Annotated in this window: 39 protein-coding genes, 1 tRNA gene, 1 pseudogene and 1 riboswitch (1 of these 42 running past the window's edge); of the genes and pseudogenes, 10 read left to right on the forward strand and 31 right to left on the reverse strand. The window is 42.5% G+C overall.

From position 1 onward, the window contains the following. The 4 genes from NWP25_RS00130 to NWP25_RS00145 all read right to left on the reverse strand — a co-directional run. Window positions 1-1001 (reverse strand): cohesin domain-containing protein (locus NWP25_RS00130; RefSeq protein WP_280698611.1); only part of this gene is annotated, 1001 nt, incomplete at its 3' end. Window positions 1002-1357: 356 nt separating this feature from the next. After that, window positions 1358-11158, reverse strand: coding sequence for an Ig-like domain-containing protein (locus NWP25_RS00135; RefSeq protein WP_280698612.1), 9801 nt, complete (start codon window positions 11156-11158; stop codon window positions 1358-1360). Between the two features lie 187 nt (window positions 11159-11345). Next, entirely contained in the window at window positions 11346-11510 is a 165-nt protein-coding gene (locus NWP25_RS00140) for a hypothetical protein (RefSeq protein ID WP_280698614.1), read from the reverse strand. Between the two features lie 148 nt (window positions 11511-11658). Further along, complete coding sequence (locus NWP25_RS00145; RefSeq protein ID WP_280698616.1) at window positions 11659-12729, reverse strand: hypothetical protein; 1071 nt, start codon at window positions 12727-12729, stop codon at window positions 11659-11661. A 1673-nt stretch (window positions 12730-14402) separates the two neighbouring features. On the opposite strand from NWP25_RS00145, the gene NWP25_RS00150 reads away from it, so the two are divergent. Both NWP25_RS00150 and NWP25_RS00155 read left to right on the forward strand, forming a co-directional pair. Next, window positions 14403-15971 (forward strand): ammonium transporter, encoded by a 1569-nt coding sequence (locus NWP25_RS00150; RefSeq protein WP_280698617.1) that lies wholly within the window; start codon window positions 14403-14405, stop codon window positions 15969-15971. Between the two features lie 370 nt (window positions 15972-16341). Further along, entirely contained in the window at window positions 16342-17550 is a 1209-nt protein-coding gene (locus NWP25_RS00155; RefSeq protein WP_280650789.1) for a 4-hydroxy-3-methylbut-2-enyl diphosphate reductase, read from the forward strand. Between the two features lie 281 nt (window positions 17551-17831). On the opposite strand, the gene NWP25_RS00160 is transcribed toward NWP25_RS00155, so the two are convergent. The 5 genes from NWP25_RS00160 to NWP25_RS00180 form a co-directional block, all read right to left on the reverse strand. Continuing rightward, the gene (locus NWP25_RS00160) at window positions 17832-20048 is read right to left on the reverse strand and encodes a tetratricopeptide repeat protein (RefSeq protein ID WP_280698619.1); all 2217 of its coding nucleotides are present in this window, start codon (window positions 20046-20048) and stop codon (window positions 17832-17834) included. A 231-nt stretch (window positions 20049-20279) separates the two neighbouring features. Beyond that, window positions 20280-20459: a photosystem II assembly protein Psb34 gene (gene psb34 / locus NWP25_RS00165; RefSeq protein ID WP_280650787.1), complete on the reverse strand. Its 180-nt coding sequence runs from the start codon at window positions 20457-20459 to the stop codon at window positions 20280-20282. A 430-nt stretch (window positions 20460-20889) separates the two neighbouring features. Next, window positions 20890-22872 (reverse strand): glycine oxidase ThiO, encoded by a 1983-nt coding sequence (gene thiO / locus NWP25_RS00170; protein WP_280650786.1) that lies wholly within the window; start codon window positions 22870-22872, stop codon window positions 20890-20892. Between the two features lie 112 nt (window positions 22873-22984). Next, complete coding sequence (locus NWP25_RS00175) at window positions 22985-23419, reverse strand: hypothetical protein (protein ID WP_280698621.1); 435 nt, start codon at window positions 23417-23419, stop codon at window positions 22985-22987. A gap of 23 nt (window positions 23420-23442) precedes the next feature. After that, on the reverse strand, window positions 23443-23781 hold the full coding sequence (locus NWP25_RS00180) for a 2Fe-2S iron-sulfur cluster-binding protein (protein ID WP_280698622.1): 339 nt from the start codon (window positions 23779-23781) through the stop codon (window positions 23443-23445). 83 nt (window positions 23782-23864) lie between these two features. Here NWP25_RS00180 and cimA point away from each other — a divergent pair, with 83 nt between their 5' ends. After that, the gene (gene cimA / locus NWP25_RS00185) at window positions 23865-25499 is read left to right on the forward strand and encodes a citramalate synthase (protein ID WP_280687639.1); all 1635 of its coding nucleotides are present in this window, start codon (window positions 23865-23867) and stop codon (window positions 25497-25499) included. A 58-nt stretch (window positions 25500-25557) separates the two neighbouring features. Here cimA and NWP25_RS00190 read toward each other — a convergent pair whose 3' ends face one another. Further along, on the reverse strand, window positions 25558-25791 hold the full coding sequence (locus NWP25_RS00190) for a hypothetical protein (RefSeq protein ID WP_280650782.1): 234 nt from the start codon (window positions 25789-25791) through the stop codon (window positions 25558-25560). 163 nt (window positions 25792-25954) lie between these two features. On the opposite strand from NWP25_RS00190, the gene NWP25_RS00195 reads away from it, so the two are divergent. Further along, the gene (locus NWP25_RS00195) at window positions 25955-28105 is read left to right on the forward strand and encodes an NAD(P)/FAD-dependent oxidoreductase (protein ID WP_280698643.1); all 2151 of its coding nucleotides are present in this window, start codon (window positions 25955-25957) and stop codon (window positions 28103-28105) included. A 68-nt stretch (window positions 28106-28173) separates the two neighbouring features. Here the strand turns inward: NWP25_RS00195 and NWP25_RS00200 are convergent, their stop codons facing one another. The 14 genes and pseudogenes from NWP25_RS00200 to NWP25_RS00265 form a co-directional block, all read right to left on the reverse strand. Then, window positions 28174-29697: a hypothetical protein gene (locus tag NWP25_RS00200; RefSeq protein ID WP_280698624.1), complete on the reverse strand. Its 1524-nt coding sequence runs from the start codon at window positions 29695-29697 to the stop codon at window positions 28174-28176. Between the two features lie 455 nt (window positions 29698-30152). Next, window positions 30153-31667 (reverse strand): TolB-like translocation protein, encoded by a 1515-nt coding sequence (locus NWP25_RS00205; RefSeq protein WP_280650780.1) that lies wholly within the window; start codon window positions 31665-31667, stop codon window positions 30153-30155. A gap of 372 nt (window positions 31668-32039) precedes the next feature. Beyond that, complete coding sequence (locus NWP25_RS00210) at window positions 32040-32807, reverse strand: TIGR03943 family putative permease subunit (RefSeq protein ID WP_280650779.1); 768 nt, start codon at window positions 32805-32807, stop codon at window positions 32040-32042. 74 nt (window positions 32808-32881) lie between these two features. Further along, the gene (locus NWP25_RS00215; RefSeq protein ID WP_280650778.1) at window positions 32882-33937 is read right to left on the reverse strand and encodes a permease; all 1056 of its coding nucleotides are present in this window, start codon (window positions 33935-33937) and stop codon (window positions 32882-32884) included. A 737-nt stretch (window positions 33938-34674) separates the two neighbouring features. Then, a complete protein-coding gene (locus NWP25_RS00220) occupies window positions 34675-34881 on the reverse strand; it encodes a hypothetical protein (RefSeq protein WP_280657019.1) in 207 nt (68 codons plus the stop codon). A gap of 271 nt (window positions 34882-35152) precedes the next feature. Further along, a pseudogene (locus NWP25_RS00225) lies at window positions 35153-35410 on the reverse strand (IS701 family transposase); the annotation flags it as partial. A 234-nt stretch (window positions 35411-35644) separates the two neighbouring features. Further along, window positions 35645-36247: a hypothetical protein gene (locus NWP25_RS00230; RefSeq protein WP_280650776.1), complete on the reverse strand. Its 603-nt coding sequence runs from the start codon at window positions 36245-36247 to the stop codon at window positions 35645-35647. Between the two features lie 99 nt (window positions 36248-36346). After that, the gene (locus NWP25_RS00235) at window positions 36347-37153 is read right to left on the reverse strand and encodes a hypothetical protein (RefSeq protein WP_280650775.1); all 807 of its coding nucleotides are present in this window, start codon (window positions 37151-37153) and stop codon (window positions 36347-36349) included. A 209-nt stretch (window positions 37154-37362) separates the two neighbouring features. Then, entirely contained in the window at window positions 37363-38859 is a 1497-nt protein-coding gene (locus tag NWP25_RS00240) for a glycosyl hydrolase family 57 (RefSeq protein ID WP_280650774.1), read from the reverse strand. A gap of 411 nt (window positions 38860-39270) precedes the next feature. Further along, window positions 39271-40122 carry an SDR family NAD(P)-dependent oxidoreductase gene (locus NWP25_RS00245; protein ID WP_280650773.1) on the reverse strand — a complete coding sequence of 284 codons (852 nt, stop codon included), beginning with the start codon at window positions 40120-40122 and terminating at the stop codon, window positions 39271-39273. A gap of 699 nt (window positions 40123-40821) precedes the next feature. After that, window positions 40822-41292: a plasmid segregation centromere-binding protein ParR gene (locus tag NWP25_RS00250; protein WP_280650772.1), complete on the reverse strand. Its 471-nt coding sequence runs from the start codon at window positions 41290-41292 to the stop codon at window positions 40822-40824. A 5-nt stretch (window positions 41293-41297) separates the two neighbouring features. Then, a complete protein-coding gene (locus NWP25_RS00255; protein ID WP_280650771.1) occupies window positions 41298-42449 on the reverse strand; it encodes a ParM/StbA family protein in 1152 nt (383 codons plus the stop codon). A 261-nt stretch (window positions 42450-42710) separates the two neighbouring features. Then, window positions 42711-43325, reverse strand: a complete 615-nt coding sequence (locus NWP25_RS00260; RefSeq protein WP_280650770.1) for a DedA family protein — start codon at window positions 43323-43325, stop codon at window positions 42711-42713. 197 nt (window positions 43326-43522) lie between these two features. After that, entirely contained in the window at window positions 43523-44605 is a 1083-nt protein-coding gene (locus NWP25_RS00265) for a Gfo/Idh/MocA family protein (protein ID WP_280650769.1), read from the reverse strand. Window positions 44606-45237: 632 nt separating this feature from the next. Between NWP25_RS00265 and queC the strand changes: the two genes are divergently transcribed. Then, on the forward strand, window positions 45238-45912 hold the full coding sequence (queC, locus tag NWP25_RS00270; RefSeq protein WP_280657022.1) for a 7-cyano-7-deazaguanine synthase QueC: 675 nt from the start codon (window positions 45238-45240) through the stop codon (window positions 45910-45912). Between the two features lie 61 nt (window positions 45913-45973). Here queC and NWP25_RS00275 read toward each other — a convergent pair whose 3' ends face one another. Together NWP25_RS00275 and NWP25_RS00280 are read right to left on the reverse strand one after the other, a co-directional pair. Continuing rightward, window positions 45974-47323 carry a hemolysin family protein gene (locus tag NWP25_RS00275; RefSeq protein ID WP_280698626.1) on the reverse strand — a complete coding sequence of 450 codons (1350 nt, stop codon included), beginning with the start codon at window positions 47321-47323 and terminating at the stop codon, window positions 45974-45976. A gap of 152 nt (window positions 47324-47475) precedes the next feature. Further along, the gene (locus NWP25_RS00280) at window positions 47476-48177 is read right to left on the reverse strand and encodes a hypothetical protein (protein ID WP_280650766.1); all 702 of its coding nucleotides are present in this window, start codon (window positions 48175-48177) and stop codon (window positions 47476-47478) included. Between the two features lie 194 nt (window positions 48178-48371). On the opposite strand from NWP25_RS00280, the gene NWP25_RS00285 reads away from it, so the two are divergent. Both NWP25_RS00285 and pyrE read left to right on the forward strand, forming a co-directional pair. After that, window positions 48372-48444, forward strand: a tRNA-Ile gene (locus NWP25_RS00285). A gap of 163 nt (window positions 48445-48607) precedes the next feature. After that, on the forward strand, window positions 48608-49207 hold the full coding sequence (gene pyrE, locus NWP25_RS00290; RefSeq protein WP_374912668.1) for an orotate phosphoribosyltransferase: 600 nt from the start codon (window positions 48608-48610) through the stop codon (window positions 49205-49207). Between the two features lie 63 nt (window positions 49208-49270). Here the strand turns inward: pyrE and NWP25_RS00295 are convergent, their stop codons facing one another. The 3 genes from NWP25_RS00295 to thiC all read right to left on the reverse strand — a co-directional run bounded on the left by NWP25_RS00295 (window position 49271) and on the right by thiC (window position 52374). Further along, window positions 49271-50209: a DNA-methyltransferase gene (locus tag NWP25_RS00295; RefSeq protein ID WP_280657024.1), complete on the reverse strand. Its 939-nt coding sequence runs from the start codon at window positions 50207-50209 to the stop codon at window positions 49271-49273. 512 nt (window positions 50210-50721) lie between these two features. Then, window positions 50722-50889, reverse strand: coding sequence for a PCP reductase family protein (locus tag NWP25_RS00300; protein WP_280657025.1), 168 nt, complete (start codon window positions 50887-50889; stop codon window positions 50722-50724). A 111-nt stretch (window positions 50890-51000) separates the two neighbouring features. Then, entirely contained in the window at window positions 51001-52374 is a 1374-nt protein-coding gene (thiC, locus tag NWP25_RS00305; RefSeq protein ID WP_280650627.1) for a phosphomethylpyrimidine synthase, read from the reverse strand. A gap of 6 nt (window positions 52375-52380) precedes the next feature. After that, window positions 52381-52477: riboswitch (TPP riboswitch) on the reverse strand. A gap of 166 nt (window positions 52478-52643) precedes the next feature. Here thiC and NWP25_RS00310 point away from each other — a divergent pair. From NWP25_RS00310 to NWP25_RS00320, 3 genes are all read left to right on the forward strand, one after another. Continuing rightward, window positions 52644-53273 carry an rRNA large subunit pseudouridine synthase E gene (locus NWP25_RS00310; protein ID WP_280650628.1) on the forward strand — a complete coding sequence of 210 codons (630 nt, stop codon included), beginning with the start codon at window positions 52644-52646 and terminating at the stop codon, window positions 53271-53273. A 221-nt stretch (window positions 53274-53494) separates the two neighbouring features. Further along, window positions 53495-55480: a serine/threonine phosphatase gene (locus tag NWP25_RS00315; RefSeq protein ID WP_280698628.1), complete on the forward strand. Its 1986-nt coding sequence runs from the start codon at window positions 53495-53497 to the stop codon at window positions 55478-55480. A 94-nt stretch (window positions 55481-55574) separates the two neighbouring features. Further along, window positions 55575-56828 (forward strand): FHA domain-containing serine/threonine-protein kinase, encoded by a 1254-nt coding sequence (locus NWP25_RS00320; protein ID WP_280650630.1) that lies wholly within the window; start codon window positions 55575-55577, stop codon window positions 56826-56828. 30 nt (window positions 56829-56858) lie between these two features. On the opposite strand, the gene NWP25_RS00325 is transcribed toward NWP25_RS00320, so the two are convergent. After that, window positions 56859-57077 carry a DUF4327 family protein gene (locus NWP25_RS00325; RefSeq protein WP_280650631.1) on the reverse strand — a complete coding sequence of 73 codons (219 nt, stop codon included), beginning with the start codon at window positions 57075-57077 and terminating at the stop codon, window positions 56859-56861. A gap of 487 nt (window positions 57078-57564) precedes the next feature. Then, window positions 57565-57671, reverse strand: partial view of a D-aminoacyl-tRNA deacylase gene (dtd, locus tag NWP25_RS00330; RefSeq protein ID WP_280650632.1) — the end only. It continues 346 nt past the right edge of the window; the window shows 107 of its 453 coding nt (coding positions 347-453); its start codon lies beyond the right edge, outside the window; it ends in the stop codon at window positions 57565-57567.

Raw genomic sequence — 57671 nt, forward strand, 5'->3', positions numbered from 1 at the left:
CCTGATGGGAGGGTTCCCCCAAAGTCTGCGGCGTTAGCGGGGGTATTTCCTGTACCTATGACAGACCAATTAGCACCACTTGTACCCGTGGTGTTCCCTGTGCGGGTAACTGTGAAGGTGAAGGGTGTAAGTCCTTCGTTACCTTCTGACTGTGTGACATTGGCGGGGGCAATGTTGATTAAGGGCAGTGTGTCATCTACAATATTCAAGCGCCCATCTATTAATTGTGCCGGAACAGTGTCTTGACCTAATGCTATTTTGCCAACTCTTCCTTCCACCAGGTCTAAGTTAATCTCTTGTGCTAGAGTCCCTGGTGGTACCTGGAAAGTTAATTCAGCTATGGTGATGCTATCTGTGGTAATGGCTGAGGTTCCAGAGATATCCACCCTAACACTGTTTGGCTGAATATTACTTGTTAAGGTTAAACCTTGTGGTAAGTTCCCACGGTTGACCTGGGTTAAAGTAATGGCGCTGTTGTAGTTGATTGTAAAGTTGATAGAGTCAACTCCAGTAGCACCATTGAGGGTTACAGGTACTGTGATTGTTTCCCCTGGGTTACTGGTTAAATTATCTGCAATGGCAATAGAGAATAAGGAAGTAATAGTTACTGGTACAGTGGAACCAGGTAATGATCGGATATTAAATATTGGATTAACTAAACTGAAGTTTGTATTTCCCGGTGAAGCGGTTTCTTTTACCTCAAAGGTGAAGATGGCAATGCTACCTGAACTATTTTGTGGTAGTGGTGTAGCCGTATCAAGACCTACTGGAATTCTGTCAGACGGAGGATTTAGCGGCCTTGTCAAAGCCCATTCCTTTAAATCTTTTAAATCTTTTATTAAATCACCTTCCTCAACACTTATGAAATCAACTAAATTATTGTCGTAAGTAATTGTAAAGTTAAATGCGAATGCTCCCGTAGCGTCATCGATATTAATCGGTACTTGGATTCTTTCCCCTACTTTAACTGTTAGGTCAGCTGGGATAAAAATATTTTGCATATACCTTCTCCTAAAATACTCAGGACGATTGATCAAAGATGGACTTAAAGATAGTAGAGGACTTGTGAATTACCAAGACGTATTTACTACTTTATAAAACAGAGAAATTTTATCAAAATTTCTAGGGATACATCTACTTGTTAGATTGAGCATTGAGCAAGGTGGTAATAAATTGGTTTAAATTACCTGAGGAATATCAAAAGGATATATATTTTGTCAAAATATGCCTCGTTGACCAGAGCCTGAATGTGTTTACTCATGGTAAATACAATCTGATTTACATAGCGTCAGTCATAGGTAATTTAAACCAAATAGAGGCGGTAAAACCGCCTCATCTCAATCTTTAAATACCCCCATTAAACCAATGGTGGGAGGAAGGAGCTAGGCTGTCCCACGGATGCTAGGCGCAACACCGTCGCATCACCAGCATCTAAACCTCCGTTCCCTGTAGCGTCTCCTATAATCAGAGGATCAGTCACAGGGAAAGCTCTAAATCCTGTATCAAATCCTACGTTGACCCGAGAAATTAAGCCCGCACTTGCACTCCCCACACCAACATAGCCTTGTTGTTTAACGGTGTCTCCCACTAATGCCACCAACTGTACCGCACTGTCTCCTACTAAGCCTGCACCGGGAAGTATTTGCAGTAAACCTTGAGCACCGTAGGTTGCGGTGTCTTTAACCTCAGCATTCAAGGTGATTAAGTCGGTACTAGCATTGAGGGTAGATCCTGTGAGAGCAAACTGAGCTCGTCCTGTTAAAGGATCGATGTCGGGGCTAGAGGTGAAACTCCAACCATCGGCTGCTACACTTGCTTCCTTAATGTCCAGTAGGTCTGGGTCATATTGCAAGGTAAAGCTAATGTTCTGCACACCACCGGGATTGCTGATGCGGATGGGTAGAGGATTGAATTGACCACCCCCACGTATGTTTACCTCTTGACCGGGAGCACGGCTAAAGTCAGGTAAGGTAAGGACTGGTGCTGTAGAGCTATTGACGGTAAAGTTCTGAACGTAATTACCACCAGAGACATTATTGGCATCACCATCAAGTAAACGTCCATTCGTGCTAACAAAACCATCATTACGGCTCTCCAGGGTGAGAGTGTAACTACCGGGTGCTAGAACATCACCTGTTTTGACAAAGGTGAGGGTGTCAGCATTGCCTTGGTCCCAAATCAGGGAACCCTTGATAATGTTGCCGTTACCATCGGTGAGACGGAGGTCTGGTAAATCAGTAACTGGTGCGAGTGGATTGTCTAGGTCTAATCCTTTGTAAAGGTTAAGGACACCGAGATTAAGGTCATTATTGAATGTCAAGACAAAGCCACTGGCGTTCTCCTCAAAACTCGTTACTTTAAAGGTTTCACCACCGATGATACTATCCACAGGCACCACTGTTTGTGCACTTGGACTGGGGTTACCTGCGGTATCTTGGGCGGATGCTGCTGCTACACCAACTGTTAAATCACCTTGAAAGTTAGGCTGTGGGGTGACCACTAAAGTATATACGTTGCTACTGACTGGGTTGAAGGCTCCCTTAGTACCATTGGTCACTGTAATATCCTCAGTGGCAAAGTTGGTAACCGCTTCACTAAAGGTGAAGGTGTAGGTGATGTCGTCCCCACTAGCGATCGCCCCTGATGCCAAACTGTTGGTAATGGTGACTGTGGGTGCTATGGTATCCACTGCAAAACTAAAGGCTGGGGATGTGCCGGTATTAGCCACCGCGTCTGTTTGGGAAGCGGTGATGGTTTTACCTGCTCCCTGGCCAATGGTCTGTAAGTTTGCTGTTGTGAGGTTGTATGTGAAGTTACCCTGTGCATCCACCACCGCAGTACCCAGTGCTGTCCCTGCGAACCTGATAGTGACATCACCACTACCTGCCTCAGCCCTACCTACTACTGTGTTGTCCCCTGCTGCACCACTAACGATGCTATCCGCACTACCGATGTTGGTAATGGTGACTGTGGGTGCTATGGTATCCACTGCAAAACTAAAGGCTGGGGATGTGCCGGTATTACCAGCCGCGTCCGTTTGGGAAGCGGTGATGGTTTTACCTGCTCCCTGGCCAATGGTCTGTAAGTTCACTGTTGTGAGGTTATATGTGAAATTGCCATTTGCATCCACCGTGGCTGCACCCAATACTTGCTGTCCTAAGAGGATGGTGACATTACCTGGTTGAGCAGTACCTACCACTCTGTTGTCCCCTGCTGCACCACTAACGATGCTATCCGCACTACCGATGCTGGTAATGGCAACTGCGATCGCTGATGTACGAACCAACAGTTCTTGAGACTGGTTCGGTCCAATATTACCAGCGGCGTCGGTTTGACGAGCCACCAAGTCCAGAGTCCCTTCCACAAGTTGACCCGGGGCAATATCCAAAGACCAGTTACCGCCTTCCTCAACATCCACCGTCCCGACACTTGTACCGCCAAGGGTAACGGTAACTGTCGCTTCCGCTTCCCCTGTACCTGTGATGGTAAAGCCAGCTGCAGCCTCTGTGGCGTTGATGGCGTTATCCCCTGTCACCGGGTTAATAATCGGTGCTGCCGGTGGGGTGAAGTCTAAGGTCAACAATGCTGGTGCATCAGCTGATAGTAGGACACCTGCTATATCTTCAGCTGCAGCCGTAACATTAATAACTCCCTCGCCCAAAGTACTCAAGTTAGGAGTTACAGTCCAGGCACCACTAGTTACTGTACCAGTGACTTCCACCTGGTTACTGTTGCTATCGGTAAAGACAACTGTAACTGTCTGACCTTCTGCCCCAATTGCAGTACCAGATATGCTAGTTGCTGCAGATTCACCAGCATTGATCAAGGTATCACCAGGGGTATTAATGCTAATTGCTGTTCCATCCAAAATAACTGTAACAGTGCCCGCGATCTGGCTGAGATTAGGAGTGGGGAAGTCCACCAGTTCCACAATTCTGACAGTACCGTCTCCTGTAATAGTCCGACCATTGGCTTGGGCTGCGGTCAAGGTCAGGGTTTGTCTAGGTTCCACCTCAAAGACATCTACCCCGGATATATCCAAGTTAGTCAAGTCTTCCACGGTCTTGACGATCACCGTGACATTATTTAAACCAGCACCTACACCTGAGAGGTCAGTGGAGGCTGTGAAACCTGTCACTGTCAATGCACCTGTACCTGTGATGCTCTTACCACCAGCTTGGGCTGCTGTTAAGGTTAGGGTTCCAGCATCCACCTGGAAAGTATCTACCGTAACCAGGTTATTGTTACCACTAATATCCGTTGCTGCTGTCACCGTGGCTGTGACATTTAACCCAGCACCTACACCTGACAAGTCCGTGGTAGCGGTTAAACCTGTCACTGTCACTGCACCTGTACCTGTGATGCTCTTACCACTGGCCTGGGCTGCTGTTAAGGTCAAGCTCTGGGTTCCCACCCCAAAGGTATCTACCGTACCCAGGTTATTGTTAGCACTGATATCCGTTACTGCTGTCACCGTAGCTGTAACATTTAACCCAGCATCTACACCTGACAAGTCCGTGGTAGCGGTTAAACCTGTCACTGTCACTGCACCCGTACCTGTGATGCTCTTACCACCAGCTTGGGCTGCTGTTAAGGTTAGGGTTCCAGCATCCACCTGGAAACTATCCACCGTACCCAGGTTATTGTTACCACTAATATCCGTTGCTGCTGTCACTGTGGCTGTGACATTTAACCCAGCACCTACACCTGATAAGTCCGTGGTAGCGGTTAAACCTGTCACTGTCACTGCACCTGTACCTGTGATGCTCTTACCACCAGCTTGGGCTGCACTCAAGGTTAGGGTTTGGTCTGCAACTGTAACTGCGACATTACCAAGGTTGGTATCACCTGCTAAGGTCACAGATCCTGGGGCTAAATTAGCAGTGGCGATGCCAGTGCCGGTAATACCGCCGAGGTCAACCTCATCGCTGCCTAAACCAGTAATCGTTACTTGTCCAGCATTGGTAATTGAGCGATCGCTAGCCTGAGCGGCTGTTAAGGTCAAATTGCCAGTTGCATTGACATCGAAGGTGAGAGTTCCAGCCAGAGTTGCTGCTGTCACATTCAGGGCTCCGTCAACTGCCAATGTCACCTCAGAGACGTTAATATTACTTAAATCTGCCGTGAGTTCATTACCAGGTCCAGTCAGGACTACAGTACCTTGTCCAGCGATGGCCGCTCCACTGGCTTGTGCTGCAGTTAGGGTAAGGGTTGCACCAGTTTCCAAGATCAATGTATTGGTGCCATATACCAGAGTTAGATTATCTGCCCGCAGTTCCAAGTTACCGCTCAAGGTGATGGAATTTCCTAGGGTAACTTCCTCCACATCTGCTTGAATTACTGCGGCTCTTAACTGGAGTTCAGTGAAGACAGTTACCTGGGCTAGTGGAACAATCTCCTGGTCAAAACCTGGAACCGCTACAAGTTGACCTTGGTTATCTAAAGCCTTCACCACTACGGTTGAGCCTTCGTTTGGCAGGATGATAACGCTGCCTGCATCAGTTCCCAGATTAGTCAAGTTGTAGTCCGGGAATTCGATAGTTGGTGCGTTGATCCCACCGACTACGAAGTTTTCACCAAATGCTCTCAAGTCAATCTGTTCTCCCGCAGCCAGGGTACCAGTGATCCTTAAAGTTCCAGAACCAGCTAAACTGGCTTGATCACCTTCTGATGCGGTATCTAATATGGATTTAAATTGTGACGCTGTGAAGACGAGGGTGGAATTAGTTACAAATTTTGGTATGCGCTGACTCGTTAAGGTCAAATTGCTCAATCCAATCTCACCATTACTAACTTCCAGGGTGTTAACCCCCGACCCCAAGTTGATTGACCCTGACAGTATAACTGTACGCTGGTCAGAGCCTGGGCCAAAGCGGAAGCCTACTGTGTCATTTCCTCCTAGGGTTGTGATGTTGAGTCCAGCGAGGGAAGCGGTAGGGGGATCACCTGTAAAGTCCAAACCAGAGACATCAATGGTCAAGGTGTTGGCATTGTCAGTACCGCTAATGGACAAAGCACTCGCTTGATCTGGGGTGAGGATAAATTTTGAAGTATCGCTCAGTGTGAGACTAGTTAATCCTGCTGAGAATGTGGCATCTGTAAAGTCAACACTGTTTGTGCCAATCACATTGAAGGTAAAGAAACTATCCCCGATATTTCCGGTAACAGCAAGAGTACCGTTGCCGTTGATAGTAGCGTTGTTCACAGTATCCGCCGCCAAGGTCAAAGTCTGACCCCCACCAATATTAGCACTGGAAATCTTCCCAAAGTTACTTTGAATGGCACTCAGTTTGTCGGTAGCCATGTTTCGGGTGATAACCGAGACAGAACTATCATCTGCTGCACTGAGCAAATTGGTAATGACCGTTGCATTTGCAGTATTTGCATCAGTTAACCTGAGATTGGTGAGAGTTGACACCTTAGTCCCTTGGTTGGCAACCGCTTCTAGCCGTTTGACACCCATACCAGAGGCATCTACAGCCACAGAATCAGATGCAACTGCAGCACTGCTTAGTAAGGTGGCAATTATAGGTGCAGTGTCAGATCCGCTTAAAGAGAGGTTAGTGAGGTTAGAAATTTTGCCGATGGCGTCAGCTAATGACTTATGCTGCCCTTGGTTCATCCCCTGTGCATTCACCAATACAGAATTTAGAGCTACAGCGTCACTGCCCAACAAAATCCTTATGGTGTTGTCGTTCTCAGAATTGCTCAGGGAAAGGTTGGTGAGGCTGCTGACCTTATTAATGTTGGTGGCAATGGCAGATAAGATGTTGGTGCCAATACCAGATGCATTAATAGCAACCGTATCCGCTTCCACAGTTCTGCTTGACAGCAGTCCATTGATTGTGCCCAGGGAATTACCATTGTTGAGGCTGATGTCAGTGATACCGTTATCCTGAACCTTAGCAATATTTGCTACCACTGAGGCTAACTGAGCTTCAGTCATACCAGCGGCATTTACTCTAGCCGACTGGACAGAAGCTGCCTGGAGACGTGTAACGATTTCCCCAGGTGATTCCGCTGCGGTAATCAGTACCTGGGTGTCTACGGTGAATGTCAGGTTAGCGGACTCACTGACATTACCAGCGACATCTGTTTGGGTAGCGGTGATGGTTTCCGCTCCCTGACCAAGGGCGGTTATATCGGCAGTGAATACGGGAATTGACCATGTACCATCGGCACCTACAGTCACTGTGTTGCCAGCCTGTAGAACCCTGCCGCTATCCAAGGTCAGGTTGACTATTCCACCAGGCTGACCAGTACCGGTGATGTTAAAGCCTCTTTGTGACTCAACAACATTAACGATGTTGTCCCCGGCAATCTGGTTAATTCCAGGAGCACCCGGCGGCTGGGTAGCCAAAGTAATGGTGCGGGTAACTACTAGACTAGTATTGCCTGCCCCATCTGTTTGAGTACCACTAATCTGAATGTTTCCCTGACCCAATGCGGTAATCTCTGCCTCTGTCACGGGAATTGACCAAGTACCATTAGTGACTAAGGCGGTTTTGCTCTCAGCACCGACACTGAGTGTGACTGTTGCCCCGTTCTCCCCTGTACCTGTGATGGTCAAACCTGCTTCGGCTTCATCGGCATTGATGATGTTGTCTCCTGCGATGGCGTCAATAGTAATTCCTCCAGGAGCCACAGTATCAACGGTAAAAGGCAAGGTTGCTTGCTGACTAACATTCCCAGCCCCACCTCTTTGGGTAGCAGTGATGGTTTCTAACCCTTGACCAAAGGCGATCACATCTGCCTGTGCCACTGCAATTGACCAGTTGCCATCAGCACCTACAACTGCGGTATTATCACTTAATAGAACCCGATTACTGTCAAATTCTAATGTCACTGTTGCCCCGACTTCACCAGTACCAGTGATGTTAAAGCCTGCTTGCGCCTCTGTGGCGTTAACAATGTTGTCGGGGGTAATGTTACCGATGGTGGGCGCTAGGGGTGGTACGGTATCCACAGTAATGGTACGGGTTGCTGCTGGGCTAGTATTGCCTGCTGCATCAGTTTGAGTGGCAGTAATCACCTGTTGTCCCTCACCAAAGACTGCTATCTCCTCTGGTGTCAAGGCAATTGACCACCCATTATTGCCTGATACAACAACCGTCTTGTCAGCAATACCACCGCTGCTGAAGCTGAGTTTTAATATCGCTCCAGCTTCCCCCGTACCTCTGATTCTAAAACCTCCTGAGGCTTCATTGGCGTTGACAATATCATCTCCCGCAATGGGATTAATTACCGGTACGGAGGGAACCACCGTATCTACCTGAATGGATCGACTTGTAGACGAGCTCACATTCCCTGCTAGGTCTGTTTGGGTAGCAGTGATGATTTCTGCCCCTTGACCAAAGGCGGTTACATCTGCGGCGGTTATCGGTACTGACCAATTACCATTGGCTGGTACTACTAAGGTATTGCCACTGGCCAATGTGCCACCGCTGGAGAAGTTGAGTGTTAATGTCGCCCCGGCTTCTCCTGTACCCGTGATGCTAAAACCCACTGAGGCTTCATTGGCATTGACAATATCATTTCCTGAAATTACGTTAATGACTGGAGTCAGGGGGCGAACTCTATCCACCGTGAAGGACTGAGTCACCGTTGAGCTGACATTCCCTGCTATATCTGTTTGGGTAGCAGTGATGGTTTTTGACCCTTGACCAAAGGCGGTTACATCTGTGGCGGTTACAGGTACTGACCACTTGCCATCACCACCTACCTGTACTGTTTTTTCAAAAATACCCGTGCTAAAGCTGACTGTGACTTGTGCCCCAACTTCCCCTGTACCAGTAATTGCAAAACCACTTGCCTCGGCAATGTTGACTCTATTATCTGTGGCAATGGGGTCAATTGTGGGAGCAGCCGGCATCAAAGTATCCACCCTTTGAACAACTGGCTGCACTGCAAGGCTGGGGTTACCTGCAGCGTCCTGGGCCGCTCCCTCTGCTACAGCCACTGTCAGTTCCCCTTCAAAGTTAGCATTAGGGGTGACCACTAAGGTGTAGGCGGTAGGGCTGACCTGGGTAAAGGTTCCCTTAGTACCATTGGTGACTGTAATATCCCCGTCGGTAAAGCCCGTGACCCCTTCACTGAAGGTGACAGTGTAGGTGACAGAACCAGTGGCAATGTCAGGAGCATTGCTGGTGATACTGACTGTGGGTTCAAGGGTATCCACTGTGAATTGTTTGGTAACGGGTTGGCTGTCAATGCCATTCAGCCTCTGGGTGGCAGTAATAACCTCTGTTCCCTGGTCAAAAGCATCTACATCATCAATGTTTACATTAACTGACCATGTACCATTACCACCTACAGTCACCGTGTTGCCACCTGCTAACACATGACCGCTATCAAATACTAGTGCGACTGTAGCTCCAGGTATACCAGTACCTGTAATGTTAAAGCCTGCATCTGCTTCGCTAAAGTTGACTATATCATTACCGGCAATGGTGTCGATGGTAGGGGTGGCTACTATGGTATCCGTCGGGTTATTTGTAACTGTAATGGTGACATTTGTAGGAGGGGATGTAACTTCGCCTGCATCCGTGGCAGTAATTCCCAGGGTGAAACTGTTGGGAGTCCTTTCAAAGTCATTAGCAGCAGATGCCACACCTGCTGGTGTGAGGGAAATTTCTCCGCTACTTTCATTGATGCTGAAAAATCCATTCTCATTTCCACTGACAATGGCATAATTTCTGATACCGACGTTATCAGTATTATTTAAGTTATCCTCTGCTGCCACTGTTCCCACCAAGAAACCCTGAGCTTGGTTTTCTTGGTAGGTAAAGGTTTGACCCGCTGTGATGGTAGGAGGAACACCGTCAAAGACGTTAAATGAATTATTAGTTAAGGTGTTTCCTGCAATGTTAACCGGCGTTGTAATTTGTCCTGCATCCCGCAGCACAACACCTACTTGCCAACCACTGATGGTGTTACCAATTATGTTCAAGTTACCTGCAAAGTTGCCGTATTTATCAGGATTACGGGTGTTATTCCCATTTAAGAAAACCGGCTGTAAGTCAATAGCATAGTAAGCAGCGTTGTTGGGAGTGCCCTGTTCTCCCAAGAATTGGTTGTTACTGACGTTTACCTCACCTGGCAAGCTACCAGTGAGTGACAACCCAGTTGCCAAGGGGAAGTTGGTAATTGCTCCGGTATATGCCAGAGTATTACCCTGAATGGTCACACCGTTAAAGTCACCACGAATATCTATTAAGTGGGGCAGGTCTCTACTTGGAGGTGTATTATCTAACAGTGTTCCCAGGTCTTTTCTGATGTTATTATTCCTAATAATCAGGTTACTGCCGGAGTGTCCGTTTTCTACACTGGCACTAGCTACGATGGCTGGTGTCGTTCCTGACCTTCCCAGGGGTAGATCACCACCAGCATTAACAAAGTTCTCAAAGGTGTTTTCCTCGATGGTGATGTTGTTAAATACAAAGTTGCTGGATTCTTCACCCCACAACTGAATACCACCGCTGTTACCCTGGCCGTTATTACCTTTGATTAATACCCCGTCGTTGGTTCCTTTGATTTCAAACCAGTAACCTGAATAATTAGTATTACCCTCATTAACACCGTTGTTGAAGGTGTTGTTTTCTATTCTGACATTGGTAAGAGATGACAGGTAAAGGTGGGCAGCTTGGGGATTGGAAAAAATGTTGTTACTTATATCTGAATCATTCAGACCTGCTAAATACAACGAACCACTAGTACCTACACCAGTCATATCACCAATGTAGTTACCACTGATATTCCATCCGGTGACTACCGCTGGACCGTTGTAGTTATTGGCATCTCCAAAACGAGGGCTATTAGCTGCTGTGTAGCCAGTGAGGTAGCTGTTTTTTAGTTCAAAGTTATTGGGGTTACCTTGCCAAGTTAGGGGACCATTTGCATTGTTCAGTCTGAAACCATCGATGATCACGTTATCGGCTGCTATTGTCACCTTACCGTTAATCCAGGCTTCACTTGCCCTGGGATTCTCTGTTGCGGCACTGCCCTGATTTGGTCCAATGAGTGTTATGGACTTATCAATAGTGAAAGATTCTGCGTAAGTACCCGATGTTACCTGAATGGTATCCCCTGCAGCAGCAGCGGCGATCGCATCGGCAATGGTTGTGTAATTAACGTTGTTGGTCAGGTTAGTGACTGCCATTGTGGGTGTAAATCTCCTATCTAATAGTTAACAATGGTTAACAGACGTAAGCAATTGATTGAATGATATTAACAGTGAGCCTCAAAAGGGTGATCGTCCCGTAATAAAGGTATTTATCTGCACCCTTGTGTTTCTTGGTACATTCAATTGGCTACTAAAAGCATCAACTTCGGAGCATGGAATCACCCTAAAGGTGATCAGCGATTAATAGTCCTAAACTTATGGCAAAAATGACGAAAATATCGCATCTAGCGAATCGAGCATTACACTTAAATGTTGCTAATCGGACTTTGAATCCCTGAGCAATATTTTTGGCTTTGTGCTGAGAGAGATGAATAATTCCTGATGTCATCCAGATTACCCCTCAAAATTAAACATTACATACTGACCAGGCTCCTAAACTAAATACAACAAAAACAAAGAAAACACTGACCATATTTTTGAGCATTAAACAACGGTTATTTTGCCACAGATTATACATGAAAAAATCTATTTTTCACTCAAAGACCTTTAATGGCAACGCGCATTTCGCTTAGACTGGCACCAATAGCTAAAAAATCTGCGTTTTTAGATAGGGCGATTACCGTAACATCATCGCTAGAGTCGAGAATTCCGTTGTATGCAAGTATTGCTCTATTCAATATTTGGGGATCAACATTCGATATAGGTACAGCCTGGAACTTCTTATCCTCCCTGCTCGTAATTAACTGCCGGGAAAAGTTGAACTGTTTAGCTCGACTTTCCGGCTCTGCTAGGGATACAAACAGTTCTGGTAAGGTGTTAATTAGCGCTGCTACCTGAGTATATTCTGCACCAGTCAGAGCAATACTAGTACCGACCTGAACTTGAGATAGGCTGAACTCAGCTGCTGTAGCTAGTGCCAAAAATGCCGATGTATTGGTAACTTGCCGAAATGTGCCCTCCAGCAAAAACTGTGACGGATTATCATTAACTGATGTCAATGTCACCACCGTGCTCACTTGGTCATTAACTGTAGCCGTTGCCGCCGGAATTGACAAGGTTCTGTATATCCCTGTCACTGTAACGCCTCTTCCAATTGCAACTTGAGCAGCTGCAGTTTCACCTACCTGAATTGGAGTCACTGGGGTAGTCGGAGTGACATTGGGAGCTACCGTCACTGGGGTAGCCGGAGTGACATTGGGAGCTACCGTCACTGGGGTAGCCGGAGTGACATTGGGAGCTACCGTCACTGGGGTAGCCGGAGTGACATTGGGAGCTACCGTCACTGGGGTAGTCGGAGTGACATTGGGAGCTACCGTCACTGGGGTAGCCGGGGTGACATTGGGAGCTACCGTCACTGGGGTAGTCGGGGTGACATTGGGAGCTACCGTCACTGGGGTAGTAGTAGGAGCATTGATATTAGCGGGAAATACTGTTTGTTGTGGTACAGTGACAGGGGTTATATTCACCGGGGCTGTAGCCCTCCCCGGTAGAGTTACTCCACTAAGGGATCCCACTGGAACTGGTCCTGCTAGGACAAAATCCGCACACATAAACCCCAAACAACAACTGCACACGGAAGTAGCAGCAAACAAATTAAATCGTTTCATAACACCTCACACAACTACGGAAACAGACCATTATACTGGGTTGTATGTGTAACTAGAAACTAAATGTTATCCTCTAAAGTTACTGTGACCAATATCCAATACTTATTACTATTATGCCAGTGTAAATCCTCGGATAATATTTCTACCACGGTATCCAGTATTTAAACTAACCCCATTCCCAACCAATCAGTTGCTGATTTCATCTCATAAACTTATTTTTTCATGGTTAGAATAGGACAATGCCATGTCATTATGGCTTATGGTGTGCTTGTTTGCGTGGTAGACACAAGGTAAAAAATTACCTATGCTAGAAGAGTACGAGGTCAACTACAAGGTTATTCATCCTATTTACCTAATAAAGTCTTCCTGTTAAGCTGAAGCCCACAGGTGAAAAATTTTACGACTTCATGGGTACACGATCCACAGTGAGTGCGGCACGGCCGCGCCTAAAATCTGTAAAAACACCAGGCCGGAATACGGAATCCATACCCTGATCTAAAGAACAAAGGTAGGGTCTATTTATTTACTAGGTAATATATCAGTTATTCTTAACTGAAACAATGAACTATAAGATAATTTCATATTATCTTCACATTTAGATAGATATTACTGTATGGTTTTATATATAAATAAAACACAGAAGTATCAATGTTAACTTCTGGATCAGACATCCCTTGGCTGTTCTAACCCAAAGTCAAGCTTCATCGTAAGTTCGACGAATTAAAAAACGGCAGGATGCACAGGACATAAGTCTTTTTCCGTGACAAAACTATTTGCAAATAAAGTGTTTAGTCATATCGGGGACTAGCTGAAGCTCATTAAAAGTGGTTAGAGTTAGCTTGAATGCTAGCAATTCTCCCCGGTCATTAATAATCAAAGTACTAAATATATTGCCATCAAAGAAGTGATATTGACTGCCACACAAAGTCATTCAAGTTCCCCCATGGCAATCCATTTGATTCTCGAACAAGACTCAGTACACACTCAAACCCTTGTGTCCTGTTCCCTGTTTCCGCCGCTAGATGTTAGAGACCTGAACAATGCTGTGTTTTACCAATTCATCCGTTTGTGCAAAGCCATACATAGTAGGACTTTTACCTTTTTCTAACCGTCTAACTCACATTTATTTGTTAAGCATGCACTAGTTTAACTTTACATCCTGAATAGATACAAGTAAATTTGAGCCAGTTACTTTAATGTAGCAGTTAGCCCGGGCTACTAATGTTATTTTTTTGAGTAAAAAAGTATCTAAAATTACAGAATTTTAGGCTGACTAAATAGAAAATCAGTCAAATTTGTGGCTGAGTTAATGGAGGTTAATGGAAAAGCCCACTGTCATCATCCCTAACCTTGTGGGAATAGAGACACTAAATTTGTAGTATACATACAGTATTAATTTAACCTCACAGTTGCTAGTTGTGGGAATTGTGAATCTAGAAACATCATATTCAGAGATTAAAAATTTACCTAAGGAGGCTGAAGTATTTGGGTTAAGAATATGCTCTTCCCCTAATCAAATTATCAAAAATGTTTACAAGTGTACCAATAGTTTCTTAAACTCCTAATTAGGTTATTTACAATTTATGCTTTGTCAACCAAGGTTTAGTTTTGGGGGTTAATGTGTTGCGCCCTAATGTTTGTACCATTCAATTTGTAGAGGATCATTGAAACTCATGTACCAACAAAAATCCACCATTAAAAATAGGCGATTATTTCCGAAAAACTACGCTAAAAGAAGATCATTTACCACAAAATTTAAGAGACTTAACTTAGCAATTAAGAGGCTTTCTCCCAGTTGGCAAGCCTGCTTACCCTTAGCTTCCTTGATTGTTTTGGCCTGGGGTTATGTGGCAGTTGCCCAAACACCAAATGCAGGGCCAACAACAGCAGAACTAAAAATTGCTCTGGATACCCTTTGGGTAGCAGTGGCCGCCTTTTTAGTATTCTTTATGAATGCTGGTTTTGGAATGTTAGAAACCGGCTTTTGTCGCCAGAAAAACGCCGTCAACGTTCTTGCGAAAAACTTGATTGTCTTTGCTCTCGCGAGTATTGCCTTTTGGGCAATTGGTTTTGGGATCATGTTTGGCGATGGCAATCACTTGTTAGGAACCTCTGGGTTTTTCCTATCAGGAGCAGATAATAGTCCTGCAACAAGCGATGCTTATAAAGGTGTTTTCAGTTCTCTGAGTTGGGCAGGTGTACCTTTAGCCGCCAAATTTTTATTTCAATTAGCCTTTGCCGGTACTGCGGCAACAATTGTTTCCGGTGCAGTTGCCGAAAGGATTAAATTTTTTGACTTCTTAATCTTCAGCCTCCTCATTGTGGGTATTGGCTACCCCATCACCGGACATTGGATTTGGGGTGGTGGTTGGTTAAGTTCATTGGGATTTTGGGATTTTGCTGGTTCTACCGTCGTTCACTCGGTAGGTGGTTGGGCAGCTTTAATGGGAGCCGCATTTCTAGGGCCACGCATTGGCAAATATCAAGATGACCAAGTTGTGGCTTTACCTGGCCACAATATGAGTATCGCTACCTTGGGCTGTTTAATTCTCTGGTTGGGCTGGTTTGGTTTTAACCCAGGTTCCACAATGGCTGCTGACGGTAGCGCCATCGCTCATATAGCTTTGACCACCAACATGGCCGCTGCTGCCGGTGCAGTTGCCGCTACAGGTACAGCTTGGATTTACTTAGGTAAACCAGACTTATCCATGATTATCAACGGCGTTTTGGCCGGGCTGGTAGCAATTACAGCATCTTGTGCTTACGTGAGTATTACTGCTTCTTTACTCATCGGCTTCATTGGTGGAGTTATTGTTGTTTTCGCCGTCACAGTCTTTGACAAACTTCGCATTGATGACCCAGTAGGCGCCACCTCAGTTCATTTAGTTTCCGGTATCTGGGGAACTCTGGCAGTTGGTCTGTGGTCTGTTGGCCCTGGTGTTTATTCCTGGTATGGTGTCGGTCCTTCTGCGGGTTTATTTGCCGGTGGTGGCTTAAGACAATTATTTATTCAACTAATTGGTGTTCTCTCTGTAGGGGGGATGACAGTTGTTCTCAGCAGTATCTTCTGGCTATTACTCAAAGCTACTTTAGGTATCCGAGTATCCAGAGAAGAGGAGTTAGAAGGTTTGGATATCAGCGAACACGGTATGGAAGCCTACAATGGATTCCTCAAAGAAACTAGCTCTGGAGGATTTACTGAAGGGTACAGTTCCACCTCAGTGTCCCAAGATAAATATTGATAGTGTTTGATTACTGATCAACCCCCGCCTATAAGACCTTTGACATTGGTTGAAGTGGCGGGTTTTTTAATGCAATATTTTTTCTAATCACAACAGGGTGACATATTGGCGCTAGAAATTTAAAATCTGATGTCTACTGCAACTTGGATATTAGATCCAAACGGTTCAGCAGATTTGACCTCTACTCATGTTACAAAAATCTTCCATGAGCGAGTTGGGTCTATGAATGAAGAATCCCCACGCCTTTAGGTTGGGGAGTGTCAAAAATGTATAGCAACATGAATTTAGAAAGTAGCGAATAGAAAAAATTTATCCCTAATGGCGTTCTAGCACGCGAAAATGAGAAATAGTGATTTAAATCAGAAAAACAATGGATACAAAAGCTTTTAAACGAGCGCTCCAACATTCAGAAAATTACAATCGTAAGGGATTTGGTCATCAAGCAGAAGTGACCACTCAGTTACAATCTGAATATAAAAGTGGCTTAATTCAGCAAATTCGCCATCAGAACTACATTTTGACACAAGGTGATGTCACAATCCGATTAGCCAAAGCCTTTGGTTTTTGTTGGGGTGTAGAACGGGCTGTAGCCATGGCTTATGAAACCCGTCAGCATTTCCCCACTGAACGCATCTGGATTACTAACGAAATTATTCACAATCCCTCTGTGAATCAACGGATGCAGGAAATGAATATCGGATTTATCCCCGTGGAAGCAGGTAAAAAAGATTTTTCAGTTGTGGAAACTGGTGATGTAGTCATCCTACCGGCTTTTGGAGCCAGCGTTCAAGAAATGCAAGTTCTCTATGACCAAGGGTGCAAAATTGTCGATACAACTTGCCCTTGGGTATCTAAAGTTTGGAATACCGTAGAAAAGCACAAAAAAGTTGCTTTTACCTCAATTATTCACGGTAAATATAAGCACGAAGAAACAATTGCCACTAGTTCCTTTGCAGGTAAATATCTCATTGTGCTGAATTTACAAGAAGCCCAATATGTTGCCGACTATATTCTCAATGGTGGCGAGGGCGAAGAATTTATGCAAAAGTTTGCTAAAGCTTGTTCAGCAGGATTTGACCCTGATCAAGATTTAGAGAGAGTTGGTATTGCCAACCAAACCACCATGCTCAAAGGTGAAACTGAGGAAATTGGCAAGCTGTTTGAGCGGACAATGATGCAGAAGTATGGAACCGTTGATTTAAATCAGCATTTCCAAAGCTTTAACACCATCTGTGATGCTACTCAAGAACGGCAAGATGCCATGTTGGAATTAGTAGAAGAAAAGCTGGACTTAATACTAGTAATTGGTGGATTTAATTCATCCAATACAGCTCAATTACAACAAATTGCTGCCGAAAGAGGAATTCCTTCCTATCATATTGATTCTGTAGAAAGAATTAAATCAGCAAATACTATCGAACATCGTCAACTAAACGGGCAGTTAGCCATGGCAAATAACTGGCTACCCAATGGCAAAATTATTGTAGGAGTTACTTCTGGTGCTTCTACACCAGATAAAGTAGTGGCAGATGTAATGGAAAAGATGTTCGCATTAAAGGCATTAGTCCCAGCAATTTAATCGCCACTGAGATAATCCCGGTAGCTTGAAGAAACCGGGGTTATTTTTTCACATTCTCTGTGTTTCATAATATAGCCTTTCCCACTGTAATGAAGTACACACCAATTTATTCCCTGTTCCCAAAACGAAAAAACCTTGTACCTCACTACCACGGTAATGGCTATATCCGCTGTGGATACGTTTCCTCAACTCCCAGACAAAAAGTGATTTTGAATCCAAAATGATACACTAACGAAATGCAAAAAATACCAACAACACAAAGCAGAAAAAATTGTCTGAGTTTACAATTTAGGTAAAATTTGCGGTAATAAATGACTGGGAACTTTAGATAAAGCTAGATTCTGTCCCTGTATCCCTAATTCACTATGGAAAGCACGAATTATTTTTACGACATAATTAAATGTTGTTTGATACGCCTCCGGCTGTTGGCCAAACCCATTTAAGGCTTGTAAATGATTATTTAATGCTGCTTCTAGGTGTTGCGAAGTGGCAGCTTTGTCACCAGAAAAAGAATGGTCTCTTACTAGCTGATAATGAGCTAATGCCAAATTATTGTGAGCAGCAAATAAATCAAAACTTAAAGATGTACCTCCCATAGAGTGCGCCAAGGTAATAGCTTCATCATAAGCACTAATAGACAATTGTAATAAATTTTGCCTTGAATTTTGAGTTGTTGCAGATAAATTTGCTAAATGCCAGTACGCAGTAGCCAAATTATTTTGTGTGGCAGCACAAGCACCAGGAACATTAGCTGGAGTACGATATTTTAAAGCTTCGCAGTAAACATCAATCGCTAGTTGCAAATTTTTTGCTGGTTGCTCGTCGTACTGTGCCAGATTCCAGAAGGCAGTACCTATATTATTCTGAATCATGCCATATTTCAAGGGATCCTGGTCAGGGCTGTAGTGAGCCAAGGCCTTACTGTATGATGCGATCGCTTGCTTTAAGTTTTCCACTGGTTGATAGTATTGTCCCAAATGCCAGTAGGCAGTACCTAAATTATTTTGGCAAGCAGCATACTTTAATGGTTCCATATCGGCTTTACGATATCGCAGTGCTTCATTGTAAGCTAATACAGCTTGCTGCCAATTTTCGGATGGGTTAACAAAACGAGCCAAATCACCATAAGCAGTGCCTAAATTATTTTGTACCCGTGCATAGGTGTCTGGCCGTTCTTCAGAAGATATCAGTTTTAAAGCCAAATGATAAAATTCAATTCCTTGTTCTATATAAGTCTTCCCATCCCCGGATTGATGAGAAGCGCGGTACAGCATCCAATAGAGTGTACCCAAGTCGTTTAAAATATCTGGTACTTGAGGTGATGTTTCATCGTGGGTGATGGCCTCCTGATAGGCAAGAATTGCCACCATCAAATTTTCTAGGCTAGACTTTCCTTGTTCAATGCGTAGGCGATATAAGTTGCCTAAGTTATGATAAGCCGCTGCCAACACCTCTCCAGAAACTTGTTGTGAGTGTAGTGCTTCAATTTGTAAAAGCATTTCCTGCGTTTGTTCACGCTCCTCCCTATCGTCAGCAATCTTCGTGTCAATCGTGCTGAGAACTAACTCGGTTAACTCATTGCTAATATGAGACAACGACGATGACAAGGGGCTATTATCTTCCCTGGTTCTAGCAGTTGATTTCTGTTCCTGGATTCCAGTCTTCAATGGTTCCGCAGTTACAGGAAAAGCTTTTTCCTCTTCACCTGGATCATTGGTTGATGATTGCACCGACAAGTCAAAATCATCCCCAAATTTTAGGCCATTAACAGAAGCGGCTTTTAGTTCTGCTTCAATAATGGATTCATCAAGGGCAGATTGCTCAATATCTTCTAAATCGAAATTTCTAGAACTCGAAGAAGGTTCTGCATAACCTTGATTTTGCATTGTTGGTGTCGGGTCTCCCGCAAACACAAACACACCAGTACGCCAACGCCAAAACTGTGGTGCTGATTGCTGAATAGCAGTCAACCAAGGACGTGATACCCATAACAGCAGGCTGGACTCTAGAAATTGGGTAGACTCTTGTTGAGAAAAATATTGCTCACTTAAGCGCAAATAGTGTAAAAATAAACGTTGTATCGCTACTGGTTGCTTGGTTAACTGTTCTACACCTACAATTTGAAATATTGGTATTGGTAGCTTTTTTACAGGTGTGTCTTTGGATACAGCAACCATTGGTGGTGGATAATTAGCCAGCCATTTATTTATGTGATCTATGGGATTGGGATCACTTAAATTCAACCTCAATGTGACCAGTCGCGGATAAGCTGGAGTGCTAGTTTCATCACCGTTTACAGGTTTATATAGCACTTGCCTGACCGGATAAGCTAAAGTAGAATGCAGCCGAGCAGCTACTTGATTTCTTAAGTGTAAATTATCACTAACTGCTAAAAAAACTTGTCGTCTTAAACCAAGACTGAGGGCAAGTTTTAAACGATGATATACTTGTCGATTCCAAGTAAAACTATTGGTCTGTTTAGTATCATTCACGCTCATGGCGGCTAAAGAGCCAAAACATGGTTTATGTAAATTTCCCAGAATACATAGCAGCAGACAGAGGAAATTAATCTGCTGACTATGCATTCATTGTTTGAGTTTTGGTAAAGTCGGCAGTATCTATTTATACTTAACCTCCCATAACATTCTAACAAAAAATAAAAAAAACAAGGCTCCTATTACATGGGAACCTGGAATACTAAAATATTAAATCTTATTAAAAAATTCGGTTTAACCGACACTAGAAACAGAGAAGGCAATGAAAATTGAACCAGCAACCAAAGCTGCGCCAACAAGACCTAAGAAAATATAGGTGATCTTTTGCTTGTTTGTGGGAGGTTCTGCTTGATAAACCTTTGGTTCGCTAGCAAAATTGTTCAAACGGCCTCCCTCTTCGTTTGTATAGGGCATGAATTAATTCCTTATTACCTTGATTTTATTAGTTTTATCTTACTTCAGACGCTCCAGACTGGAGCCACAAAAATTCTTAGTTCAACAAGTCCACTGCAACAGACCCTTTGCGATATATAACCCAAAGGTGGTTTTCTCCCCAAATGTTGAGCCTTATTGACAGTCCCACGGCTAGAAGCACGTGGGATTCTTAATTCATCTAGCCAACTTAGCTAAGTCGGCGTGGAAATTTCAATGTATGTCCGCAGAAGGTGGAACGCAACAATCCCAAGGGTCTTGGGAGTTTCACATTTTGTTACATAGTTAAGTTTATTTTTGCCTACTTATTTTGTTGAACAATTCTAACTTTCTTGCTTTTCTTCAATTGTAGAAATTTTAGATTTCAGATCTAAAATTGCAATCCAAAATCCAAAATTGATTGCCCTATTGGTTAATTAGTAATTGTTCCAGTCAAAGGTGAACTGGCACTAGCGTAGGTTTTCAGGGGCATTCTACCAGCCAGATATGACAAACGACCAGCCAGTACTGCTAAATTCATAGCTTGGGCCATAGCTGGGGGGTCTTGGGATAGAGCGATGGCACTATTAATTAATAAAGCATCTGCACCCAATTCCATCGCCTGAGCCGCTTCTGATGGTGCGCCAATTCCAGCATCTACCACTACTGGTATACTGGCATTTTCAATGATAATTTGAATATTGGCGGTTGTTTTTAGCCCTTGTCCCGAACCAATGGGCGATGCTAAAGGCATGACTGTAGCACAACCAACATCTTCTAGGCGTTTAGCTAACATGGGATCTGCATTGATGTAGGGCAGAACTGCAAAACCTTCTTTAACCAACTGTTCTGCGGCTTGTAGCGTGCCAATAGGATCAGGAAGTAAATATTTAGGATCAGGTATGACCTCTAATTTCACAAAATTGTTATCTTCTTGTCCCAATAGTTTCGCCATTTCTCGCCCTAAACGAGCCACACGAATGGCATCTTCTGCTGTTTCACATCCGGCAGTATTGGGTAACATCCAGATTTTTGTCCAATCCAAGGCTTCGGCTAAACCCTCATGTCCTACAGCCTGAGTTTGCACCCGTCTTACTGCCACGGTAACAATTTGACAACCACTCGCAACAATACTTTGCTGCATCTCCTCAATGCTGCGATATTTGCCTGTTCCTGTCATCAAGCGGGATTGAAAAGTTTTGCCGGCAATGACCAGTGGTGAATCTGTGGTGACGGGATTGAGCGGCTCTTTGATGACAAGTGATGAATTTTTACAATGATTTCCCTGGGGGAAGTTGACCGAATGGGTAAGCATCGAGTTAGAGGTAGATGATTGGCTAGGAAAGCGCGAATATTGAAAATGAGACAATATGGGATCAAGTTTGTGTTCCCAAATCAAATCCGCAATTAATACTGCGGTTATGGGCGCAAGTAATATCCCATTACGATAATGACCTGTAGCCAAGGTTAAATTTTTACAGTGACTAGTGCCTAGAATGGGTAAACCATCGGCTGTGGCGGGGCGAAATCCCCACCAGAATTTCTCAATGGGATAATTCTCTAATTGGGGATATAGATGAATGGCTTCTTGGAGCAAGGTTTGAATACCAGCTGGTGTGTTATTGGGCGTAAAGCCAACATCTTCGCTAGTTGCCCCAATGATGATAGAACCGTTCCGCCTCGGTACGATGTAAATATTATCTCCAAACAAAACCCTTGTTAGGGGCAATTCTGAAATAAATTCCGGTACTAGTACACTCAGCATTTGCCCTTTGCGAGGACGTACAGGTAATGGTAATAATTCAGACGACCATGCACCTGTAGCTAAAACATAATGGTCACCACGAATTAATCCTGTCTTAGTTTGTACACCAACTATTTGTCCCTGTTGCTGTAAAAATCCTTCTACTTTCACCTCGTCTTTTAATTGAACACCAAGAGACTCTGCTGCTGTCCACAGTAGTTTCAGTAAAGCACGATTATCAACTTGTGCGTCTTCAGGATGCCACCAACCACCAACTACTTTAGACCCCAATCCTGGCTGACATTGATGAATTGCCACTTGATCTAACCAGTATGAGAACTCAGAAGTGGGGGAAGCATTTACTTTATCCCCTTGTTTTTCATAAACCGGTGCTAATATTCCACAAGGCCAGTAACCACTATTTAAACCAGTCAAATCCTCGAGTTTACGCGTCCAATCTGGATATAAAGCCAGCGATCGCCTACACAAAGAACGCATTGCTTGATTGGGGATCTTTTCCGCATCTGGCGCTAACATCCCGGCGGCGGCCTGGGCAGCAGCAGCCTGAAAATCACGACAAAGCACGGTGACCGTAGCCCCGCGCAATTTCAATTCAACGGCCATTGCCAAGCCAATTACACCGCCACCAATAATTAAAATGTTACTACTCATTAGTCATTGATCATTAGGTATCTACAATTAGTACATAACCAATAACTCATAACTAATAACTCATCGCCTTATAACTTGTAATTAATTATTAGCAACTAACAACTGTCCAGGTTTACCACAAAGCCCGGATTGGTCTCCTACCCTCAGTTGCTGTGCTGGATGTGCTGGATGTGCTGGATGTGCTGGCTGTGCTGGCTGTGGTGCTGGATGATGTACCTGAATCAAAGCCTGTACTTGTGCTACCTGATCCATTGTCAGAGGTTGAGGGCGAATCATTACTTTGAGCGATGCTGCTGTTGTCAGGAGAAGAAAAACTTTCCTGGGCAACACTGCTTCCGTTTTCAGGAGCTGTATCGTTTCTTGTACCTCTGCTAGCAGAGGAGCTATTAACATTAATATTAGCTGGAAGAACTTTAGATGTTCTGCCTTCAGGAGCATCATTATCGGCGGTTTGTTGTCCACCTATGGGAAAGTTAATACCCAATAATGTACCCAGTAATATTGCCAAGCCCCCAGCCATGAGAATTAGTGGAGTCCATCTACCCATCTTTTTTTCTCTCCTTTTTTAACCTAACCTTCTGGTGTCCAGAATATTTGAGAACCTTGTCCCCAAAATCCATCGTATTTTGTTACTCTTACATCTCCTAATACCTCAGTTTGACAGGCCAAACGGAGTTCTGTTGTAGGAGAATGAGGAGGAAGCGAGCGTCTAGCTTTATCTCGCCAATTTGCAGCAGATACTTCACCTTCTACCTTGACCGCACAGGTTCCACAACTGCCAATACCTCGACAGTTGATTAACTTAGCGCCGCCATTGTAAAGGTCAATACCGTTTTGCAGCAAAACTCTCCTTAAATTAGCTCCCACGTCGCACTCAATTGTCTGACCTTGAGCTTTTACTTTGGGCATGTCTTAATTACCAAATTACCAAACTGGCTTTTTGTTGTATATTGGCACATCACCTTACTCGTTGTCTCGCAAGTCTCAGTTTTATGACCACAAACACCTCACCTCGACTTTGGCTCTATGACACCACGCTACGGGATGGCACTCAGCGCGAAGGCTTATCAGTTTCTATAGAAGATAAATTACGCATTGCCCGCAGACTCGACCAACTAGGAATTCCCTTCATCGAAGGTGGTTGGCCTGGTGCCAATCCTAAGGATGTTCAGTTCTTCTGGAAATTGCAAGAAGATCCGCTTAAACAGGCAGAAATAGTGGCTTTTTGTTCCACACGTCGTCCCCATACCACCGCTGACTCTGAAGCCATGTTACAAGCGATTCTGACTGCGGGTACTCGTTGGGTGACAGTTTTTGGCAAATCTTGGGATTTACAGGTCACGGCAGGTCTCAAAACGACTTTAACAGAAAATTTAGCAATGATTCGGGATACCATCCAGTATCTTTGTTCTCAAGGACGACGGGTAATTTATGATGCCGAACATTGGTTTGATGGCTACAAACAGCACAGAGATTATGCTTTACAAACCTTAGAAGCTGCCATCGCAGCTGGCGCTCAATGGCTAGTGCTCTGTGACACTAATGGTGGTACATTACCCCACGAAGTAGGTCAAATCGTGGAATCAGTTATTAGTCATGTTTCATCAGTCATTAGTCCACAATCAATTCCCCAAATTGGTATTCATACTCATAATGATTCCGATACGGCAGTTGCTAATGCCTTGGCTGCGGTAATGGCAGGGGCAAAAATGGTACAAGGCACCATCAATGGCTACGGTGAACGTTGTGGTAACGCCAATCTCTGTTCATTAATTCCCAATTTACAACTAAAGCTTGGTTATGGCTGTATTGCAGAACACCAGCTCAATCAACTTACAGAAGCTAGTCGCTTTGTGAGTGAGGTGGTCAACCTCGCCCCGGATGAACATGCACCCTTTGTCGGAAGTTCAGCTTTTGCACACAAAGGCGGTATCCATGTGTCAGCCGTGGAACGAAATCCTGTAACTTACGAACACATCCAACCACAGCAAGTCGGTAACCGTCGCCGCATAGTAATTTCCGAACAATCTGGACTCAGTAATGTTTTAGCCAAAGCCCGTACTTTTGGTATTGAACTAGATAAGGACAAACCAGCCGCCCGAGAAATTCTGCAACGCCTCAAAGAATTAGAAAGTCAAGGATATCAATTTGAAGCAGCAGAGGCGAGTTTTGCACTGTTGATGTATGAAGCTCTGGGCGGTCGTCGGCAGTTCTTTGAAGTCAAAGGTTTTCAAGTACATTGTGACTTAGTGGAAGGTAAAGAAACTAACAATGCCCTAGCCACAGTGAAAATAGGTGTGAATGGGAAAGATATTCTCGAAGCTGCGGAAGGAAACGGCCCAGTTGCAGCTTTAGATGCTGCTTTACGCAAAGCCTTAGTCAACTTTTATCCGCAAATTGCCACCTTTGAATTAACAGATTACAAGGTACGGATTCTCGACGGACATACAGGTACGGCAGCTAAGACTCGTGTGTTAGTGGAATCAGGAAGTGGTTCTCAACGCTGGACCACTGTAGGAGTCTCCCCCAACATTTTAGCAGCTTCTTATCAAGCAGTGGTAGAAGGCTTGGAATATGGTTTGTTGTTACATTCTCAAGTAGAAGCAGCTTTGAAAACTTCTAGATGAAGGTCAGTAAGGAGTAGGGGACAAATGTAACTTCCCAATGGCTAACTACCAATTACCGTCAAGAAAATTGTTCCCAGGATTGGGTAACCAATTGACTAAGCCAACGTCGTTGCTGGTGATTAAGCATCGGGTCATCAGCTAATAGTTGCGCGGTTAATTCATCTAAAGATTGTCCCTGAGAGCGAACAAGTTTGATGACTCCGACTATGGCTGATGCTACTAGTTCCTCATCAATGGGCTGTTGTCGCAGGGCAAAAATTTTTTGGGGACTGTCTGGGATGGGATAATTCATGGTGTAGGCTTAAAAAAATATAAAATGAACCGTAAACTTTGACAAACTATTAAAAATTCTTTACTCAATCTTTATTGAACCAATAGGGCGCAGTTTAACTTGGTTTATGCCTTTGTAAAATCCGTCTGAGTGAACAGATTATTCCGAAATGTCAACAAAAATGATGAAAGAAATACTTTATTTAGAAATTCCCACACCAGACACTGCGGCTGTACTCAGTTGGCTGCAAAAAGATTTTCAACCGGAATGTGGGGAAAAATCAGTCACCCCAGATGGCTTGCGCCTGAAAATACCGACAAAAATTACAAATGCCGAGGCGGTGACTACCGAAAAATTAGCGAGGGAACTTTCTGTATTTCTCTGGTCTGTACAGCGCACTACTTATCTAAAAGTCTTTCGTTGGGCAGATCAGCCTGTTTGTGGAGAAGCACAAATCCTGAAACGTCTAAACCATCAAATCAGACAGCAATTTCCCCATAAATACCTTGAACCTCCAGTCATTGATTCCCAAGCATCGATTTTTGAGGAACTAGAAACTGTTTACCCCCTCACGGTTAAATATTTTCGTCAAATGCCTAATGGGGAATATGATCTCAAGCGAGCCTACTGGTGGGAGCAAAGATGGCGGGAAGGGGTGCGTAACCCTCGCCAGCCCCGTCAAGTAGTTTTTTCCCAAATTAGAGCATTTGCGGAAGATGAGAAAATTAGTAAGATAACACCGCTTTCATCCCCTACCTACGACCTGATTTACATCGGTGGCGCCCTAGGGGTCATTCATGCAGCCGTCATGGCTAAATTAGGCTATAAAGTGCTACTGGTGGAACGCTTGCCTTTTGGACGGATGAATCGAGAATGGAATATTTCTCGTGATGAACTTCAAAGCTTACTTAACCTCGGTTTGGTCACAGCCTCTGAGTTAGAAACTCTAATTGTGCGGGAATACAAAGACGGATTCAATAAATTTTTTGATGGTAATAATCCCCCTAAATTGCGATCGCCTGTCTTGCACACACCCACTGTGTTGAATATTGCTTTGGACTCGGAGAAATGGCTGCGAATGTGCGGTCAAAAACTTTGCGATGCCGGTGGTGAAATCTGGGATGAAACAGAGTTTATGCGTGCCGATATTGACAAATCACAAGTTGTGATTACGGTCAAAAACTGCAAGGATGGAAATGAGCAGCGCGTTAGCGGACGACTGTTAATTGATGCCATGGGAACTGCTTCCCCCATCGCTTGGCAATTAAATGGTGGTCGTGCCTTTGACAGTGTGTGTCCCACGGTGGGAGCAGTAATTTCAGGGGGCTTTGCACCAGGGGTTTGGGATTCCCAGTATGGAGATGTACTTTACAGTCACGGAGATATTTCCCGGGGGAGGCAATTGATTTGGGAATTATTTCCCGGATTTGATGAAGAACTGACTATTTATTTATTTCATTACCACGAAGTCAATCCACAAAATCCCGGTTCCTTACTGGAAATGTACGAGGACTTTTTCACAATTTTGCCAGAGTATCGGCGCTGTGACCTAGATAAACTAATATGGAAGAAGCCCACATTTGGCTATATACCGGGACATTTTAGTGTAGGAAGTAGCGATCGCACCGTTGCCTTTGATAGATTGATTGCCATTGGTGATGCAGCATCCCTTCAATCTCCCCTGGTTTTTACAGGTTTTGGTTCCCTAGTTCGTAACTTGGAGCGTTTAACAACACTTTTAGATACAGCCATCAAGCATGACTTGCTAAGTTGGCGCAATTTAAACAGGATTCGCGCCTACCAAAGCAATGTCTCCGTAACTTGGCTATTTTCTAAGGGTATGATGGTTCCCACGGGGAAATTTTTACCCCCCCAACGAATTAACTCCATGCTCAATACCTTCTTTGGATTATTAGCAGATGAACCACAAGAAGTAGCAGATAATTTCATCAAAGATAGGTGTGATTGGTTCACTTTTAACCGTCTAGCACTGAAAGCAGCTCGCAGAAATCCTGCCCTGATCTTATGGATTTGGCAGTTAGCTGGATTCAAAGATTTAGTTCGGTGGTTGGGTAATTATTTTAATTTCGGTCTTCATTCCCTAGTCAGTGCTTTACTCAGTGGCTGGTTCCCACGCCTCCTGGTGCGGAGTCAACCTTGGCTGGAAACCCGCTATCCAGCATTGTGGTTCCGCCTCTTGGTGATCAAGTACGCCATTACCTTCGGCACTGCCCTCGGCGCAATCGCCACTGGTAAACCCCCATCGCCAAATCCTTCAGCACAATTCAATTCAGACACCATCATTGCCAAGTCGGAAGCAAAAATCCTCAATTAACTGAGGGATTCCCTCAAAATCAATTATTCAAAAATTCTACGGTGGGTAAGTGACAGCTAAACCCACCATCATTGAGGATTGCTATATTGATTGTTGGGACGAAAATCAGGTAGTTGTACTGATGACAAAGACTTACGTCCTTTAGGTGGACGCTGAGGATAAACCACTGGTGAAGGTGATTGAGTATCTTTGGCGTAGTCTCCATAATAATCTGAGGACAAATCAGCCCGATGCAGTTGTGAGTTGGTTGAAGAACAATCTTCCTGTGCCACACCTGCACCAGAAGAGCTATCAACATTTGTCTTCTCCCAAGGCAAAGTCAAGGACTCTGGTGAATTATTTACAGGTGAAGCTATAAAATCTTCCTCCCCCGTCAATATTTCTAATTGCGATTTTGCTGAAGTTAATGATTCCTCGGTATTCTTAAAAGTTGTGACCTTAGTTTCCCCAACAGGTGCTTCAGTTTGGTTTGTTTCTACGTTAATCTCAGGTGGGGGCGGTGATGCAGGTGCAGAATCAATAGTGAAAAACATTTGGATGAGACTATCCAATTGAGCATCCAGCTTTGATGATCCCAGGGATGAAATAGTTTCTGATGTAGTGGTAGATTCCTCAACTTCTGAAGTCCCTGGTTGTGAGGAAACAGGTGTATTTTCCGTAATTGGCAATTTTTCAGGCCATGAAACAATGGACTCAGAGTTATGATTGCTGTTTATAGGTGGTCTTGATAACTCGCTAGGCGGATCCACAGATTGATTTTCCGGAAAATCGAATTTAAAGCTATGAGATTCTGATTCTGTTGACCAGGGTCTAATGGGCTGGACATTAGGAAACAAAGACCGAGCCTTCCTTGAAAATCTTGTTTGGTGGTTAGTTGTCTCCTCTGAGCAATCATTAAATCCAGGTGTTTCTAGGCATTTTTCCAGAGCCGCTTTGAATTGTAGAGTCTGGCGTTGCTGTCGCATTAGCCTACTGCGTAGCTCCCGACAAGTGTTTTCTGATTGGGATGCTAGTTGAGACTGTTCGTTATAGTTAGCTTGCAGCAGGGCGCATTCTCGTTCTAAGTGAGCCAGACGCTGTTGGCTAATTTGTAGTTGTGCTTTATAAGTTTCAATAAAGTTTTCTTGCCGTTTAATAGTTTGTACAGATGCCTCCAACTCTTGGAATAGAGATTTAATTTGTTCTTGGGATGCCGCTAGTTCCTTAGTTTGTTGGTTAACCATTGATTCAGCAACACTAGAACGCCTTTTCTGCCACTGCAAAGCTTTTTCTGATTCAGCGAGGTCATCTTTAAGATGTTCTACCTCCTCATACAAGTGATTGTTTGCTGTACGCAATTCTTCATTCAATGCCAGTAGCTTTTTAAATTCAGTATCAGCAAGTATTTGTTGTTCGCTATTAGGCTCCACAACCCAGTCTGAATCATTTGTATCTTGTTGTAAATCACCATTGTTTGCCCCTGGTGGTACTGCTGCCGCAGGTTTTAGGAGCGGCAATTGTCTATTTGCCATGTTGTCAGGAGGCAGAATTGAGTAAAATGGACAGCTAGGCTGCTCCGGTTGTAGCGAATTATCAGAATTTAGCGATTCCATTCCAGCCCTGTTGTTTGAGGTGTCGAATTTATTCATGCACTCACTTAAAAAATGTTCAGCATTGCTAGGTTTAACATTGCTGCTCAATTAGGTCATATCAGGATCAACACGGTTAAGTTAAGGGTAGATTAGGTTAAAAAATAAAATCAAAGAATTAAATATCTTGATTTATCGGACTTTGTCGCAGTTGTCGGCAGTTAATGATTCTGCTGTGAACAACGTTTAGACCCGGGTTGACTCTAAAAGCTCAGTGTGAGCCATTAGTCATTAGTCAATGCTCCCGTTTTTGCATCTAGAACTGATGCCTTTATAACATTAGGAGATTATACTCCGTCAACCTTGGGAATCAAGGATAATTTTTAGGTAAATATCACTAGCATACAGGTTTTATTGCCAATCGTGAGCAAGGGTTTAAACCTGTTTGACTTTTATCAACATTTATGGGTGTTAGTTATTTAAGGTAACCAACGGGGATGAAATCCAACTAAAGGTAGTTTTTCTGGTTTGATTGTACTGCTAGTACCATCATCAATGGGTAACAAAGGCATTAACCATAGGCTACTAGTAGCAATCACTTCTCCATCTTCAGTCTTGAGTACGTTTGCAGATAGGGGCACAGGATCAATTTGTGGGATTACTTGATCAAACAGCAAACCCAAACCATCCGGTGCTAAACTCATTTGCACATTCCTCTGCTCAATGGGTAGCACCAAGAGTGGTTTTTGTTCTGCCGTGTTCAGGTCAATTGCTATTAAATAAGGCTGTTCTACATATTCTTGATCCGATATTAACTGTGTCAACAAGCAATAAAGGGTAGCTGAAGCAGGATCAAATTGGCAGTTAATAATAGAACCTGTTGTTTTTAACAGGGGCTTCTGGACACCTTGGTTAGTGACCAAAAACAAATCCCTTGTATAATCTGTATTAAATTTTACCATTGCTGCTTGAGAGCCATCTTTTGAGAAAGACTGAACTAACCCAAATTGTGGAAGAAAATTGAGAGGTTTGCTGGCATCACTTTGTAATGGCAAAATAGCTGCTCCTTGACCTTGGGCAACGGCAACAGCTTTACTATCAGGAGTAATGATAAAGTCTCCCCCTGGTTGGCTTTCGAGGCGCTGGGGCTCGGGTCTTCCTCTATTCTTGCTAGTGCTAGCCATAAACCATAACCCGAAATCACTGGGATTTTTTCTGTTCCCTCGCTGAACAACAATTGTTTTCCCATCTGGTGATAAGTCAAATTTTAGGTTTTGATATTGCTTATTGTCCAAAATTAGGTCAACTTTACCTCCTGGTTTTGCTGGTGTTTCAGCATCTGGGGAAATGCCTGTTGTTACCGTGTATAATTGAGCCGAAAGTAAATCTGGATTGTTGGAGCTGCGAGCGGAAAATAAAATTTTTTCCCCGTCTGGAAATGGCTTAAAGTCCATCACAATCAGATCTTTGGGGGTAAGTACATTTTTTTTCTCTTCGGTTAAGTTGTACAGAACTAACTGACCTTGATTTTCCAGGTCTGCTCCTATGTACAGGAGGACGCGATCGCGGGATCTAAAGTTACCTGTAAAAGGCTTGATGACGGGATTTTTCCTTTGTTTTGCGCTTAAAGCCGAGAATTTATCAGCAAACCTATCTTTCGCATTTTCTAATCGCAGTTCATAATTCGTCCCATAGGGTGCCGGTGTGAGTAGTGTATAAACCATCCGCCGTCCAGCCCAACTGATTTTACCTGCTAAAGGTGGCTCGATTCTCAAATTCTCCTCCACGCTTTTACTGTTCATTGGGCGACTAAAGTTGAGAGTAAAAGAGATATCTTCAGATCCGATTTGTTGATTTTGCCAGGTAAATTCTCGGACACGAGGTGCCACCACATCACCTTGAAATATCATGAATCCAATCACCAGACTCAGTAGCAACATCATTGCCATCGCCACGCGATCTATTGGTTGGATAAATGTCTTAGATGTAGCCATTTTTCAGTTATGAAACAATTTTAGATTTGAGATTAGTGCATAACGGTCTACTTTAAACTAGCCGTTTCCTTATCCTTTGCTCTTTGGCTCCAGCCTATCAGGCTGATTTGGCTGGTTTTATATCACGACGCTTGAAACACGTCTTTGTTGTCTATTCATCGGTTTAGGCTACCATTAAGAACGCCTTTTCCTCCCCCTTTATGAATTGATGGCCATTTGCTACCATGGGGAAGATGCTTTCACCCTTGAACCTGGGGGTAGGATTTTCACCTACATGAATACACAGTTATAAAAAATCTGGTGTTTAAACCAGTGTTGCCTCTTATCCCTGAGCATTTCTACTCATTTTAAAAGAACAAATCGCACATTTATTTAATAACTATAAGGATTTCGGGGTTGGGGAATTTTTTTCATCGAGGTAGCAGCAATGGTGAGGTTGCGTTTCCCTGCGAGAGTTTCTGTGATCATTTTTCCCTCTACTTCCAACCAAGTATCGGGAGGATAACGCTCTTGATTTTCTAGTAGTTTCACTGGCAATCCCACCGGGTAAGCATCTGCTGCACAGCAAGTAAGGACAAATCGTGCTAGGAAAATATAATCTTCTCCTATATCCGGTGGATGAATCACAAACCCCTGAACTTTGGCATCTTGACCTGTATATGAGTCTGGTTCCGGGTAAACATTCAGTGTCCGCACCCAGTCTACAAGCGAACGATCTTCTGGGCGAGTGGAAGGACGAAAGGATTGGGGTTGAGCACGTCCACTAGATAGTAAATCATTCACACCCAGCTGCATAGCGGTGTCGCTGGCAAAAGCCCTGGGTGTAATCACGAAACCTAAAATCGCCACAATTAACAATAAAGAACTACCCCAGCCAGGCGGAAATAAATTGAGATGCTGAACGCTAGATCTATCTGGCCGACGACCTTGACGCCACACTTCCCACATTTTCAACAAACCGATTATTACTAAAGTGATGCCACATCCAACTACCAACCCAAAGAAATTAGGGTGAATTAACAAATATAATTTGCCTGTTAGCCAGTATTGAAGCATTAAAATACCCCAAGTTGCCACCGCCAAAGCATCCACCCAGGGGAATAAAATATTTTGCAGGGTAATTTTGGTTTTTTTAGCCATTTTTCAACACTTATTAGTCAGTAGTAAGCTCAACAGAACAAACAACCTACTGACTATTTAATAAACCACAAAATTCAAAATACATACAAGTTGATGAACAAGGTGAACACAAAGGTCAACTGTGCGGCCAAAGCAAATAAGTAGAATATAGTCTTGGGATGAAAAACGGTTAACATCAATCCAATACTTTTTATGTCAACCATAGGGCCAAATACTAAAAATGCTAACAGCGAACCACTACTAAAAGCCGAAGCAAATGACAAGGCAAAGAATGAATCAACTGTCGAACAAATTGATACAACTGCTGCTAATATTAACATGACCACAATTGAACTAATGTGTCCCGCACCCAAACTCAGAATTAATTCACGAGGGGCAAATACTTGCACAGAAGCCGCCATGGCACTGCCTAAAATCATTACTCCTCCCAATTCCCGTAATTCCTGAATGACATTATCTAAAACAAGAGCTAATTTATCCATCACAGATTTACTGCGACTAGCGGCTGGGGTTGTCCCTTGTAACAAATTAGGATCTAAGCGCTGAGTCAGTCCTGGTTTTCCTCCTAAAATATAAGTCCCCGACTTCAACACACTCGGTACTCCACTTGGTGTTTGTACTGCCGAACCTGTACTACTTCCTTGATTTTCTGGCTGGATTGGTGGGTTGAATTTGAGATAACGGGCGATCGCTGGTTGTACAAGAGGATTTATATCTTGTTGAAAACTGAAAATAATCCCAATAATTACGGCAATTGATAGGGAAAATACCACTCGTAAAACTACTATTTCTGGCTGGTCTCGAAAAGCTAGCCAAGTTGCCCAAATCACAATGGGGTTAATGGTTGGTGCTGCTAGCAAAAAACCAATGGTCACCGCTGTGGGTACTCGCTGCATCAGCAACCGCCGCGCTACCGGTACATTACCGCACTCACATACAGGAAACATAAAGCCAATGAGACTGCCTGCTAAAGCACCAAGTACGGGATTTTTGGGCATTTTGTCCGCTAAATATCGCTCATCGATAAAAATCAGCAGCACACTAGAGAATAGAACCCCGAACAGCAAAAAGGGCATCGCCTCGACTAGCAAACTCAAAAATATAGTGAAACCATTGTTCAGTTGATTCATGGGTGTCGCAGTCAAAAGCGGTTTAATATTTTCAGGTTATGTTTAGCCATTCTATCGGAATGGGGATCAGAACCATGTATCGGTAACGCCAACTTCTTTGAACAAAAAGTTAGTCTTATGTTTCCACTTACGCTTAAGCGATTGTTAACGCTAGCAAGTTGTAGATATTTGTGTTTAATTATGTGCATTTATTGAGACTGATTAATTTCAAGATTGTCCCATCTCCCAAATTGTTCCGAATTTTCGGAAATAATTATCTAGTTCCATCACGTTTAATTTTGTAATGTTTATACTTACTGTCAAGTGATGGGTGTGCATATGATCTTCCACGAAATTTCATAAACTGTTCATAGTCTTTAAACATTCGCGGATCCCTGTTGAGCTCTATTTTCTGTTATTTTTATGTCTTTTGGCAAAATTCATTGTAAGTGATGGTTGAATTTTTACTATAAAAACCTGAAAATTGCAAGGCCAAAACATACTAAATAAGTAAATAAAAAACGTTTTCTCACCTACTGAGGTAAAAATTGATGGTAGCCAGATTTGATTAGTAAATTTCCTTGCGTAGTGACGTAATTCTTAACAAGAAATAAGAAACAGAAAACAAGAAATATATGTGTACCCACTTTTGTTACTGCATAGTGCAGGGTACGCCCACAAAAATCCAGTACCATCCCCTACTGATTTCGCCATAGAAGAGAAACGAGCAAAGTCTAAAACAATGACCTCATCACTGACTAGCGTTTGTAAATATTACAGTTACCAGTAACACAAAAATTTAATTCCCTCATCTCGCCGCCAGTTTTGTTTCCCAGTAGCCATTTACTCCGCCACTGCGCTTCCCGCAATCGCAACTTGGATTTAGCTAAAACAGCAAAAAACCTCTGACTTAATGGGATAGCAGAAGCGATGAGATGAATTGCGCGTGAATTAACGACTTCCACTGACCAATATGCCCCAACACCAGCGAAGGGACACATGGAGGAAAGGAACAAATTGTTTATTTTCCTAGAGTTTAAACCGTCACACTACCGCAACTAGCAATAGAAATGCATGCCGTTTATCCCAGACCAGTAGATTTACAAGCCCATAGGAATAGTGTTGACCAAAAAAATATAAATATAAATATAAATGATGAAAATCTTGTCCTGGGCACATACTATAGCTAGGCTCGGTAAAAGTTTTGCCCGCTACAAATGTACCTCACTAAGGTAAAATGCGCTGTAATCTTCTTTGTTTTAATTTCTCTACTGACCAATCTGAATTTCCTAAAAAGTGGTGCAATGATTGTGCCGAATTTATACTCACTACCTTCCATATCTCTGGTAAGGATTTTCTTTTTATCGTTGATATTATCCCCAGGTGTAAATATTTGAAGCACTCATAATTCCTTACTTCTTTAAATAGCTCTTTGTACTCTGTGCAATATTCATGTATGATTGCAAATGTTGGGTTTTGTAATTCTGCATTCATTGCCCTACTTATGTTTCAGGGTTTTTTCTTTTAAATATTAATTTTTTTATTCATAAATAATAAGAGGCTAATCAAGAAATATTTTAACAATTAATTACCAAATTATACCAGCCAGGCATGGTGGTAAATAAAATTTCCCCTCGCAACTAGATATAGGTAGAGAATTTGAAACATTATTAGCTTTACTATCATGAAAGTTCATGAGTAAAGTACTGCCATGCCACTTGCTTTATATTACTCTTGCTTATCCACAGGAACTAAAATATACCCAGTCTGGTTATTAGGTGGAGTAACGTTTTGACTATCAGATGATTTTACATCTTGAACAACAGTTTTACCTATATTTACCGTACTGTTAAGAGTTTCGCTAATACCTTGATTTGCCCCCTTAACAATCTCCGCAGTATTTTGTACAGTATCATTAACATCTACCGCAGCACCTTTCACAGTGACCACAGTGTTTTTTACAGTATCGTTAACATCCACTGCCGTACCCTTAAGGGCATAACTCACATCTTTCACAGTATCGTTAACACCCTCAGCCACGGTCTTAATTGCATCCCCTACTCCTTTGATAGTTTGATTAAAATTATCAGTGGTATCCTTAACTAAGTTGCCAACATTTTTAACAGTTTTGTTGACTCTTTGGGCTGCACCTCTCATAGCTAAAGCTCCAACTAATGCCCCTAGAGTAGCCCCCATGAATGTTGCAAATGCTATCTTAGATAACTCCTGACTCGAATTATGGGTTACTGTATCAATATCAGCTTGATTGCTAGGGATATGTTGATTATCTCCGAGGGTATCCGAAAACTTTTCAGTTCCATTCATCATCATTACCTCTTGAGCTATTTTCAGGGTAAGGATTTGAGGTTTTCAATCTCAATATGTTTCTTTGATTTTTGCGGGCGCGTAATCGCGCCCTGGGGCGCTCATTTAACTTTGAATTCGATTAATCTCTTGTTCAATAGACCTATCTTCAATAGGCTCCACTGAAATTCTTTCATTGATATAAGTTGTTGATTCACCTACATATCCTTCTGTATATTCTGGTGTGGAAATGTACATCGACCGAGCAGTAATTTCTCCCTGACCCATGGCCACATCTTGATTTTCAGTTTCCTGGCCATCTTGTTTACCACCATTTTCAGATACTGGAACCTTCTGTGCTGCTTGCTTTGTCCTTTCAGCAGTTTCTTGTACACCTTGGTTAAGATCCTGTGGGGTCTTCTGCACTCTGTTCACTCCACCTACTGCGGTTTGGTTAACTCCCTCAGCGGCATTCCGGGCTGTATCTAACACACCATCACCAATCATTGCGTAACTAGCACCTTCAGCGAAACTCTTGGCTACACCTGCGACACCTTTTGCAGTATGACCAAGACCTTCACCTATGGTTTTTGCCGCTTCTCCAACACCTCTCATTGTGTGGTTAAATCCTTCACCAATTCGTCTGCCAGCTAAAGCGCCAGCTAATGATCCCAATGTTCCACCAATAAGCCCACCTATCAAAGCTCTACTTAACACCGGATTGATTCTTCTGTTTTCTCTTTGAGTTTCCGGGGGAGATAGGGTTTTTCCGCTATCAACACTAGACCCCCCTGTAGTTGTCCCACTAGCTTCTTGTATAGTAGATGTCCCAATTTCCATATCAGGCGTTGTTGTACCAACATAAGACTCATCTGTAGTGGTACTGTTAATATTTTTAGCCTGATCATTCCCAGTCTGCTTACTTTCAACCATATTAATATTCTCCTTAGATAAAAACGATCAAGTCAATCTGGTACGCAGTTATCTAAGGTCAACCTAACAATTCTGCACGAAAACTGAACCGTTCTGAGGGAAGACATATTAAACTATAAACTCTGTCTGTAGTTGAGTTAATTGTAATTTTTATTTGTAGCTACAAACACACATAAATTAAAGTTTAAAATGGCTATCAATGCGCTAATTTACAATTTATGATGAGAGTTAGATATCATTTTCAGTAAGTTTCCTCCTCTTTGGTAAATATTACGTGCATAGTCAGTCCAAGAACCTTGTCCCCAGTAACGGAAACAGCTCGTTTGTAGCAACAGGTGATGTAAAAGAAGATTACGATATTTTGATGAATTAGTTGGCAATGTTTGCTCAATCTGTTGATGAAATAAACTACTTAATTCATACATGGGAGAGAGCACATTTTCATATCCTTTTACCCAACTAATATGATTTGTCCATGAGGCTCCATCCATGTGAAAGTTAGGGTTAATTTTTTTTAATTCTTGAATGGCAATTTCCACAGCTTCAGTTTGGCAGTTTTCCGGTGAAACTCTCTGCCAAATTTGATGTTGTCCTACTGGTTGGCACATAGGATAATCTTCCGGTTGATAACCAGCAGATGCTATTAATTCTAAATATTCTGTACCACATATTCCTACAACACCAGATTTACCTCCTCCTTGATTTAACATATCCCTCCAAGCTTGTTTGAATGCACTGGGAAATTCATTCATCATCACACCCCCATTTTCACCATCGCCGATTTGACTAACTATTGGTGGAACTGTGACACTACCCACTTGTTGTTTAGATAGGGTTTTTGCTTCATAGTAAGGCTGCATCTGAGCGACTAATTTAGTATCTGAACCTTGGGTTTTAATCAGGGCTATAATACTAATTACTTCACCTTGAGAATTACGGGCAATTAAACGGTGTGGTAAGTGTTTGTAAGTCAGAGATTGACCGCTAATTGTTTCTACAGAATGTTCTTGCACAAGTAGCCAGCGATAGCCACATTCTTTCAGCGCTTTGACAAATTCAAATAAAGTGTCAGGATGATTTGGTAGGTGCATTTCTGGGGGTGAAAATCCTTTGACTCTCGCCAGTGCTTTCCAACCAAAGATTGCTGCAAAATGATGTTGCCACGCTAGGATATGCAATTTAATATCAGGTATGGGTGTAGAAGGAATCACTGCATGACTCCACATTGTCCCTAGCCATTCTACATAAGGTTGATAAGTGGGATCGCAGGTAATACGTTTGAGATTATCTAAAATATCGTTGCGTCCCATTTGTCTGAGTCCCCACAAAAGATTACCAGAGTAATCCAACATCACACGGGGATTGCAACCTTGATGGATAAGCTCTGGAATCAACTCTCCCATACGGCTGTAACAAGAAGCGAAAGCCGTGGCGTTGTGGTTGTCTCTTTCGTAGGGATGTTCAAACATATATTGCAAGTTGCTGATTAATCCCCCATCCTGTCCAGCAGGAATAGTTGGCTGGTGCATATGTAAAGCGATGGTAAAAACTGCCTTTACATCCTCTAAGTGGATATTTGTTGAGGGCAAAAACACAGGTGCATCATGGTTAACTACAGAAATCACCTCTGGTTCCCAACCACAAATATTTGGTAACTCGTCGATGATTTCAGGCAAAAAAGGAAGCATAGTAGGCAATGTCAGCATTTATGGTTGCTCTGAAATAAGTTGTGTCACTCAAATCTTGCCCGAATAAAATCAATGCTCCAAGCCATGCAATTCTCAATTTGGTCATTTTCCATCAACCACTATGAGAACAGGCAAACCCGGTAATTATCATCGGTGCAGTCTGACAAGATATTCCCATGTTTGTGTTATGCTTGCCGATAAATTTTGTTTACTGTCTGTTGGAAAAACAAATTTGGCTAGACTTATTAGTTACTTATAAGCAAGTTATAAGTATCACAAAGAAATGAGGGTTTGAGGGTTTTTTCGTCGGGAAAGAAGTGCTAATTGCGGTCAATATCTTCTATTTAATTTACTATTGCTATTTTTATCTGCAAGGCAAAATTTCTTGACCGTAGTATAAAACTACTAGATTTTGACTGTAAAGATAATTCATGTTCTTGACCATAATAAATCGCTAAAACGATAAATTTTCTTCATGAAACTCGGTTTTACGGAACGTTCTGGTTTGGTCAAGGTAGAGGGAGTAGCGATTTGTAAAATTATTTCTAGCAACCAAGGAGCCAAGCGTTGACACCAAACTGCTAAATGACTTTGCCAACCAACTAAAATTTCAGGTGCATCTTTTTGCAACCCAGAGACAAGTACTTGTGCTACTTGTTCGGGAGTCATGGGGATAACCCAGCGAAATAATTTTAAGTCACGGGCCATATCTGTGTCTGTTAAGGAAGGCAATAAGGCAATTACAGCGATGTTGTGTTCAGCAAGTTCACGACGCAAGGCTTGGGTGAACCCCAGAATGGCAAACTTGGTAGCTGAGTAGGTCGCCATCGTCGGTGCAGCTACTTTTCCCATCAAACTTGACACATTGACAATTGTCCCTTGTCTTTGGCTCACCATGCGTCGGGCTATGAGGCTGGTGAGGTTGTACATTCCCAATAAATTCACCGAGAGTTCTTCTTGGACTCGGGGTAGTTTTGTTTGCAAAAATGAGGTTTGATATGCCACCCCTGCACAATTAACTAGCAAATGAATTGGTCCATAGTTGCGCCACAATTGGGCAATGGCAATATTTACTTCGACTGTTTTTGTCAAATCGATAGATAGGATGATAGTTTCCACACCCATTGCTTCAATTTGGTTAGCCACTGCGGTTAACTTTTGGCGATCACGTGCTACTAACATTAGCCGCTTGATTCCTCGTTGGGCTAGCGCCAGAGCGATCGCCTTACCAATACCACGGGAAGCTCCAGTAATTAGAGCAACTTTGCCTTGAATATTCATTGGTTTGAACCTCCAAAATTGTGGTCTTACCCCAGTGTGAGTTGTTACCTACAGACACAATCAAAGCCACTCACCCCCTTGCAGAAGGTAAGACAAATAATCAGTGATTATTGAAATCAAAAGGTAAATAAGCCTTTGGCAACAAAATATTCCTGGACTAATTTATATTGTTGATTCGACACATTCCTGCCTTGTGTTTCAGACTAAAAATCAACACCTCACACAATTGGCTGAATGGATATAGCTCATAACTTCTATCTCTCTTAAATTCAGAGCATTTATCAGCATCGTTACCAATACACACGCTAACAATTAAATCAATATATTGCAATATTCTTTAATAAGAATTTCTTAATATTTCTTAAAAATTTTGCTCTTGGTGAATTGCAATATCAAATACCAGAATGACATTTGCTTAACTCTGATTGCCTGCGCCGATTCCAGAGGATCTGCCATCACCCGTCGGCAACGCCGGAGTTTCTGCCCTAGCAGTCAATAAAATAAAGACGTATAGCAAGTTGGCTGATAGTTACAGTAGTAGAAATTCTCCCAGATATTGCCAATTTTTGTCACTCTGCCATACTGTCAATCCAGTATATTCACTTAATTTAAGTTATCAAAAATATTAATAATCCTTAATAGTAAAAACTATTAAGGATTGCTAAAAGCAGCGAAAATTCTCAAAAAGCTAATTGTTTCTTAAAAATCATCAAGAAACTGGCTTAAGCGACTGATGACCGGATCAACCTCTTCAGGAGGGTTATCAGTATAAGTTGGTAATGGTGTTGATGGAGTTGAAGATTGATTAACTGGCTGCTCAATAACCATATTTGTCAAATGCGCTATTTGTTGCGTCAGTTGCCAAATATGGCTTTCTATCGACTCCAATCGATGGGATTCCTTAGCAAACAAACGTTCCTCTAGGTCAGCCACTTGACGTTGCAGTTCATCGATTTTTTTTTCAACCGAATCTGTTGCTGCTGTTTTTGGACTAGGTTTTGCAGCTTCCGGTACGCATAAAAATTGCCATAAAGCCTCCTTGCAGATTTCACTAAAAGTTTTGTCAGGTAGTTGTTCTAAATAGTTTTCCACAACTGCTAACAAACTTTCATCAGCAACTTCAGGGTTGAACGTGACCGATTTAACTACCTTTTTTGACCATTGGAACATTAGTTTTAAGCCTTACCAGCTCGACCGGCGGACAATTGCGCCTCCCCATAAATATACTGCCCCAAGGCGTTAGCTTGACGCGAAGGAGTCGATAAATGGGCTGTAATTTGAGCTTCTTTAAGTAAACGTTGAACGTCTTCCCAGAAGAATTCACCGCCCCCTCCAGTGATAATTACATCGGTGACGCGCTCTGGCAACCAGGCTAACACACGAGTACAAATTTCTCGAGAAAACATTTCTATGAGGTTGGGGAGAAAATCATCGAGGTTAGTGGGCTTGCTAGCACCTTTAGGACGATAGAAGCGTTCCCCTTTGGATTTGTTGACGGCAGAAATAAGAGCTAAAGATTGACTATTAGCTCCTTCTATTTCCGCGGCCACCATTTCATAGAACTTGTTCATCCCAAACTCTTCACTTTGAGAAAGACCACGGGCGAAACGGAAGTTATCTACCATCAAAAGATCAATGGTTTGATGTCCAATATCCACAATTGCTACGGATATTTTAGTGAAATCGGGAACTTTACCACCTGTCTTAGGTTGGGCTTCAGACCACAGAAGACTGCCATAACCTTCTGGCATTACCCAAACCTTGGTAATATTCAGCGATACTTGTTCACCTCGGAAGTTCAAGACATGAGGTCCAGTCACCTGGCTGGTCAACTGGGCCTTTTCTTTTTCAAATTGCTCTACAGAAAGGAAAGGCAGACCAAGTATCACTGAGATTTCGTCTTTGAGCTTGAAGTAGCCTGCACTTGCTAAAACTTTGATCAGTGCATCCTCTACTTTAGACTGGCCGACTCCTAAATTCGCCCCAAAGTCTGCTGCTAGCTGACCAACAGCATATCCAAGTCCTTGATACTCCAACCATAAATCCATCAGAGGATCAGTAGCTCTGGCTTCAAAAACGCCACCTTTAATCTCTTGTATGGACATTTTTTTAACGTTGGCAGGTACAAACTCTACACTACCTGGTTCGCGGCTGATACAAGTTTTGGTGGAAGTTCTGCCTAAGTCAACACTGAGAATAGCTTTGCCGTTGCCAATACCTAACCTACTGGTTGCAGGATTAGCATTCATTGGGGTAGATGCTGACATCCTATTTAGAGGTATGGCAGCGGCGTTCATTGGGGTAGCTGCGGAAGGTTGGTCTGTCATAAAAGCTCCTAATCCTTACTTAATTTTAAAAATTTATCATGCCCATCTTACAAAGATTTGAGGTACTAAAAATTCTAAGTTCCCTCAAGTCCAGCTACAAGTACTCTCAATGTTTAGTTTAAGCAACACTTTTCCTGCGGAACGCTGAATTTTTTGAGGATAAGTTGCGAGAACACCAACACCAGTTCAGTAATATTTCCCATAGTCTAGGCGAATTTTCAGCAGATGTAACCCCCCATTACAACTAAAAGCAGTTACGTTTCAAATGTCAGTCCTTTTGCGCTGACGATTGAGTAACCAGCCAACAAATATCAGTACCAGACTGGCAAGGACGATTTTAGAGACTGGGGCAATGTACTTTTCCACAAGTTCATAATGACTACCCAAAACGTACCCTAAGTATGTTAGCAAACCTACCCAAGCAGCGCTACCCAGAGTTGTATAAAATAGGAATGGCAGCAAGTGCATATTGTTCATGCCTGCGGGAACAGAAATCAAGGTGCGGATTCCCGGTACAAGGCGACCAATTAGTACTGCTTTATTGCCCTGCTTGTCAAACCACTGCTTGCCCTTGGTGATATCCTGTCTGGATATAGTCAACCAGTGTCCGTACTGGTCAACTAAGGTTATTAAACGCCTTTCACTCAAAAACTTACCCGGATAGTACCATATAAACGAGCCTGCTACCGAACCTAAAAGTCCTGCGAAAAATACGCCAAAGATATTGAGCTTGTCTGGGGTTGCCCTGGCTGTAAATCCAGCTAGTGGCATAATCAATTCTGAAGGAATGGGGGGAAAAAGGTTCTCTATGAACATCAGCAGAGCAATTCCACAATAGCCCAAAGAGTTAACTATACTGATTATCCATTCAAGCATTGCATTTATACCCAATCTAATGATCTCCGCTTAATGAGTGGAAAACAACCAGGGGATGGGGAGAAATGAGTAATAAATTTTAAATTTTAGATTGAGGATTTGAATGTAATTTAAAGTACTCCCTGCCTATGGGACAAAGCTCGTCAATCCAAAATCGAAAGTTGATTCTCCAATTCCCCATTCCCCAGTTCTATTTTTTAAACTGTTGGGGTTAATGATTGCACTCTCGATTCAGATTGCCAATCCAATGGATTCACAACCCTGTCTTCCAATGCCATTTGCTCAATTAAGCTTGCCAATCTGAGAGCTTTAAGGGCTTGTTCACCACCTACCGAGGGTTGATTACCACCGTGTACGCAATTGACAAAATGCTCTAATTCTGCGCTCAGAGGTTGAATATTTGTCGTGTAAACTTTCTCAATCAAACCATCCTGTCTGTAAAACACTTGTCGATGGTCAGTCAGATTGTTGTGATTTGTTTGTCGGTGAATTAAAATTTCATTGTTGAGGAAATCTGCTTCTGTAAATGAGTTTTTGCAGTGAGCCACAATGCGGCGGATTTTCCGGTGAGTGACTTTGCTGGCAGTTAAAGTAGCAACAATACCATTAGCAAAACCCAAGGTGGCTGTTACGTAATCCAAATAACCGGAATCCAAAGAACGAGTACCGCTAGCGGTTAACTTCACCACTGGAGACGCAGCTAGTTCCAATAGCAGGTCAATGTCGTGGATCATTAAATCCAGCACCACCGAAACATCATTTGCCCGATCTGAGTAAGGACTCATGCGATGAGCCTCTATCGCCAGCAACTCTTCTGTTTTCAGAACTTTACTCAGTTCTTGAAATGCTGGATTGAAACGCTCAATATGACCCACTTGCAAAATGCACTGAGAATCAGCAGCAGCATTGACTAAGGATTCTGCCTCAGAAATGTTCGCAGCAATTGGCTTTTCAATCAAAACATGAATCCCCGCCAACAGACAATTGATGCCTACTGCGTAATGTAGGCGGGTGGGCACAGCAATACAAACTGCTTCCACATGCGGTAGCAGGTCACAGTAGTCTTCAAAAAAGTGTCCCTTGTATTTACTAGCTGTTTCTAAGCCTCGTTCAACATTAATGTCTGATACACCAACTAGTTCAACATCTTTCATTGAACTCAGTATGCGAGCGTGATGTTGTCCCATGTTACCCACCCCAATTACGCCTATGCGAATTGGTTTTGGCTGATTGCGCTGTGTATATGAATTTAGTTCTGCCACTGACATGCTATTTTGCACTATTATTCTCTCCTCAACCACCAAATTTAGAGCCGCTACAGCTGTTAGCATTTATACTTGAAAGCCAGTTATGCTCTGTCGAAAACCATCCAGATGGTAACATAGAGGTTACATTTATGAAGAATTTCAAACTTTGTAATCAGTTCCCGAAATTTGCCTTTCTTTTGTATATTCAGTTTTAAATTCATCAGTATTTTATTGTTTACATAAAATATGTTATGTGTTTGCCTTGACTTTATAAACGAATGAAGACCTAAGTAATAACTCATAAAAACCCATGGGAAATTAATGTTTGGGATCAATATTTAACTTGGCATAATTGGCAATTATTCCGATTTTGTTATGAACAATACAGAATTTTGAGACCATTGCACAGCGATGTTTGTATGAAAAAAGAATATATTGGGAATTGCCATTACTCAAACACTCAAACATTTTTGCATAATTATCTGTGATTTCTACATGTTCAGCCGTCTAACTTTCTCCAGTCACTGGTATGGGCAGTTTTGTTTAGCTATGGTAACAGTAAAAACTACCATTACCAAATATGGGTTTAGGAGGACTGTAGCATTGTTTCTGCCATTTTGTTGAAGTGTGATTTGGGGATGGGAATTCTAAAACTTGAAACCGAGATGAAAGCTGTAATTTTATTGTCTGGAGGATTAGACTCTTCCACAGTTTTGTATCAAGCAAAAGCTGATGGTTATGAATGTTACGCGATTTCTTTTGATTACCACCAGCGACATCGGCGAGAGCTGCATTCAGCCTTCCTCGTCTCTCAAAAAGCTCAGGTCGTTAAACATCAGGTCGTCGATTTTGACTTACGACAATGGGGTGGTTCAGCACTGACAGACGACACAATTAATTTACCCCAAGAGCGCTCCCTAGAAGAAATGTGTCAAAATATTCCAGTTACCTACGTACCTGCACGTAATACCATCTTTTTAAGCTTTGGACTCGCCTATGCTGAAGCGATCGCAGCTGGACGAGTGTACATTGGTGTTAACGCCCTAGATTACTCTGGATATCCTGACTGCCGTCCTGACTATATCCAAGCGATGCAGACAGTTTTCCAGCTAGGAACGAAACAAGGACGTGAGGGCAACCCAATCAAAATTGTTGCCCCCATAATTGACTTAAAAAAAACCGAAATCATCCAACTGGGTAATAAATTAGGGGTTCCTTGGGAGCTAACTTGGTCTTGCTATGCAGGTAACGAAGTCCCTTGTGGTGTTTGTGATTCTTGTCGTTTAAGGCTAGCAGCTTTTACCGAGTTGGGTTTGCAAGATCCATTACCTTATGCTTAGGGGAAAAGTCAAAGTTAAAAGTAAAAAATATACTCTTATCTATAGCCAATTACCAATCCTTTTACTTAGCTTCTAAGCGTCTTACTTGAATTTGATGTAGACGTGGTCCCTCGGCTGATACTAGTGTAAATTCAAGATTGTCATAGCAGAAGGTTTCATTTTGGACAGGTATTTTTTGGAGTTGATACAGCACAAAACCACCCAGAGTTTGGTATTCCTTTGTTAGGGGTAAGTTGAGATGTAAAACCTCGTTGAGATCTTCGAGGTTAATTTGGGCTTGCACCAAAAACGTTTGGTTGTCCAACATTTCCACGAGCAATTCGTCAATACTGTCTGGTTCCCCTGGGTGACCAATAATCTCGGCAATTACATCTTGGATTGTCACTAATCCCACAGTACCGCCAAACTCATTGACAACTATCACCATAGCTGGCTTCTCTTGCTGCATCATAGGTAGTAGTTGACTTAAAGGCGTTTGCTCAGGTACAAATCGTGCGTGACGCATCCAGGGTTCGATGTTTGTTTCTGGAGTCAGTATCCCCATTGCCAATGGTTGTGCCAAATCTCTGAAATAAACTATGCCGCGAATGTCATCCAAAGACTCTCCCATGATGGGATAGCGGGAGTGACCAGTAGATATCATCTGCTGAAGTAAAGTTTGGAAAGTGGCATCTTGGGACAGGGCTACAATACCAGTCCGGGGGATCATCACATCTTTAGCTGTGACATCGCCGAACTCAAAAACATTATTCAGCAATTCCCGCTCTGAAAGCTGTAAACCTGTTGATTCTCGTTCTGTTGAGATAATAAGCCGTAATTCCTCCGGAGTAACGGGCGATCGCCAACTTTGACCAGTATATTCAATACCAAAAAGCCGCAACAAAAATCGGGTTGATTGGTTGAGAATCCAGATAAAGGGGTTAAAAAACCTGACGATCGCTTTTACCAAAGGCCCCAAAAACCTGGCCAAATCCTCTGAGTACAACATAGCTACTGATTTAGGACATAGTTCACCTAAAACAATTTGTAGATAGGCTATCAAAAAAAAGGCTATGGGAATTGATAGGGAATGAGTCAGAAAATCACTCATTCCTAAAGGCAAAGGCCAAGATTTCAGCCATGACTTCAGCACTATGACAATCGAACTTTCCCCAATCCAACCCAAGGCTAAACTAGAAAGCGTAATGCCTAGCTGAGTTGTAGACAATAATCTTTCAATGCTACGTTGTAATCCCTCAACAGCAATGGCGGGGATGTCACCAGCCTGAACAAGCTGATGAATACGCGATCGCCGTACTGTTACCATTGAAAACTCTGCCGTCACAAAAAAAGCATTGATGGCAATCAGCAATAGTACTGTTAACACTCTCAGCCCTAAATCAGTCCAAATTAAACTATAAAAACCACTCACCGCCAAAGCTCGTGTAAAAATTACGCCCCCATTCTGGGATTAAGTCTGAGAAATTTATTGTCAGCTATTAGGTCTTGGGTATCAGGAATTTGATAGCGGGTATTGAAAAATAATTTTCCTTCCCAGTTTCTAGTCCCCAAACCCAGCCCCATCTACCTTTCTACAGGAACATCTAACACCTTTAGCTTCAGTTTTTGAGCAGGATAGTCTGTTAGAGAAAGAGATATTTTATTCACGTCATCCAGTAGAGCTGTAGGAATAATTACCGTACCTGAAACAGCTGGGCTCTTAGCCGGTAATTCAGTTGGTAACCCGTCCGTGCTAGCACTCAATGTTCGTCCTTTGTCGTCACTAACATCTAAGAAAGTATACAAGAAGCGCACAGTATCACTACTTTGATTTTGCATATTCACTCTCATGAGTAAATCGCCCCCAGAGTAGCGAACAGATTGCACTGCAAAAGTTACACCCTCACTCTCAGCAATAATTGGAAATCCTGGTTCAAGTTTTTCTACAACCACCGCTGGGGGTTTTTCTTTGGGCTTCGGCTTACTGGTTTTGGTTTCCTGGTCATCTTCCTCTAACTTTTCTGATTTAGCCGCCTTGGTCTTACCCTCAATTCGAGCTTTGACAATTTTCAAGATCTCATCTTCTTTCAGTAGTGTCACCCCTAACTGTGGAGAGTTATTGCCCTTACTACCAGGAAATTTGGTCCTGGGGCGGCCATCTGGTGTTGTCACACCTTTGAGGGCTGAACTACCCATTTCAAAACCTAAAAACGCACTCACAGAACCTGCACCCAGCATGAGGATTAACAACATTAAGGTTAGAAGTACAGTGGAATTTATTTTCATCGCTGACAAGCCATTGCGGAAAAATTCTGCCTTATTCTAAGCGTATTGAAGATGAAAAGTATTGAAGCTATGTTTTTCAATCCTTAAAGGAACTTAATCAATACTAGTTTGCACTATTTCCGAGGAAATATGTACTATAAATATCTAAGTTGAGTACACACAATCGGCAAAATTACGCTACAATGGCATTTAAACCAGGGTTGGCCGAGCGGTTGAGGCAGCGAACTCATAATTCGCCCAAGGCAGGTTCAACTCCTGCACCCTGGATTCTCTAACTCCTGACCCAAGACTCCATTCAAGGCCATCTTGTATGTACTTGAGTTTTTGCCTTTGGGTAAATATTAACTTATGCTAGTTCAGAACTCTCATCAGTTCCACCTTTGGTGTAACACAACTGTGCCTGTTTTGTAATACGGATACTACTGTAACCTTGACGAAATCAAATATTTGTGCAGCCACTGCTGATTTAACCACCCTCCACCAGCAGCTACTAGATTTATTTTGCCAACTCGCTTATCAAGAGGGTAATTTTATCCTTTCTTCTGGACAAAGCAGTTCTTACTACATTAACGGTAAGCAGGTAACACTCCACCCCCAAGGGGCTTTAGCTATTGGTCGCATTCTCTTATCCTTATTACCTACAGATACCCAAGCTGTAGCAGGTTTAACATTGGGTGCAGACCCGATCGTGTCGGCTGTGAGTGTAGTTTCGGCTTATGAAAATCGCCCCATACCAGCCCTGATCATTCGTAAAGAAGCTAAAGGTCATGGTACAAGGGCATATATAGAAGGGCCTAATTTGCCAGAAGGCGCAAAAGTCATGGTTTTAGAAGATGTAGTCACTACAGGGAAATCAGCCATGAAAGCCGTTGAGCGTCTTCGCGAAGCTGGTTATACAGTTGATACTGTAATTTCACTTGTAGATAGACTACAAGGAGGGGCTGAGTTTTACCAGTCTGTGGGGTTGAACTTTCAGGCGGTGTTCACAATTGCTGATATTCAACAACGATATCAAGAGTTAGCTCAGTAGTTCGGGAATTAGGGTCACCCTGGGACTCTCCCTAATCTGCATAATTGATCATATGTTTTACCCTCATCTGATAGAATCCCTTCGTTCTGCATTTTTACGATCAAAGGCTATCCATTGTTCTTTAGTCATGGGAAGGACATTTTCTAATCGTTTAGTTGCCCAATAGTTATACTCAACACTGAGATCACATCCCATCCAATAACGATTAAGTTGTTCTGCAACTACGATAGTTGTTCCTGATCCTGAAAATGGATCAACAATCAAATTTCCTTTTTCAGAAGATGCAAGCACGAATTTTCTGATCAATTCTTCTGGCTTTTGAGTTGGATGGGGTGTTTTCTCACCCATACCATTACAAGTAGTAGGAATCTCAATTACATCTTTAGGCTTCGCACCTTTTGGGTGAGGTGTCCAGCTATTGTGTTTCTTCGTTGTTCCTTTTCCGTAGGCGCTTGTTTCTGCTTGTGGGTGAGAGGGATATTTTAATGTATGTGCACCATAAGGAATTCGCACATCATCAATGTTGATTTTAACAAAATCAGATTTACGAAAATGAATAATACTTTCATGGGAACGTCCCCAATCATGACCTAAGTTAGCTTTATTTTTGTAATGCCAAATTAACCAACGACAACTGTTAAAATACTTTGATGCAGGATACTTTAAATCAGCTAGTATTTCCGAAAAACCACAAACATAAAGAGAGCCAGTAGACTTAAGAATACGTGAAGCTTCACTAATCCATTGAATAGACCAATCAATATATTCCTCTTGATTCTCAAAATTATCCCATGCAGCTTTTTTAATATTATAAGGTGGGTCAGCAAAGACCAAATCAACAGTTTCAGATTCAAGGGACGCCAGCCAATCTATTGAATTACCTTGATAAAGTTTTCCGTGAGGATGTGTGTATTGCAGTTGAAATCCTTTGGTTAAAGGTTGTAATTCTTTTTGACTGGCGTGTTGCTCTACAACTCCAATATTTGAAGAGTGTTCTACCATGTTTAATGAACTGTTAGAACTGTTCACTTTTAGCCAGCCTCGATGTTTAAATAAACAACTATAATTAGATTGTATTATAAACAAGCTAAATACACTTACTTTTATTTCATTGCCAAGCGATCGCCCAAGGCATCATACTTTGTCAGTTTGACACTTTTAGCATAGGCGATCGCCCATTATTCACACAGTATTTGAGAGGATATTCGCGGTAGTATTGACAGGTAAGCAGTTCTGGAAATATCCCATTTTAATTTTCCTCTGTCGGCTAAAACTTCTAACAGATTATTTTTAAATAGATATCTCATATCAAAACAATTTAATTACTTAAACCATATTACAGATAAATAAACTACACAAATGAATAATAAAAATCTTGTACTACCCACATATTTACTCTACAGGTATACCTCACCCAGGTGAAATCCGCCGTATCATAAACACTCATAAAAACTCTTTGCGACCATGCGTGAGATTGAACTGTAGTTGTGCTACAAATCATATTAGTTAAAATTCTAGTTAAATTGTTTTTTAACCAGTTCGTAAACTTCCAGAGTAATTAAAAATATACTATTCTCTCCAGCATAAGTTTCAATTTTTTTGCGGGCAAAGGGACGGACAAAAAAAGGAATTTCCTTGAGTTTAGCCTCAGCTTCAGCAGTCCATTTAATTGCTTCACTCATTGATTTTTAGGATTTAACTTGAATATCAGAATTTGGTTTGGTGCACAGTTAACCTCGACACCAATATCGTTACTGGGTTGCACCCAGCAACGATATTTAATGATAGTTGACTTAACCCTGACCTACAGGTTCCTTCGCCAAGAACTTCTCAAGTTCAGTCAAAGCATCAGCATCAACTTTGGTTTGCATCGGACAGAACTTAGGACCACACATAGAACAAAACTCAGCAGTTTTATAAATATCTGCTGGTAGAGTTTCATCGTGATATTCCTTAGCCCTTTCCGGGTCTAAAGCCAACTCAAACTGACGATTCCAATCAAAGTTATAACGGGCTTTAGAAAGTTCATCATCTATGTCTCTTGCACCGGGGCGATGTCTAGCAATATCCGCAGCATGAGCCGCTATTTTATAAGCAATCAAACCATTGCGCACATCTTCAGCATTCGGTAAACCCAAATGTTCTTTAGGTGTGACATAACAGAGCATAGCTGTACCATACCAGCCAGCCATAGCTGCCCCAATGGCGGAGGTAATATGGTCATAACCGGGAGCAATATCTGTTACCAAAGGTCCCAACACATAGAAAGGTGCTTCTGAACACTCTTCCATTTGTTTGCGGACATTGAACTCAATTTGATCCATTGGTACGTGTCCAGGTCCTTCGACCATCACCTGTACATCATCTTCCCAAGCCTTGCGGGTTAGCTGTCCGAGGGTTTTAAGTTCTGCCAATTGTGCAGCATCTGAGGCATCATGAGTACAGCCAGGACGGAGGGAATCTCCCAAACTGAAGGAAACATCGTATCTTTTGAAAATATCAATGATGTCTCGAAAGTGGGTATATAGAGGGTTTTGTTTGTGGTGGTGTAGCATCCACCGCGCCAAAATACCACCACCACGGGACACAATACCAGTAATACGGTTTTTCACCAAAGGTAAATGTTCAATTAAAATCCCGGCGTGGATAGTTTGATAATCTACACCTTGTTGGGCGTGTTTTTCAATAATGTTAAGAAAGTCATCGGCGGTGAGATTTTCAATTTTGCCGTGGACACTTTCCAAAGCTTGGTAAACTGGTACTGTGCCAATGGGAACAGATGAGGCATTAATAATAGCAGTGCGAATTTCATCTAAGTTACCACCACCTGTGGACAAATCCATCACGGTATCAGCACCATATTTCACGGCGAGATTTAACTTATCTACTTCTTCTTGAAGATTGGAAGAGTTGGGAGAAGCGCCAATATTAGCATTGACTTTACATTTAGAAGCGATGCCAATGCACATCGGTTCCAGGTTAGTGTGATTAATGTTAGCGGGAATAATCATCCGTCCCCGCGCCACTTCTTCACGAATGAGATCAGCAGGTAGATTTTCCCGCTTGGCCACATAGCACATTTCTTCAGTAAGAACACCCTGGCGTGCGTAATGCATTTGAGTTACATTACTTTGTCCGTGACGCTTGGCAACCCATTCTGTCCGCATATTGAATTCCTCGATAAACAGCTTCCCTCCGCTGGTATTAGCCAGACTCAGGTGTTAAGGGTGTGATCTCAGCCTGAATGTTCAGGCACCCCTAGCATGAGTGAAATTGTACCACCCCGGTTAGTAATACGGGTGGGAATGTTAATCATTTATGAGTTAAATTATTAGTTTTTGAGGATGGTTGTCCTCAATGTTTGGGAATTTTTCTCACAGGTCGGGGCCCAGGTCAATGGAATTAAAATTGACTTATGAGCAACAACTAACAACTAATGGCTAACCATTATCGATATATTCTTTTTTATAAACCCTATGGAGTTCTGAGTCAATTTACCCAGGAAACATCTAAACATAATACCCTAAAGGATTATATCCCGGTTCCCGATGTTTATCCTGTGGGACGTTTAGATTGGGATAGCGAAGGTTTATTATTATTGACCAATGATGGACAATTGCAACATCGCCTCGCTCATCCCTGTTTTGGACATCAACGCACTTACTGGGTGCAAGTAGAGGGTATTCCTAGTGCAGATGCTCTCAACAAGTTACAAATGGGTGTGGAAATTCAAAATTACCGCACTCAACCAGCGCAAGTAAGATTGTTTTTAGAACATCCCCATCTTCCTGAACGTAACCCGCCAATTAGATTTCGCAAGAGTATCCCTACGTCTTGGTTAGAAATGACATTGACTGAAGGAAAAAATCGTCAAGTGCGGCGAATGACTGCGACTGTAGGATTTCCTACGTTGCGATTAGTCAGGGTCAGCATAGCCCATCTCAATCTCAATGGTTTACAGCTGGGTCAGTGGCGTCACCTTATGCCCTCAGAACTCAAATTGTTGCATAGTTTGCCTAAAAAGTACAAACAACTATCTAGGGCTATTACTACCAGGGTAAAGTGAAGCTAGAATTCTTCACCTTGACTCAGGGCAATGAGAAGAAAAGTTGGCTGCCATCATTTAAAAGATTAGCCTAATGTAACTCATAATTAATTCTGCTACCAAAAATCATTGGCTAAACCAGGATTTATTGTACTTTTACTCTAGGCAGGGGCTACTAATTGTGGCACTTTGGATATTAGTGACTAGAAGCAGCTTGGAACGGGAATGAAGGAACTTCCACTATGCTGATGTGCCCTCAGTGTAAATTTGAAAACCCCAGTGCTAACAAATTCTGTCAAAGCTGTGGTGCGTCCCTGACCCATAAGGTTTGCCCAGAGTGCAGTACCGAAGTGCCTGTAAATGCACAACTTTGTCATAACTGTGGGGCTGAGTGCGGGACAGTTTGGCAGGCAATTATCACTAAATCTGAGACTGGGAACTGCGAACTGAGAATTGGGAATGAAAAAGAACACAGGACTAAAGAACAAGATGTTCCAGAAACCGCCTATACTTCGGCTATCTCTTTATTACAACTGACAATAGGTTCTTATTTAGACCCAAAACAACGTTATCAACTGCTAGAATCGCTACCAGATGTAAAGGAAAATATCTCCAATGCGGAAATATCGGTGAAAGTCTTGGACTGTCAGCCATACCAAATATCGCCGATTGAGGTCATGCTAGCCAATGGGCAACAGCCATCAGTTGAACTCAGTGGAATTTCTCACCTTGCTCAGGCTTATATTATCTTGCAGTCCCCAAGTCACCCAAGCATACCAGCAATTCATGATGTCTGGCAACAGTATGATATGCAGGTGCTACTCATTGAAGACCGTTCAGATTGGCAATATCTACTTGACTTATGGCAAGCTGAAACAACCTCTACCTTACAAATCCTAGACTGCATGTATCGGATGACAAAACTCTGGACTTTATTAGAAACAGTAAATTGTCGTCAAAGCTTGTTGGATTTGTCCAATCTGCGCTTAGATCAAGACCAAACACTAGCACTACAGCGCTTATATGTAGAATCAATCAATCAACAGCCGAATATGGCATGCTCTCGAGAGGGTCAAGGAAAAATACTTGCCAGAAAGCCTTTAACAATTAAAGCATTGGGTCAAGTTTGGCAGACACTATATAGACAGTCCCAATGCACTCAATTTGGTTCCATAATAAACGTTTTAGAAGATTTGGAATCAGATAAAATTCAGACAGTTGAGCAGTTGCGATGGCGTATAGAAGAAATCGCTACTGAATTAGAAACACCCATGATGACAACTTCTGATCCGATGGAAGAAACAAGTACCACTGCACCCACGATTTTGCAGTTAGATGATTTAGAAGATGTTTCTGGCGACAAGGATAATGTACCAACTATTGTACTCTCAATGCAATTGAGTAGTTTGGATGATGCCGGACTCACTGATGTAGGTAGTCAACGCAATCACAATGAGGACTCCTTTGGTATTGACACAAAAATTTACAAGCAGGAATTGCCCCATAAGCGTGTTGTACAAGCCCGTGGTTTGTATATTCTCTGTGATGGTATGGGTGGGCATGCAGGGGGTGAGGTAGCAAGCGAGTTGGCTGTTACTACTCTCAGGGAATATTTTGCTCAACATTGGATTAGTGACCAAATACCGAGCCAAAATATGCTCTATGAGGCAGTATATTTAGCTAATGAAGCAATTTATGAGGTAAATCAACAAGAATCTCGTGCGGGTATCAATCGCATGGGCACTACGTTGGTTATGCTCTTAATTCAAGGTACTCAAGCAGCAGTGGCCCATGTGGGAGATAGTCGCCTTTACCGCTTCACACACCAGCAGGGATTAGAACAAATCACTGTAGATCATGAAGTAGGTCAACGAGAAATTTATCGGGGAGTGGAGCCTAGCATAGCCTATGCTCGTCCAGATGCCTATCAATTAACTCAAGCCTTGGGTCCTCGTGATCAAAACTCGGTTTATCCCGATGTAGAATTTCTCGAGATTACTGAAGATAGCCTTTTCATCCTGGTATCGGATGGTTTATCGGATAATGAATTATTGGAAATTCATGGCAAGAATCTTTTGGTTCCCCTACTAAGTTCTGGTGCTAATTTGGAACAGGGAGTTACAGAATTAATTGATTTAGCTAACCAATATAATGGTCACGACAATATTACTGCTATAATTGTTCGGATTAAACTTTGCCCAAATTATGGGGAATCACATAACAGTTAAAAATACATATAAAATACATAAAAAGTGGGAAGTCGTGAACTATTTCCCCACCTCCAATTCTAAAACCTAATTTTCAGTTCATGCAGGTCCTATTGTGGTTATTCTGACTCTGTTAGAACCGCAAAAAACGCCACTCCAGCAGTGGTACTTTGAAAATTCCTCCGTAATTCGCATTGGTCGCGCGGTGGATAATGATGTGGTTTTATCTGATAGTTTGGTTTCGCGGCACCACTTGGAACTGAGGCGAGTTAATTTTGCCAAAAATAAAAATGTTCCTTCTTGGCAGATGATTAGTCAAGGCACTAATGGCACTTTTGTAGACGGTATCCTTGTCCTTCAGTGTAATTTAGCGGATAATTGCTTGCTGCAACTGGCACAGGGAGGACCAATATTACAATTCCAATTGCAGGACATACCAGATACTTTAAAGCTATCGCCTCAAGGTAGCGAGGCGAAAGAAAACACATGGGCTAATTTAGCCTACGGTTGCAATCACGAAGGCAATTCACCGAACAATCTATTTTGTATTCATTGCGGTCAACCTCTTTCAGTTCAACAAAAAATTCGCCAATATCAGGTATTACGAACTTTAGGACAGGGAGGTATGGGTACTACTTATCTGGCTTGGCATGCAGCAGGTGGAATTGAAGGAAAACCACAGTTGTTGGTTTTAAAACAAATGAATGCTGACATGGCTAAAATTGCCAAAGCCCAAGAATTATTTAAACGGGAGGCGCATACTCTCAGATCCCTTCATCATTCGGGGATTCCCAAGTATTACGATTTTTTTGTAGTGGATGGCAAAAAATACTTGGCCATGGAATTGGTTCATGGACAGGATTTAGAAAAAAAAGTGTATGCCACTGGTCCTGTTACACCTAGCCAGGCCATCGATTGGATGATTCAAACCTGCGACATATTACAATATCTCCACAGCCAAAACCCACCACTAATACACCGTGATATCAAACCAGCTAACCTGATGGTGCGGAATTCGAATAATCGGATAGTAGTGTTGGATTTTGGCGCTGTCAAGGAAATTGGGACTACACCAGGCACTCGGATTGGTGCAGAGGGTTACTGCGCCCCCGAACAAGAACGCGGAAAACCCTTAACTCAATCTGATTTGTATGCCATCGGGCCAACCTTGATTTTTCTGCTCACAGGCGAAAATCCTTTCAAGTTTCATCGTTACCGAGGACAAACTTCCAGGTTTGATTTGGCTAAGATGCCCACAATTACTCCTAAACTAAGAGAAGTTATTGAGCGGGTTACCCAGCATTTGCCCCGCGATCGCTACCAAAATGCTCAAGAACTGGCCATAGCACTAGCTGATTGCCAAGTATAAAGAATGAGGAGTAGTGATTGTCATAATTACTTACTCTTCGTCCCAAGCTTCCACTTCTAGCAATTCACCTATTGGATCTTGCATACTAAAGCCGAAGTCTTGTAGTTCTTGTTTCCAATGCTGCCAGTCATTGCCATAAAGCAATGCGATTTTCCAAATGCTGTCAGTTGGTTTGATAATATTCGATTCGATGAGTGATTGCACGTTACGTTGCAATTTCACCATTGGGTGAATCACTTGCTGAGTCATAGCCTCGATTCAATTCAGATTTTGTTTGGTAAATACTTAATTAAAACCGCTTTCCGTTTGGCAATTTTTATCGATGCGTGGAGTATTGTAGTTGGTAAAGCTAGTCTTAACTTCCTAACTATACCACAACAAAGTCCACTATTTGGGGAGACAATTCGGTTTTGTACGGTAATCACCACTACATAACTGAAATTCTACCGAGTATTCATCGTGGATGCTATACAGGAAAGCTAGTAGCCGGAAACATCACATAAAAATTCTGATGGGGACGACCTGTAAATTTTTTGGTTTTGTAGTCAACAGAATCTTTGTAATTATTAAAAGACCATATAACCTGGGGATGCTCTAGGATTCCTGCGCAATCGCACAAGAAAATTGATTACGCATATTTGATCCTTATATACATTATCGCAAACATATAGAATTAAACGAACTTCTAAGAAATCTTTATAAAATTTTATTTTTACCTTCAAAGATTAATGTGCTGCTATTTTGCTGCTTTCTCCAATAACAAGGTCACAGGTCCATCATTTTCGATGCTAACTTGCATGATTGCACCAAATTGACCGGTAGCTACCTGCAAACCACTGATTT

Origin of the sequence: Umezakia ovalisporum Ak1311 (genome assembly GCF_029891685.1) — a bacterium.
Taxonomy (GTDB): Bacteria; Cyanobacteriota; Cyanobacteriia; order Cyanobacteriales; family Nostocaceae; genus Umezakia; species Umezakia ovalisporum.

Excerpts from the sequence above, each read along its gene's own strand:
- NWP25_RS00300 (WP_280657025.1), bottom strand. The coding sequence starts at position 50,889 with ATGAGTGAAGCAATTAAATGGACTGCTGAAGCTGAGGCTAAACTCAAG.
- NWP25_RS00155 (WP_280650789.1), top strand. The coding sequence starts at position 16,342 with ATGGATACAAAAGCTTTTAAACGAGCGCTCCAACATTCAGAAAATTAC.
- NWP25_RS00210 (WP_280650779.1), bottom strand. The coding sequence starts at position 32,807 with ATGGCTAAAAAAACCAAAATTACCCTGCAAAATATTTTATTCCCCTGG.
- cimA (WP_280687639.1), top strand. The coding sequence starts at position 23,865 with ATGACCACAAACACCTCACCTCGACTTTGGCTCTATGACACCACGCTA.
- NWP25_RS00150 (WP_280698617.1), top strand. The coding sequence starts at position 14,403 with ATGTACCAACAAAAATCCACCATTAAAAATAGGCGATTATTTCCGAAA.
- NWP25_RS00160 (WP_280698619.1), bottom strand. The coding sequence starts at position 20,048 with ATGAGCGTGAATGATACTAAACAGACCAATAGTTTTACTTGGAATCGA.
- NWP25_RS00255 (WP_280650771.1), bottom strand. The coding sequence starts at position 42,449 with ATGACAGACCAACCTTCCGCAGCTACCCCAATGAACGCCGCTGCCATA.
- thiC (WP_280650627.1), bottom strand. The coding sequence starts at position 52,374 with ATGCGGACAGAATGGGTTGCCAAGCGTCACGGACAAAGTAATGTAACT.
- NWP25_RS00250 (WP_280650772.1), bottom strand. The coding sequence starts at position 41,292 with ATGTTCCAATGGTCAAAAAAGGTAGTTAAATCGGTCACGTTCAACCCT.
- NWP25_RS00240 (WP_280650774.1), bottom strand. The coding sequence starts at position 38,859 with ATGCTGACATTGCCTACTATGCTTCCTTTTTTGCCTGAAATCATCGAC.
- NWP25_RS00230 (WP_280650776.1), bottom strand. The coding sequence starts at position 36,247 with ATGATGATGAATGGAACTGAAAAGTTTTCGGATACCCTCGGAGATAAT.
- NWP25_RS00260 (WP_280650770.1), bottom strand. The coding sequence starts at position 43,325 with ATGCTTGAATGGATAATCAGTATAGTTAACTCTTTGGGCTATTGTGGA.
- NWP25_RS00175 (WP_280698621.1), bottom strand. The coding sequence starts at position 23,419 with ATGGGTAGATGGACTCCACTAATTCTCATGGCTGGGGGCTTGGCAATA.
- NWP25_RS00295 (WP_280657024.1), bottom strand. The coding sequence starts at position 50,209 with ATGGTAGAACACTCTTCAAATATTGGAGTTGTAGAGCAACACGCCAGT.
- thiO (WP_280650786.1), bottom strand. The coding sequence starts at position 22,872 with ATGAGTAGTAACATTTTAATTATTGGTGGCGGTGTAATTGGCTTGGCA.
- NWP25_RS00215 (WP_280650778.1), bottom strand. The coding sequence starts at position 33,937 with ATGAATCAACTGAACAATGGTTTCACTATATTTTTGAGTTTGCTAGTC.
- NWP25_RS00145 (WP_280698616.1), bottom strand. The coding sequence starts at position 12,729 with ATGAAACGATTTAATTTGTTTGCTGCTACTTCCGTGTGCAGTTGTTGT.
- NWP25_RS00135 (WP_280698612.1), bottom strand. The coding sequence starts at position 11,158 with ATGGCAGTCACTAACCTGACCAACAACGTTAATTACACAACCATTGCC.
- NWP25_RS00280 (WP_280650766.1), bottom strand. The coding sequence starts at position 48,177 with ATGAAAATAAATTCCACTGTACTTCTAACCTTAATGTTGTTAATCCTC.
- NWP25_RS00205 (WP_280650780.1), bottom strand. The coding sequence starts at position 31,667 with ATGGCTACATCTAAGACATTTATCCAACCAATAGATCGCGTGGCGATG.
- NWP25_RS00235 (WP_280650775.1), bottom strand. The coding sequence starts at position 37,153 with ATGGTTGAAAGTAAGCAGACTGGGAATGATCAGGCTAAAAATATTAAC.
- NWP25_RS00200 (WP_280698624.1), bottom strand. The coding sequence starts at position 29,697 with ATGGAATCGCTAAATTCTGATAATTCGCTACAACCGGAGCAGCCTAGC.
- NWP25_RS00325 (WP_280650631.1), bottom strand. The coding sequence starts at position 57,077 with ATGACTCAGCAAGTGATTCACCCAATGGTGAAATTGCAACGTAACGTG.
- NWP25_RS00315 (WP_280698628.1), top strand. The coding sequence starts at position 53,495 with ATGCTGATGTGCCCTCAGTGTAAATTTGAAAACCCCAGTGCTAACAAA.
- NWP25_RS00140 (WP_280698614.1), bottom strand. The coding sequence starts at position 11,510 with ATGACATCAGGAATTATTCATCTCTCTCAGCACAAAGCCAAAAATATT.
- NWP25_RS00190 (WP_280650782.1), bottom strand. The coding sequence starts at position 25,791 with ATGAATTATCCCATCCCAGACAGTCCCCAAAAAATTTTTGCCCTGCGA.
- NWP25_RS00310 (WP_280650628.1), top strand. The coding sequence starts at position 52,644 with ATGGCTAACCATTATCGATATATTCTTTTTTATAAACCCTATGGAGTT.
- psb34 (WP_280650787.1), bottom strand. The coding sequence starts at position 20,459 with ATGCCCTATACAAACGAAGAGGGAGGCCGTTTGAACAATTTTGCTAGC.
- NWP25_RS00195 (WP_280698643.1), top strand. The coding sequence starts at position 25,955 with ATGAAAGAAATACTTTATTTAGAAATTCCCACACCAGACACTGCGGCT.
- NWP25_RS00180 (WP_280698622.1), bottom strand. The coding sequence starts at position 23,781 with ATGCCCAAAGTAAAAGCTCAAGGTCAGACAATTGAGTGCGACGTGGGA.
- queC (WP_280657022.1), top strand. The coding sequence starts at position 45,238 with ATGAAAGCTGTAATTTTATTGTCTGGAGGATTAGACTCTTCCACAGTT.
- NWP25_RS00245 (WP_280650773.1), bottom strand. The coding sequence starts at position 40,122 with ATGAATATTCAAGGCAAAGTTGCTCTAATTACTGGAGCTTCCCGTGGT.